At 41.8% G+C, this 57671-nt stretch carries 46 protein-coding genes and 4 pseudogenes (1 of these 50 running past the window's edge); 14 read left to right on the top strand and 36 right to left on the bottom strand.

Annotation, left to right across the window (positions count from 1 at the left end):
- From G4V62_RS11615 to G4V62_RS20330, 5 genes are all read right to left on the bottom strand, one after another.
- On the bottom strand, positions 1–3533 hold the 5' portion of the coding sequence (locus tag G4V62_RS11615) for a polysaccharide lyase family 8 super-sandwich domain-containing protein (protein WP_165202379.1). It extends 190 nt beyond the left edge of the window; the window shows 3533 of its 3723 coding nt (coding positions 1–3533); its start codon is at positions 3531–3533; its stop codon lies beyond the left edge, outside the window.
- A 50-nt stretch (positions 3534–3583) separates the two neighbouring features.
- Entirely contained in the window at positions 3584–4450 is an 867-nt protein-coding gene (locus tag G4V62_RS11610) for a carbohydrate ABC transporter permease (protein WP_212508752.1), read from the bottom strand.
- A 51-nt stretch (positions 4451–4501) separates the two neighbouring features.
- Positions 4502–5389: a carbohydrate ABC transporter permease gene (locus G4V62_RS11605; protein ID WP_165202377.1), complete on the bottom strand. Its 888-nt coding sequence runs from the start codon at positions 5387–5389 to the stop codon at positions 4502–4504.
- A gap of 109 nt (positions 5390–5498) precedes the next feature.
- The gene (locus G4V62_RS11600; protein WP_281358964.1) at positions 5499–6401 is read right to left on the bottom strand and encodes an extracellular solute-binding protein; all 903 of its coding nucleotides are present in this window, start codon (positions 6399–6401) and stop codon (positions 5499–5501) included.
- Positions 6386–6784: an extracellular solute-binding protein gene (locus tag G4V62_RS20330; protein ID WP_281358963.1), complete on the bottom strand. Its 399-nt coding sequence runs from the start codon at positions 6782–6784 to the stop codon at positions 6386–6388. Before G4V62_RS20330 ends, G4V62_RS11600 begins: the two co-directional genes overlap by 16 nt.
- Before the next feature lie 126 nt (positions 6785–6910).
- Here G4V62_RS20330 and G4V62_RS11595 point away from each other — a divergent pair, with 126 nt between their 5' ends.
- Positions 6911–8404, top strand: a complete 1494-nt coding sequence (locus G4V62_RS11595) for a sensor histidine kinase (RefSeq protein ID WP_165202375.1) — start codon at positions 6911–6913, stop codon at positions 8402–8404.
- Between the two features lie 26 nt (positions 8405–8430).
- Positions 8431–9120, top strand: a complete 690-nt coding sequence (locus G4V62_RS11590; protein WP_165202373.1) for a response regulator transcription factor — start codon at positions 8431–8433, stop codon at positions 9118–9120.
- A 60-nt stretch (positions 9121–9180) separates the two neighbouring features.
- On the opposite strand, the pseudogene G4V62_RS11585 reads toward G4V62_RS11590, so the two are convergent.
- The 5 genes and pseudogenes from G4V62_RS11585 to G4V62_RS11565 all read right to left on the bottom strand — a co-directional run bounded on the left by G4V62_RS11585 (position 9181) and on the right by G4V62_RS11565 (position 14935).
- Positions 9181–10001, bottom strand: a pseudogene (locus G4V62_RS11585) (carbohydrate ABC transporter permease).
- Positions 10001–10863: pseudogene (locus tag G4V62_RS11580) on the bottom strand (carbohydrate ABC transporter permease). The pseudogenes G4V62_RS11585 and G4V62_RS11580 overlap by 1 nt, the downstream one beginning before the upstream one ends.
- A gap of 14 nt (positions 10864–10877) precedes the next feature.
- Positions 10878–12107 carry an ABC transporter substrate-binding protein gene (locus tag G4V62_RS11575; protein ID WP_165202369.1) on the bottom strand — a complete coding sequence of 410 codons (1230 nt, stop codon included), beginning with the start codon at positions 12105–12107 and terminating at the stop codon, positions 10878–10880.
- Between the two features lie 40 nt (positions 12108–12147).
- Entirely contained in the window at positions 12148–13836 is a 1689-nt protein-coding gene (locus tag G4V62_RS11570; RefSeq protein ID WP_165202367.1) for a glycoside hydrolase family 13 protein, read from the bottom strand.
- Positions 13837–13990: 154 nt separating this feature from the next.
- A complete protein-coding gene (locus G4V62_RS11565; RefSeq protein ID WP_246218403.1) occupies positions 13991–14935 on the bottom strand; it encodes a LacI family DNA-binding transcriptional regulator in 945 nt (314 codons plus the stop codon).
- A gap of 364 nt (positions 14936–15299) precedes the next feature.
- On the opposite strand from G4V62_RS11565, the gene G4V62_RS11560 reads away from it, so the two are divergent.
- From G4V62_RS11560 to G4V62_RS11550, 3 genes are all read left to right on the top strand, one after another.
- Positions 15300–15872 carry a TetR family transcriptional regulator gene (locus G4V62_RS11560; protein ID WP_165202365.1) on the top strand — a complete coding sequence of 191 codons (573 nt, stop codon included), beginning with the start codon at positions 15300–15302 and terminating at the stop codon, positions 15870–15872.
- Positions 15873–15942: 70 nt separating this feature from the next.
- Entirely contained in the window at positions 15943–16293 is a 351-nt protein-coding gene (locus tag G4V62_RS11555) for a DMT family transporter (protein WP_165202363.1), read from the top strand.
- Positions 16294–16295: 2 nt separating this feature from the next.
- Positions 16296–16610, top strand: coding sequence for a DMT family transporter (locus G4V62_RS11550; protein WP_165202361.1), 315 nt, complete (start codon positions 16296–16298; stop codon positions 16608–16610).
- Positions 16611–16656: 46 nt separating this feature from the next.
- On the opposite strand, the gene G4V62_RS19910 is transcribed toward G4V62_RS11550, so the two are convergent.
- The 13 genes and pseudogenes from G4V62_RS19910 to G4V62_RS11490 all read right to left on the bottom strand — a co-directional run bounded on the left by G4V62_RS19910 (position 16657) and on the right by G4V62_RS11490 (position 33847).
- Positions 16657–17103: a type 2 periplasmic-binding domain-containing protein gene (locus tag G4V62_RS19910; RefSeq protein ID WP_246218402.1), complete on the bottom strand. Its 447-nt coding sequence runs from the start codon at positions 17101–17103 to the stop codon at positions 16657–16659.
- Complete coding sequence (locus G4V62_RS11545) at positions 17100–18257, bottom strand: extracellular solute-binding protein (protein ID WP_246218407.1); 1158 nt, start codon at positions 18255–18257, stop codon at positions 17100–17102. Before G4V62_RS11545 ends, G4V62_RS19910 begins: the two co-directional genes overlap by 4 nt.
- A gap of 22 nt (positions 18258–18279) precedes the next feature.
- On the bottom strand, positions 18280–19158 hold the full coding sequence (locus tag G4V62_RS11540; protein WP_165202359.1) for a carbohydrate ABC transporter permease: 879 nt from the start codon (positions 19156–19158) through the stop codon (positions 18280–18282).
- A gap of 12 nt (positions 19159–19170) precedes the next feature.
- Positions 19171–20087, bottom strand: a pseudogene (locus tag G4V62_RS11535) (ABC transporter permease).
- An 883-nt stretch (positions 20088–20970) separates the two neighbouring features.
- On the bottom strand, positions 20971–22725 hold the full coding sequence (locus G4V62_RS11530) for a solute:sodium symporter family transporter (RefSeq protein ID WP_165202355.1): 1755 nt from the start codon (positions 22723–22725) through the stop codon (positions 20971–20973).
- A gap of 33 nt (positions 22726–22758) precedes the next feature.
- Complete coding sequence (locus G4V62_RS11525) at positions 22759–23703, bottom strand: sugar phosphate isomerase/epimerase family protein (RefSeq protein ID WP_165202353.1); 945 nt, start codon at positions 23701–23703, stop codon at positions 22759–22761.
- Between the two features lie 417 nt (positions 23704–24120).
- Entirely contained in the window at positions 24121–25581 is a 1461-nt protein-coding gene (locus tag G4V62_RS11520; protein WP_165202351.1) for a sulfatase family protein, read from the bottom strand.
- Positions 25582–25700: 119 nt separating this feature from the next.
- Positions 25701–27083 (bottom strand): sulfatase-like hydrolase/transferase, encoded by a 1383-nt coding sequence (locus G4V62_RS11515; protein ID WP_165202349.1) that lies wholly within the window; start codon positions 27081–27083, stop codon positions 25701–25703.
- Positions 27084–27124: 41 nt separating this feature from the next.
- On the bottom strand, positions 27125–27952 hold the full coding sequence (locus G4V62_RS11510) for a carbohydrate ABC transporter permease (RefSeq protein WP_246218401.1): 828 nt from the start codon (positions 27950–27952) through the stop codon (positions 27125–27127).
- A gap of 16 nt (positions 27953–27968) precedes the next feature.
- A complete protein-coding gene (locus G4V62_RS11505) occupies positions 27969–28913 on the bottom strand; it encodes a carbohydrate ABC transporter permease (protein WP_246218406.1) in 945 nt (314 codons plus the stop codon).
- 74 nt (positions 28914–28987) lie between these two features.
- Positions 28988–30433 (bottom strand): ABC transporter substrate-binding protein, encoded by a 1446-nt coding sequence (locus G4V62_RS11500; protein ID WP_165202345.1) that lies wholly within the window; start codon positions 30431–30433, stop codon positions 28988–28990.
- 34 nt (positions 30434–30467) lie between these two features.
- Positions 30468–31979 (bottom strand): sulfatase family protein, encoded by a 1512-nt coding sequence (locus G4V62_RS11495; protein WP_165202343.1) that lies wholly within the window; start codon positions 31977–31979, stop codon positions 30468–30470.
- Between the two features lie 129 nt (positions 31980–32108).
- Positions 32109–33847, bottom strand: a pseudogene (locus tag G4V62_RS11490) (glycoside hydrolase family 35 protein).
- Positions 33848–34187: 340 nt separating this feature from the next.
- Here G4V62_RS11490 and G4V62_RS11485 point away from each other — a divergent pair.
- Positions 34188–35120: an AraC family transcriptional regulator gene (locus G4V62_RS11485; protein WP_165202341.1), complete on the top strand. Its 933-nt coding sequence runs from the start codon at positions 34188–34190 to the stop codon at positions 35118–35120.
- 317 nt (positions 35121–35437) lie between these two features.
- On the opposite strand, the gene G4V62_RS11480 is transcribed toward G4V62_RS11485, so the two are convergent.
- A complete protein-coding gene (locus G4V62_RS11480) occupies positions 35438–36310 on the bottom strand; it encodes a helix-turn-helix transcriptional regulator (protein ID WP_165202339.1) in 873 nt (290 codons plus the stop codon).
- 580 nt (positions 36311–36890) lie between these two features.
- Between G4V62_RS11480 and G4V62_RS11475 the strand changes: the two genes are divergently transcribed.
- The 6 genes from G4V62_RS11475 to G4V62_RS11450 all read left to right on the top strand — a co-directional run bounded on the left by G4V62_RS11475 (position 36891) and on the right by G4V62_RS11450 (position 43341).
- Positions 36891–37988, top strand: coding sequence for a mandelate racemase/muconate lactonizing enzyme family protein (locus G4V62_RS11475; RefSeq protein WP_165202337.1), 1098 nt, complete (start codon positions 36891–36893; stop codon positions 37986–37988).
- 285 nt (positions 37989–38273) lie between these two features.
- Positions 38274–39674, top strand: a complete 1401-nt coding sequence (locus G4V62_RS11470) for an MFS transporter (RefSeq protein ID WP_246218400.1) — start codon at positions 38274–38276, stop codon at positions 39672–39674.
- A gap of 166 nt (positions 39675–39840) precedes the next feature.
- Positions 39841–40911 (top strand): alpha-L-fucosidase, encoded by a 1071-nt coding sequence (locus G4V62_RS11465; protein WP_165202335.1) that lies wholly within the window; start codon positions 39841–39843, stop codon positions 40909–40911.
- A complete protein-coding gene (locus tag G4V62_RS11460) occupies positions 40878–41492 on the top strand; it encodes a hypothetical protein (RefSeq protein ID WP_165202333.1) in 615 nt (204 codons plus the stop codon). The genes G4V62_RS11465 and G4V62_RS11460 overlap by 34 nt, the downstream gene beginning before the upstream one ends.
- A 371-nt stretch (positions 41493–41863) precedes the next feature.
- The gene (locus G4V62_RS11455) at positions 41864–42664 is read left to right on the top strand and encodes an AraC family transcriptional regulator (RefSeq protein ID WP_165202331.1); all 801 of its coding nucleotides are present in this window, start codon (positions 41864–41866) and stop codon (positions 42662–42664) included.
- Positions 42661–43341: a phytanoyl-CoA dioxygenase family protein gene (locus G4V62_RS11450; protein ID WP_165202329.1), complete on the top strand. Its 681-nt coding sequence runs from the start codon at positions 42661–42663 to the stop codon at positions 43339–43341. Before G4V62_RS11455 ends, G4V62_RS11450 begins: the two co-directional genes overlap by 4 nt.
- A gap of 162 nt (positions 43342–43503) precedes the next feature.
- Here the strand turns inward: G4V62_RS11450 and G4V62_RS11445 are convergent, their stop codons facing one another.
- The 9 genes from G4V62_RS11445 to G4V62_RS11405 all read right to left on the bottom strand — a co-directional run bounded on the left by G4V62_RS11445 (position 43504) and on the right by G4V62_RS11405 (position 52217).
- On the bottom strand, positions 43504–44466 hold the full coding sequence (locus tag G4V62_RS11445; RefSeq protein WP_165202327.1) for a LacI family DNA-binding transcriptional regulator: 963 nt from the start codon (positions 44464–44466) through the stop codon (positions 43504–43506).
- A gap of 185 nt (positions 44467–44651) precedes the next feature.
- Positions 44652–45602 (bottom strand): phytanoyl-CoA dioxygenase family protein, encoded by a 951-nt coding sequence (locus G4V62_RS11440; protein WP_165202325.1) that lies wholly within the window; start codon positions 45600–45602, stop codon positions 44652–44654.
- A gap of 256 nt (positions 45603–45858) precedes the next feature.
- Positions 45859–46575 (bottom strand): GntR family transcriptional regulator, encoded by a 717-nt coding sequence (locus G4V62_RS11435; RefSeq protein WP_165202323.1) that lies wholly within the window; start codon positions 46573–46575, stop codon positions 45859–45861.
- 156 nt (positions 46576–46731) lie between these two features.
- Complete coding sequence (locus tag G4V62_RS11430) at positions 46732–47505, bottom strand: glycerophosphodiester phosphodiesterase (RefSeq protein WP_165202321.1); 774 nt, start codon at positions 47503–47505, stop codon at positions 46732–46734.
- Positions 47502–48305 (bottom strand): inositol monophosphatase family protein, encoded by an 804-nt coding sequence (locus G4V62_RS11425; protein WP_165202319.1) that lies wholly within the window; start codon positions 48303–48305, stop codon positions 47502–47504. The genes G4V62_RS11430 and G4V62_RS11425 overlap by 4 nt, the downstream gene beginning before the upstream one ends.
- 66 nt (positions 48306–48371) lie before the next feature.
- A complete protein-coding gene (locus G4V62_RS11420) occupies positions 48372–49208 on the bottom strand; it encodes an ABC transporter permease (RefSeq protein ID WP_165202317.1) in 837 nt (278 codons plus the stop codon).
- Between the two features lie 24 nt (positions 49209–49232).
- The gene (locus G4V62_RS11415; protein ID WP_165202315.1) at positions 49233–50384 is read right to left on the bottom strand and encodes an extracellular solute-binding protein; all 1152 of its coding nucleotides are present in this window, start codon (positions 50382–50384) and stop codon (positions 49233–49235) included.
- Positions 50385–50386: 2 nt separating this feature from the next.
- Entirely contained in the window at positions 50387–51292 is a 906-nt protein-coding gene (locus G4V62_RS11410; RefSeq protein ID WP_376768309.1) for an ABC transporter ATP-binding protein, read from the bottom strand.
- 88 nt (positions 51293–51380) lie between these two features.
- Positions 51381–52217: an ABC transporter permease gene (locus G4V62_RS11405; RefSeq protein ID WP_165202313.1), complete on the bottom strand. Its 837-nt coding sequence runs from the start codon at positions 52215–52217 to the stop codon at positions 51381–51383.
- A 435-nt stretch (positions 52218–52652) separates the two neighbouring features.
- Here G4V62_RS11405 and G4V62_RS11400 point away from each other — a divergent pair, with 435 nt between their 5' ends.
- Positions 52653–53465 carry a thermonuclease family protein gene (locus G4V62_RS11400; protein ID WP_446685521.1) on the top strand — a complete coding sequence of 271 codons (813 nt, stop codon included), beginning with the start codon at positions 52653–52655 and terminating at the stop codon, positions 53463–53465.
- Positions 53466–53793: 328 nt separating this feature from the next.
- Here the strand turns inward: G4V62_RS11400 and G4V62_RS11395 are convergent, their stop codons facing one another.
- Complete coding sequence (locus tag G4V62_RS11395) at positions 53794–54591, bottom strand: methyl-accepting chemotaxis protein (RefSeq protein WP_165202311.1); 798 nt, start codon at positions 54589–54591, stop codon at positions 53794–53796.
- A 372-nt stretch (positions 54592–54963) separates the two neighbouring features.
- Positions 54964–55713 (bottom strand): SDR family NAD(P)-dependent oxidoreductase, encoded by a 750-nt coding sequence (locus tag G4V62_RS11390; protein ID WP_165202309.1) that lies wholly within the window; start codon positions 55711–55713, stop codon positions 54964–54966.
- A gap of 139 nt (positions 55714–55852) precedes the next feature.
- On the opposite strand from G4V62_RS11390, the gene G4V62_RS11385 reads away from it, so the two are divergent.
- Positions 55853–56548: a YetF domain-containing protein gene (locus G4V62_RS11385; protein WP_165202307.1), complete on the top strand. Its 696-nt coding sequence runs from the start codon at positions 55853–55855 to the stop codon at positions 56546–56548.
- 100 nt (positions 56549–56648) lie between these two features.
- Here G4V62_RS11385 and G4V62_RS11380 read toward each other — a convergent pair whose 3' ends face one another.
- The gene (locus tag G4V62_RS11380) at positions 56649–57494 is read right to left on the bottom strand and encodes an SDR family oxidoreductase (protein ID WP_165202305.1); all 846 of its coding nucleotides are present in this window, start codon (positions 57492–57494) and stop codon (positions 56649–56651) included.
- Positions 57495–57671 lie beyond the last annotated feature (177 nt).

Here is a 57671-nt window from a genome sequence, read left to right as displayed (position 1 = left end):
TGTCCTTTCCAATCGTAGTAAGCAAAAGTCAATGTCGCTGGCTGTGCATTCTTTTCACTCGTGACGGAAATGTCAGCTGTCATCGCCTCGCCTGCTTGCCATTGTCCTCCTCCGACTTCAGATGAAACAGTAAAAAGACTGGCATGCTTCGTTGCATTTGCATCAGTGCTCAGCGTGACCGCAACGGACGAACCCTTGGCATCGCTTACATCAACTTGCAAACGGACGAAAGGCTTCGTCTGCACGACCTCGACGCGTTCATCGGCCGCAATGACGTCGAACACCTTTTCGGAAATCTCTAACTCAATGAAGCCATCGTTGTTCATCGTCGGATCAGCAACCGCCAGCTCAATGGTGTTTGGCGTTTTCTTCATGGTGACCGAAGCTTGATCGTACGCCGTCAGCGAGCCAACGGTTTGCTTTTCATCATTCCAAAAGTTCGCCCCAACGACGCCAAGCTCTTGATCACGAACCGCTTGGACGGCAGAATCATTGCGCAACACTTCTATATCAGGATTCGCTGCATAGTCGGCAACTTCCTGCTCCGACCGGTTTGGTAATAAAACGTAAGCATACTGATCATCACTTGGCTTCACGTCGTGATCGATCCACATCGTCGCATACGACCGGGTGAGCAAATCACCGGGCTGTGTATAATTAATATCCTGCCATGCACCTTCGCGCTGCTCCTTCTTCAAGTGTAGCTGCACACCTTCCGGAAAGTAATAGCCGATGTTCCCACCGTCGTCAGCACCTGCCAAAAACGCGTATGAAACGTTGTCTTGCACAGTTTCAAAAGCGGTTCCTGCCTGCACCTCACCGTTCACACTTAAATGATTAGAGCCGTCTCGTTTGATCTGCCTATTTTCTACAATCGTTTCAACATTCCGCTCCTCGTCACTCGTAATCCCTGCGCCCAAGGCGACAATTTCATCGTCAAACATAAACCATGACTTTTTCGCCGTCAGCGAGCTTTCCCATCCGCTGTATTCCATCCCTGCTGTGCCAAACATATCGGCTAACGTCGATCCGCCAGCCCAAGCGTGCGGTGAGCGGTGTTCACCACTTCCATCACTCCGTGCCATCGTATCAACTGTCGTACCAGGCATGCGATATGGATCGATCGTTGGCCAAAACCCGTCACTATATTGACTTTGACCACCATTGTACAAGTACGTCATTCCTGCACTCGTGTACCAGCCTTTTCGGTTTTCGTCATTCATATCTTCGTAGTTTTGCGTCCGATCAGAGTACATGCTAATCCCAAACGTATAGCCTGGCTTCCGCGTCACGACACGGTCCATATTGGCAAAGGTGAAGTGTCCAAGTAACTCCCCCCGCGGCGTAATCGAATCGTCTTCAAGCAAATCGGTTGTCAAAACGATGTCATTAAAACGAGAAGTATGCTGCAAGTATGCCGCTTCGCCGCTCTGTTGAATCCAATACTTTGCCATTTGCTCATATGTGGTTGCATAAGGCTCAGGCGCAAATGTCGACATGCGTAAAATGGTACGAGTCACAGAGTAGCCTGCCTGCTGGTCTTGAAGAGAGCTGCGGGAAATCGCTCTCCCCCTCACCATATCCATCAGTGAACCTTTATATATTAACGGTTCAAAGCTTTCGGTCATCCATTTGTACACATGAGCGACTTCCGGGTCGACCACTTCCCAATCTGAGTCACTAAACAATTGCAGCAGTCCTTCTAACCCTTCAATTAACACAAGTCCATACGATCCGGTATAAGGAATGTCTTCATGCTGAATAAACGATCCGTCTTCGTAAAAGCCGTTTCCGACATCGACGTACTCAAACACTTGACTTAACGCATCCCGTGAAGCTGCAAGCTTATCCGCGTCTTTCACAAGCAGCCCACGAATGGCAACAACCTTACTCGTGTCAATACGATTGGCGCCGTATGCTTCACGATAACGGTCTGGCGTCGTCGCGCCTGATTTCGTCGGGTCAGGCTGAAAATGATCAACAGCTGTTAAATAACGATGAACCGCCTCCTCCTCCAAGTACGGGTACAAAAGTGAGACGAGGTCATTTAACGATTTTGGCGCCCCAATTTCCCAATGCCACCAGTTGCCATATTGAGCAATGTGCTCGTTATACCGCTGTTCATACATCCAGTTAAGACCAGAGATTAAATCGGTCAGTAGCTCTGGATCGTGGTATAAAGACGAACGCTCAGTCACAAACATTTCCGCCATTCTGTGCAAGTTACGGTAGCTTTCCGTAATGTCTTTCGGATTCGTCGTGCTTGATAAATCAAGCCACAAATAGTCACGGACGTCATTGCGGTTCATCGTTTGCCACAACGTTTCCGCGTTTTCTGTTTTATTTGTCAGGATGTCGACCATCCGTGGATGATTTGGATCAAAAGCGTCACGCCCTAATAAACGCTCATTCCATTTCTCGCGTAATGCATCAAAGCGATCTGGCTCATAGGCAGCCACTTGGATGTCCCTTTCCGCCTGCACGCGCCCATCTTCTGCCATCACGCTAATCGTTGTCTCACCAGAAGCTACTGCCGTCACAACCCCACCTGAAACAGAAGCTATATCCGGGTGGCTTGAACGCCAAACAAGTTCCTCTGTCGCCTCAGCCGGTGTCACCGTTGGTTCAAGGAGCCGATGCTGTCCTTCTCTCATCGTTAACAGCTCGGTTGGCAACGTAATGGAGTCAATCGGAGTGAGTTCATCATTCGGGTCTTCTTCCACAGTTACGACGACATCATCGGAAAGACTGCCCTGTTGTGAAATGACTGAAATGATTGCTGTTCCTTGTTTTCTCGCTGTCACAACCCCATTGTCAACAGTAGCTACGTCTTCACTTGATGACACCCAAGACACCTCTTGATGGGTTGCGTTCTCCGGCGTGATGCTCCACTGTAAGGAAACTGTTTCTCCTGCCCTCACAGTCATATCTTCCTGAACAATCTCAACGGCTTCAAGCGGAATAATTTTCGTTAAATTCACCTCATCAAACCAGGCCGTTCCTGTTCCTTTTTCCAAAAAATTCTGAACCCTAATGCGATCGACATGCTCTGGTGGTGTTAAAACTTTTTCAATATACGTCCAGTCCTTTGTCCCGCTTACCTTTGCAGAATAAATCAGCTCCTGCTGCTCACCTCCGCTATAATACGTCGCTCTTAAACGAGCACCCTGAGTACTTGTGACGTCTTCCGTTTTGATCCAAGCACTGAATAAATACGTCGCACCGCCGCTGACGTCCACGTCTTGTGAAACAGCCGCTCTTCCTTCTTCAAGTGCTGATATTTCCAAGGCATGGCTTCCTGTATAAGCTTGTTCATCCGTCACAAAAACCGCAGGATCGCCCGTCGGCTTCCACACCATCCAGTCTTGCGGCACTTCTCCATCCCACTCTCCTGTCTGTGGCTCAACCTCTTCAAAACTGTTGTTCATCACACGGATGTCTTCTTCTGCACTTGCATGCCCCGCATTGCTGACCGATACGACAGACCAAAGCAATAAAACAGACAAAGCAATAAACATCCAGTGTTTCTTCACAAAATTCCTCCCTTTATTGTTGAGGTGGCAAAGGCAAAATGAACACTCGGTTAACCTTTCACGCCTGTACTGGCAACGCCTTCAACAAACTGGTCTTGTGCAAAGAAATAAACGAGAATGGTTGGAATAACAGCTGATACAGCCGCCGCCATTAACAAGGCATATTCCGTATTGTATTCAGTAATAAAAAACTGCATGCCAAGCTGAATGGTATATAAATGATCAGACGTCAGATAGATCAAAGGACCGAGAAAATCATTCCATGCATGCATAAATGAAAAAATGACAAGCGTCGCAATCGCCGGCTTTGACAACGGCATCATAATGCGCCAGTAAATGCCAAATTCGCTCAACCCGTCAATTCTTGCCGCTTCCAGTAACTCATCAGGGATCGAAAGAAAAAACTGCCGAAACAAAAACACGCCAAACGGATTAAACGCTCCGAGCAAAATCAACGACCAGTGCGAATCGACGAGCCCTAATTCCTTCATGAGCATAAACTGCGGAATCATCATGACCTGGTAAGGAATCATCATCGTCGCAATATATAAGAAAAACAGCTTATCCCGCTCGGGAAACTTTACCTTGGCAAAGGCATAACCGGCGAGCGAACTCGTGATCACTAATAATACCGTTGCGGACACCGCAATTTTAATCGTATTTAAATAATATAAGTGAAAGGGAATTGTCGTCCACACATCGACGTAGTTGCTCCATTGAAAATTCTCCGGAATCCATTGAATTGGAAAGCCGAAGATGTCTGCCTCCGGTTTAAATGAAGATGAAACCATCCAAAGAAACGGCAGCACCATCAATATAGATATGACAGTGATCACGACATAGCGAAGCATGATTTGCGGTTTAAATTTTGGGGTCTTCTTCACTTGAACGGCCACCTGCTCTGTTTTCATAGCCATCGTGAACTCACTCCTTCTCGAACTTGCTGAAAGGCGTTGCTCTGATTGTCGTCAATCGTTCCATCGTTTCTGCCCTTTAAATTGGATGAACGTAAAGATCAAAATGATTAAAAACAACACGTACGCCATCGCAGAGGCGTAGCCATATTCAAACTGTTTAAACGCTGTGTTGTAAATATCGTACACGAGCACTTGCGTCGAACGCCCCGGACCACCATCGGTTAAAACGAAGATAAAATCAAACACTTTAAAGGAATTGATCACACCGATGATCATCGTGAAGAAAATGACTTGGGACATCATCGGAATCGTGACGTGGAAAAACGTCGCCAAAGGGCCCGCCCCATCAATCTCTGCCGCTTCATATAAATCTTTCGGTATATTTTGCAAGCCGGCTAAATAAATGACCATATAATAACCAATCGAGTGCCAAATATAGACGATGGATACCGAAATTAAAGCCCACTCAGGAGATGTCAGCCAACCAGGTGGATTGTCGATGCCTATGCTCGTTAAAAAGCCGTTGATCGGCCCCATCGTCGGGTTAAACACGAGCTGCCAAACCGCTGCCACAGCAACAGTTGCCGTCACGTAAGGAAGAAAAATCGCCGTGCGAAATACTTTTAAAAAGCGAATGCCGCGATTCAAGGCGACAGCAGCAACGAGCGACAAAAATAGCGTCATCGGCACTGAAATAAAGAGAAACAAAATGCTGTTGAATAATGAAATTTTAAAATTTTCATCGTTCAGAAGACCAATATAATTATCAATGCCGACAAACTCAATATCACCGAAACCATTCCATGACGTAAAGCTCATTAAAAATGAAGCAATCACGGGAAGGAAGATAAATACGAGAAATCCTAAAATATTTGGTAATAGGAAGGCATAAGCAGTAAGACGATTTCTTTTTGTAAAATTGGACGTTGTCTTTTTCAAGAGGCTCGCCTCCTTACAATAATGTTGAAAAGCCTATGATCTTCTTTAAATAGCAGTCTCTGGAAAGACCCAGAGACTGCCGTCCGAGCGAAATGAATCATGCTCTACCCTACTCCTCGGATTTACTCGCCCATTCACTTTGTACACGTTCTTCAATGTTTTTAATGGCTTCGTCAGCCGTTTGCTCACCAAGCAGTGCCAGTTCACCTTCCTGCTTGTAGATTTGCTGGACGACAATGTTCTTCACCCCTGGGAGCATAGGATATTCTGGATATTCTTTCGTCTCTAAGAAATAATGAAGATTTTCCGGCTTCTGCGACCCGTCTCCAAGGTAGGCTTCTTTCACATCATCATCGATATACCCAGTAATATATCCGTCTTCCGCAAACATTTCCGCACCTTCCTTACCGGTAAAAAATTGTAACGCTGTAAACGCTGCGTCCTGATGCTCAGAGTTTTTATTCATCATTAACCCTACTGGAAGGGCGAGCGACGTGTTTGGCTCAACGTTTTCCGGATGTGGAATTGGCACAACATCCCAATCGAACGCAATGTCGCCATCCGCTTCAGCTTGTCGAAGCTGCGCCACGTGCCAGTCACCAATGATACTCAGCGCTGTCGTTCCTTTTTGAAAAGCAGCATTATAGTGTGCCCCTGTCGAAATTTGTTCAGCCCACGACATGATCGATTCATCTTGTTCTAATTGAATGCGGTTTTCTAAAGCTTGCTTAAACGGCGACAAGTCTTTATCAATAATGGACGCGCCTTGTTGAACAGCCGACATATACCACGTTTGCGGCCATTGCTGTAAATAAGCACCGTAAATTTTATCCTCACCCTCGCCACTCGTCATTTGCTTGGCGAGCTCACGAAATTCACTCCAAGTCATATCGTCACTCGGGTAATCGACCCCTTTTTCATCAAATAAATCCTTATTGTAGTACATCATCCAGTTCGATTTGCGGTAAGGGAGCCCTAATACTTCATCATCCATTTTCATGGCTTCATACATATTGCCGAATCCAGAACATCGATGCCGCTCTCCTTGATGTACTCATCCAACGGCGCTAAAATCCCCGTGTCTACCATCGTATCAATTTGACCGGCAAATAAATCGTAGCCGATGCCGCTGGACAGCTGCATCCGAATTTTTTCGTAATACTGCTTTTGAGGAAACGACTCAAACTCGATATTAATATTCGGATATTCCTTCTTGAACTGTTCATACGCCTTCGCAAATGTCGGTTCATCCGCTGGGAAGACGGCGACTTTTAAATTGACTTCAGTTTGTTCTTCCTCTGTCGTTGCTTCACTCTCTGAACTGTTGCACCCGCTTAAAAGACCGATCAGCAGAAATAACGCTACAACATAAACGATGGATATTTTCTTTGCCATCATTTATCCCCCCCTATTTTTCAGAATAGCAATAATATATACTGTATTGTAAGGGTTTTCACAAAACGGCATAAGTGTAAACTTTTATACCCCCTTTTTTACATCTCACGAGAACAGGTGATGCCGATGACCTTCGTTTATATTTTGTTTGTGTTTCTGCTCATTCTTTTCATTTACAAAAGCAACAATACAAGCTCAGTTATTTTTTTATACGGTATTTTTATTAGTGCCGTCATTTCTTATCTTTCCTTTGTTTTATATTTGAGCAAATTTAATCTCTATTACGGAACAATCAATGAGCTTTTCAATCTTAGTCCTGGGACACGGACGTATCTCGTTCTGCAAAATTTTGATCCGAATACACTTATTCGGCTGTTGAATGTAGGGAACATCTTATTTTATTTGTTCATTTTTTTATTTTCCTTGTCCTTTTGTATGAATCAATGGCTGAAAAACAAAAAAACACGCCGCCTGCTTTATATCGTTATTCCCCTTTCGGTAGCGCAATTTTTATTTTTTGATCCGGCGATAAACCTCTTTATACAGGACGCTGCCTTTTCATACCGCCGGATGGACACATATTTGGCGATGATCCATAAGGGTGAAATCTTTTTCAAAGTGGTGAACTTACTTTACGTGGTGACGGGTATTTTTTTATTGGTCCGGCAGGTTGTCCTGCACTACCATATCCGGTTTTTACGGAACCATACCCTCTTTACTATATTTAGCTTGCTTCCCCTGATGTTCATCTATTTTTTAATGTTTTACTGGGCACCAGACAATTTAGTGAAAAGCACTTTTATTCCTGACTTTATCAACTACCAGCAACCGGATTTGACTGTCCTTGAATTGCGACTTTATCCGATGATTACGACGGCCGCGCTCCTATTCATGTTTTACAATGCGTACAAATATAATATGATCAAACGTTCCAATAAGGAATTTCACGTGCTGACTCATCGGAATATTGACACCGCCTCTTTAGGTGTACGTACGTTTACCCACTCCATCAAAAATCATCTGCTTGCCATTCATTCCGAAGCCGAGTTTCTGCAAGAGCGGCTTAAGAATGATGCTGAAGCCATGTACAGCCTGAAGCTCATTACACATTCATGTCTTGAGTCGTCCCGAAGTCTTGAAACGGCTTTAGAAAAATTATCTGGCTTTCATCCATCAATGGCTGTCACGCCATTAAACGCGCCTGTGTTAAAAGCTTGTCACCGCTTTAAGCATTCAGCTGTCAACATGGAGACAGCTTTTAGCAGCAACAAACTACAAGCACATATTGACGAAGACCTCCTTGAGGAAACGATCTATAACCTCATTAAAAATGCTGAAGAAGCGGTCGATGCCGAACGAGGAGAAATTACCGTTACGACGAAGCGCATCCATCAATGGGGCGTTATCTCCATCACAGATAATGGTTCTGGCATTTCAAATGAAGCAAAAAAGCGGCTGTTTACACCGTTCTATTCTACTAAATCCTCAGTCACCAACTGGGGTATTGGGTTATCCTACTGCTATAAAGTCATTAAGCTGCATGGCGGAACGATTGAGTTTCATAGTAAATATGGTGAGGGTGCTCAATTTAACATCTTTATCCCGCTCTTATCAACGTAACAAATAAGATTAAGGGGGTTGTAAGCGTGAAGCAGCTAAAAATACTGGTTGTCGATGACATGGAAGCGCACCGGAGACGTCTGTGTCGCATCATTCGTGACGTTCCTCGTTTCACCTTGATTGGCACTGCGCAAAATGCTACGGAAGCTGTCAGCTATGCGAAGAAAAAGCAGCCGGATATTATCTTAATGGACATCGAAATGGAAGACGCGTCGGCAGGCATTAGAGCATCCGCAGAAATTAACCAAATCGCACCGAACGCAAAGATTATTATTTTGACAATTCATATAGACAATCAATCCATTTTTTCTGCCTACCAAACAAATATCTCTGACTATGTCGTCAAATCTGCCGCGAAAGAAGAGGTCATCGAGGCCATTGACCAAGCCGCCCAAAACACGTCATCGATCCGACCTTACATTGCCAATAAATTAAAAGAGGAATTTGCCAGAGTTAAACATTTTGAAGAGAATTTCACACACATTTTTAACGTCATCGCGACGCTGACACCTTCAGAAATTGAAATCCTAAAATCCCTCTGCCAAGGTCGCAATCGAAAACAAATTGCTGCCGAACGCTCTGTTGAACTGGAAACAATTAAAAAGCAAATCTCAAGTATTTTAAAGAAATTCCATAAACGAAACACACGTGAAGTGCTGCAGTTTATCGATGAGCACGATGTTATGACGATGATTGCTAAAATTTCGTATGATTAAAGGATCGAAATAACCATAAAAAATCCCCCAACCAAATCATTAGGGGATGAAAAATAACGCTTATTTAATGGACCCTTGCATGACACCGCGGATAATCCATTTTGCGCAAAGAGATACACAACAACCATTGGCGCTAAGGCCATCAAATACGATGCAAACGCCAAATTGTAGTTTGTACTAAATTCCGTTTGGAAAATATATTGCACGAGCGGTAAAGTCGCGAACTCTGGATCGCTTAAAATGACGAGCGGAAGCATAAAGTCGTTCCACGCCATAAGACAAGTCAAAATACCAACAGTCGCGTTCATTGGTGATAAAATAGGGAAAATCACTTTCCAAAACACTTTCCAAGTACTTGCTCCGTCGATCGTCGCCGCTTCTTCCAACGATTTTGGAATCGATTTAATGTACCCAACGTAGATGAAAACGTTCAAGGCAAGTCCATATACGACATACAGAATCGTTAAACCGATCGGATTATCGATATTCCAAATCGCCGTCTGTTTCACGATCGGAAGCATAATAATCGGAAAAGGTACAAACATCGCACTGACAAAATAATAAAAGAGAAATTTATAGAAACGTTTATGCATATTACGAGCAATCGCATAAGAAACTAATGAGTTCGAAAGCAACGTCAAAGCGACAACAGACACCGTAATCAACACACTGTTTTGCAAGGCACTAAAGAAGTCCGTCATTTCGATTGCATCGATAAAGTTTTGAAAACGCCACTCATCCGGAAGGGAAAGCAAAGGCTCTGACATTTCCTGCGGCGTCTTTAATGCGATCGTAATCGTCAAATAAAGAGGAATAAAAACGAGAATGGTTCCTAAAATGAGCAAGGACGTAACGAGCCAGGTTTTTCTTTCTTTCTGCATTACGCCTCAACCTCCCGTTTTTGCAACACGCGGATTTGAAAAATTGAAATCACAACGATAATGATGAAGTAAATCACCGCATTTGCTGATTGATAAGCAAATTCTCCGCCTTCAAAGCCACCTTTATAAATTAACAACGAAATGGATTCAGTCGCTTGTCCCGGGCCTCCATTGGTCAACGCGACAATTTGGTCGAACGCCATGAGGAAGTTTTTCATCGCCAGCACCATATTAATCGTAAAGAAAGGCGCGATCAGCGGAAACGTAATTTTTATAAACTTCTTCCATGGGTTGGCACCATCAATATCTGCTGCTTCATACACATCATCAGTGATCGTTTGCAGTCCTGCTAAATACAAAATGGTGTTAAAAGCCGTTGCCTGCCAAACTGTCATGATGACGACACCAACCCACGCTGTATCCGGGCTTCCGAGGATATTACTCGTCAACGCTTCAATTCCTAAAGCACCCATAATCTCTGGAAGAAAATGCGTGAAAATGAAATTAAAAATAAAGCCGACGATAAGAATGCTTAAAATATTGGGCAGGAAGTATACCGCCCGCAATGTTTTCTGGAATTTAATATTTGCATTTAGTCCTAAGCGACCGCTAGACTAAAAATATTAACTAAAATCGTTGAAACGACGGCGAATTTAATGGTGAACCAATACGCATTCATCGCTCGTCCGTCTTGAAATACGTTCAAATAATTTTGCAAGCCAACGAAATCCCATTCCCCATATCCTCGCCAGTTTGTAAAGCTGTAGAAGACACCCTGTAAAACGGGATACGTGTGGAATATGAAAAATAAGAGCATCGCCGGCAATGCCATAAGTAAAAAGGAACGGTCACGCGCTTTCATGTTTCTTCCTCCTCTTACCGATTTTGTACTTTATCCCATTCACGATCCATTGTCTTTAAAAAGGCGTCTGGATTTTTTTCAATTAAAAAAGCTTGAATTAAGTTTGGCGCCTGCATGCCACTTGGATAATAATGATCAGGAAAGCTTGCAATCTCGTTTTTCGCGATTTTTTCTTGGAGACCGCTCAGAATTTGGTCTTCCTGGGTAACTCCTTTTAAAGCGGAAAAGGCATATTGTTCTTCAATATAAGTCTGCGCACTCTTCTCTTCCAGCATGAACTCAATAAACTTCCGTGCTTCTTCTGGATGCTCCGAATCCTTTAAGGTTGTCAGCATCACATCAACGCCGGATACGAGCTCATTTTGTTCAGCATCATTCGTTACCGGAAGAGCAAATGTCCCAAGCTCCACATCTGGGTTCACTTTTTTAATTTCAGGAATCGCCCAGTTTCCTTGAAGATAAAAAAGTGACTCTCCATTCGCAAAAGCATTGTTCCCATCGTTATATCCATATTGGAAGTTGTCCTTTAAGCCATAGTCCAACAGCTGTAGCATTTTTTCCGTCACTTCAGGATAATCTTCGGTAAAGCTTGCTTCGCCAATATTTTTCTTCGCTGCGAAATCATCTGGCTGCAAGTTACCACCGACTGCATTCCATGGAATCATGCCTGTCCACGCATCCCTTAAAGTAAAGTAGATCGGCGTCACGCCTGCTTGTTTCGCTGTGTCAAGCGCCGCAATAAACTCATCCCACGTTTCTGGTACATCAAGACCTAATTCCTGCATCAGCTGCGTGTTATAAATCACTGCATTCGCATTTGTTGCATATGGTACACCGTATGTCCCTTCCTTATTTCCTGGGACAAGCTGATCAATCATCTCGACATAGCTCGGCTGCACTTGATCAAGCAAGCCTGTTTCGGAATAATCCAATAACATCTCTGCATCGGCGAGCTCACCGTACAGAGCATTGCCGGCAATAGACAGAATATCGGGCATGTCTTCTTTGACAAGCCTCGTCCGCAGAACAGTTTCTGCAGACGGAGGCGCATAAAATTCAACATTGATATTTGGATTGGCTTCCTCAAATTTGTCGATTAAAGCATCATATGTCGCAATACTTTCCGGTTTATTTGAAAAGAGCTCAAGATGTACTTCTTCACCAGAAGAAGCATTGTCACCGCAGCCAGCCAGGAATAAAACAAGTGCCAAGCTGGCTCCAACACTTTGAGCAATACGCTTCATCCATTTTCACTCCTTATTTCGAGTAAACGTTTACTCTCATTTACTTCACTACAAAAACAGTTGCTTCGTAAGGCTCTAAAGTGACCTTCCCTAAAGCCTCAGATGAAGCAGTGGTTTGCTCTTCACGATTCGTCATTAAAATAGAACCACTCAGACTTTCAAAACCTTGCACGCTCGCAATCTGTTCTTGATTTGTAAAGTTACAAAGGACGAGCAGCTTTTCATCTCCGTAGGTTCTCGTATACGCAAAAATTTCTTCACTATCGTCTAAGACTAAATCGAAAGCACCATAAACGATCACATCATTTGCTTTACGCAACTGAATTAGACGTTGATAATGGTAAAAAATCGATTCCGGATCTTTAAGCGCTTCTTCAGCATTAATGGATGGATAATTTGGGTTAACGCGAAGCCAAGGTGTCCCTGACGTAAATCCACCGTGCTCTTCGGCTGTCCATTGCATCGGTGTTCTTGCATTATCACGACCAACATGATGGATGCTTCTCATGACATCGTCAATAGCATGCCCGTACTTGTTAACCCGTTCATCATACATATTTAAAATTTCAAGATCACGGTAATCGTCAATAGACGAAAAAGCGACGTTTGTCATTCCAAGCTCTTCCCCTTGGTAGATGTAAGGTGTTCCTTTCATCATATGCAAGCAGGTGGCAAGCATCTTCGCCGACTTCTGACGATACGCCTGATCATTTCCGAAACGCGACACGACTCTTGGCTGATCGTGATTATTCCAATACAAGCTGTTCCAGCCTTCATTCTCAAGCGCATATTGCCACTTAGATAAAATCTTTTTCAGGTCGGTCAGCTTCCATTCATTCATCGACCACTTGCCTAATTCGCCGCCACCGAGGTCCATATGTTCAAAATGGAAAACCATATTGAGCTCTTGACGATCTTCAGCCGTATACAGCTTACCTTCCTCAGGTGTAGCCCCTGGCATTTCACCAACTGTTAAAATGTCATATTGCGAAAGCACTTCTTGATTCATCTCGTGTAAAAATTCGTGGACCCGTGGACCATTGATATAATAAGGGCTCCCATTGCCAAATTCTTTGCCTTCCTGTACTTCACCATCAGGATAGCTTTGGTCTTTGGAGATAAAGTTGATGACGTCCATCCGAAAGCCGTCAATACCTTTATCAAGCCACCACTTCATCATTCGGTATACATCTTTACGCATATCTGGATTTTCCCAGTTTAAGTCTGGCTGTTTTTTAGAAAAGATATGCAGAAAATATTCTCCACTCGCTTCATCGTATTCCCACGTCGACCCACTGAAAGCTGATTCCCAGTTTGTCGGAGGCTGTCCATCAACGCCTTCCTTCCAGATGTAATAGTCTCTTTTAGGATGATCTTTTGCCGATTTCGACTCAACAAACCATGCATGCTCATCTGACGTGTGGTTGACGACCAAATCCATCACGATCTTAATCTGCCGCTGATGCGCCTCATCCAGCAAACGATCAAAATCGGCCATCGTCCCGAACTCGGCCATGATCCCGTGATAATCACGAATGTCGTAACCATTATCATCATTTGGAGAATCATACACAGGTGAAAGCCAAATAACGTCAATGCCTAATTTTGCTAAATAATCCAGTTTTTCTATAATGCCTGGAATATCACCAATACCGTCACCATTACTGTCATTAAAGCTACGTGGGTAAATTTGATAAACAACGCTTTCTTTCCACCATTGCTTACTCATATACAATTCCTCCTTTTAATAACGTAAACGTTTACGTTGATTACCTAAAAAACGATTCTCTGAACGTAGATAAGAACGGAATCGTTAGCCCTTATCTAGTTCAGCTTTCTCACAGAATCACGGATAATAAGTTGATGAGGTAAAATAGATGATTCTACATCATGATTTTTTTCATTTCTAACACCATCTCTGTCGCCTTATCGCCCATTCGTTGAAATGGCTGGGAAATGGTTGTTAGCGGTGGCACTGACGTTTCCGCAAGCTTTAAGTTATCATACCCAATGATCGACACATCATTCGGAATCGAAATACCGAGTTTGTATGCAGCAGAGACAGCGCCAACAGCGATCTCATCACTCGCAGCAAAGATCGCAGTAATATCAGGATGACGGTTCATCAGCTTAGGAAAATTGGCTAAGCCATCTTCAAAAGTAAATGATGTAGACGTTTCTACGTAAGAATCTGAATACGATAAACCTGCTTCAAGCAAAGCGCGCTTAAAACCTTCAATTCTTCCCACACCGGCGAGCAACTCCTCTGGATTGCCTGACAGCATACCGACTTTTTCGTGACCACACTCGATTAAATGGCGGGTCGCTGTATACGCGGCATGAGCGTCATCGACCTTAACATAGGGAAGCGGATATTTATACGACTGAGTTAAGATGAGCACGACCGGGACGCCCATGCGTTCAAAGGCTTTATAATAGTCTTCGGTCACTTCTTCACTCACAAAAATAAGACCATCAACTCGTTTTTCGCTCAACACTTGAATGTATCTGAGCGTCTTTTCTGGATTGGCAGCGGTATTACATACAATAACACTGTAGCCTTCCTCGTGAGCACGCGCTTCGATACCAAACAAAATTTCTGCTGACAGCAACCCTGAAACGCTCGGAAATAATACACCGATCGTTCCCGTATTGCGATTGACAAGCCCTCTCGCTACCGCGTTTGGCTGATAACCAAGATCTTCAATTGCTTGAAGGACGCGTGCTTTCGTTTTCTCTGAAAATCCAGGCTGATTATTAAGCACCCTGGAAACGGTTGCAATAGATACCTTGGCCGCTTTAGCCACATCCTGAATCGTCGGATTCATGACTACACCTAGCTTTCTAAAATAACGTAAACGCTTACTACAAAACTATGCTTTTACTATACGCTTGTTTATATTTTCTTGTCAAGAAGGTTTTGCGATCATTAGTGGACAGAATATGACAAAAATAACGTATTTATTCACTGAGCTTCTAAAGCTTGTCTATGAGCATCCAACTAGGCTCATCATGCACTTCCCTTCTTTATTAGAATGACACATTTATGCAGTTTGAAAACGCCTCACCAATCTCTTATATCCCTTTCCAAACGGCAACTCGGGAATTTCAGCAAACTTTTCTCATGCTTTTTCAATTGAGTTATGATAAAATGAATGACAGTCAGTCATATATGAAAGGAGTTGAAACGCATTGACTAAGAAAGAGCAAATCGTCCACGCTGCCATTCAAGTGTTCAGGGAACAAGGCATCGATAAAACCAAGATTTCCGACATTGTTAAAGTTGCAGGTATTGCGCAAGGCACCTTTTATTTATATTTTCCTTCAAAGCTTGCACTTATGCCGGCCATTGCCGAAGTCATGGTCGAAAAAACGATGACTATGGTTAAAGAAAAAGTTGGTGATGACGATGTTTTCCCGAAACAATTAGAGCACTTTGTCGACGCTATCTTTCTCGTCAATGAAGAATATCGCGAGATTCAAGCACTGATCTATTCAGGACTTGCGGCGAGCGAACACATAAAAGAATGGGAAGCCGTTTACGAACCATTTTATAAATGGTTAAGTGAAAAGCTTGCATCTGCGCGTGAAGAAGGCTGGATTAGGCAAACTGTCCAACCGAAACAAACCGCTAAATTAATTATCGGGCTTGTCGAGTCTGCTGCCGAGCAAATCTATTTGTATGACACGAATACTGAGGAAGAGGCACGAATACAAAAAGCACAAGTCAACGAGTTTTTAGCTTACGCGTTAAGTATGCGCTGATCTTAGACAGGTCACGCATTTTTCTACACCAAAATGAATGACAGTCAGTCATAATAAATTGGAGGTATCTATGTTGCGAAAAGCTTGGATATACGTCGCACTCACTAGTTTCTTTGAGCTCGTCTGGATTTTCGGCTTTAATGTCGCCAGTACTTGGTGGCACTGGATTCCTATTATCTTTTTTATTTTCGTTGACTTTTACTTTTTATCTAAAGCATGTGAAGACCTGCCTACTGGCACGGTGTACGCCATTTTTGCAGCCGTCGGTACAGTGGGTACGGCCTTAATGGACGTGTTTATCTTCGGGGAAACGTTAGGCGGCGGAAAAATATTGTTTATCGTCATACTAGTGCTTGGTGTTATAGGTTTAAAACTCGCTGATGGCGTTGAAGAAAAGAAAATGGATCAAAGGATGGGGTAAGCATGGGTTGGTTATTCGTATTTATGGCGGCAGTCAGTGAAATGGTCGGTGTCGTCGGGTTAAAAATGTACAGCCAAAAGAAAAATATCCTCAATGGCGCTTTATACCTTGCCGGATTTGGCTCAGCCTTCGCATTTCTCTACTTGTCCTTTAACTATTTACAAGTGAGCACCGCCTACGCTGTCTGGATCGGTGTAGGAACTGCCGGTGCCGTACTGATCAATATGGTATTTTTTAACGAGTCTAAAAGTGTTGGCCGATTCGCCAGCGTCTTGCTCATTGTCATCGGTGTTGTTGGTTTAAAGGCGCTATCGTAAACAGCTAAAGCGTATACGAAGATCTCTCTCCGTATACGCTGATCTATTAAGAATTCTCTTGACTACGCTCATAAGCTGTTTGGGCAATGTCTAAATACTCTTGTACGCCCATTTGCTCAAGGGTCTTCTTATAATCTTCCCATTGACTGAAATCCTGCTCACCGGTAATGAAAGCGGCTTCCATTTCGTCAACATACGTATTAATATCACTAAGAATGGTGCTGACTTGTTCGTTTTCTTCAACTGTATAGCTTAGAGGCGGTAAAATATCCTCATCTTTGATTCGATATGGCTTGACTTGCTCTGCGTTATTGGCTGAATTCTCTTTGGCTTCAGCACCTTGGAAAAACTCCTCCTTAACAATGCCTGGGTAATACCCTCCTGGCCACGTTAAATATTGACTAACTGCCTGGTCAATATTTAATCCGTCTGGGTTATCGGTAATGGTATCAAGATAGACAAAATTTCCTTCTTCATCTTGTTCATATGTCACACCTTCGAAGCCCATAAAGAACATTTTCGCCCCTTCATCGCCGTAAAATAGTCCATCCACCGCACCATCGCTGCAGGGTTTTTAGCGCGATCTGTCAAAGCAAACATTCCTATATTACCAACCCCGTTTGACACAGTATTAAACGAACGCTCACCGCTTGGTCCTTCAAGTACAGGGACGCCCACGTAGTTATCCAACCCTAATAGTTCAGCCGGGTCAATCGAATTTAATACGCCAAAGTGTCCTTTTGCAGAATCAGCTGTAAATTCGGGTCCGGTCGTCGTAAAGAGGTTTTGGTTTAACAATCCTTCTGTATAAAGCTTATTTAAATACGTGAGCAGTTCTTTATATTCGTCAGTGGCCGGTACGAAGCGAAACTCCTCAGTGCCTTCTTTAAAATCAAGGCTGAGATTCATCGAACCTTGTTTATTTAACCCAAAGCTTCCGCGTAAAAAGTTGATAAATCCATCAATGCCATTTCCACCCCAGGCAATTTCATCTTCTTCCCCATTGCCATTAGGGTCTTCTTCTTTAAACGCTTTTAGCATTTCATAAAACTCATCTGTCGTTTCAGGTGGCTCCAGCCCTAACGTATCAAGCCACTCTTGATTCACCCATGGTGACATCCCGCGCAACGCTTCAAACTCCGGATCGTAAATCGTTGGAAAGCCGTAAATATTTCCATCAGCCATCGTAATTGCTTGCTCGACAGACGGGTACTCATCAAGGATTTTTTGAAAATTGGGCGCATATTCTTCAATATAATCATTTAATGGGAGGAAAATGCCTTGTTGACCATACTTCAGCATATCAGTCCTCGAGAATGCGTTCGCAAATAACACTTCTGGATAATCGCCACTAGAGATCATTAAGTTTCTTTTTTCCGTCAGTGTCTCTGTTTGAACCGTATCCCATGTGATCGAGATGTTCGTCATTTCTTCATATTCATTCCAAAGCATCAAGTCGTTCCAATCTTGTGAAGCAAAAAACTTTGCCGCAAATCCTTCTACTTCAATCGGTTCATCAACGATCGGCATCCCTGTATCATTGACCGGAACAGCAGGCTCGCTTTGAGCCGTTTCTTCTGCATTTGAACACGCCCCAAGCAGCCCGATCACGACGATGACACTAAACATCAGTTTTCCAAAATACATATTTTTCACTAAAATTCCCCCTTTACCCTTTAAGTGAACCAATCATAACGCCTTTAACAAAATATTTTTGCAAAAATGGATACAGCATGAGCATTGGCAAATTCGCCACAATCAAGACCGCATACTTTAACCCTTCCACGCTTAATTGTTGCTGGAGAAAGCTTTCTGTTGTCGTTTGAATCATATCGTCCGTCTGATTTTGGATCAGAATCTGTCTAAGAATCAGCTGAAGCGGAAAATTTTCCTGATCCTGTAAATAAATCAATGCTTGAAAGTACGAATTCCAGTGGCCAACAGCATAGAAGAGCACCATGACTGCAATGACCGGAAGTGATAACGGCAAGACGATACTTCGCAAGATTCGCAAATTTCCACAGCCATCCATCGTAGCTGATTCTTGTAGCTCGTGAGGAATCGACTGAAAAAACGTACGCATAATGATAATGTTCCAAACTGCTACTGCATTCGGAATGATCATGACCCAAAATGTATCAAGCATTCCGAGGTTTTTAATAAGTAAATACGTCGGAATGAGTCCACCACTAAAGAACATCGTGAAGACGATAAATGCCATGATAAAGCCACGTCCTCTTAAATCTCGGCGTGACAGCGGATAAGCCGCAAAAATCGTCATCAACACATTTAAAAAAGTCCCTGCCACTGTATACTTCACAGTATTGACAAACCCGTTGATAATGTCTTCATTCTGAAAAACCTTTTGATAGGAGTCGACATTAAACCCTTTCGGCCAGAGCCACATCTCTCCAGCAATCACGTATTGGGGGTTACTAAATGAAGCGCTCACAACGAAAAGTAACGGATACATGATGACAATCAGAACGATTGTAAGGAGTATATAGTTCATTACGACAAATAGTTTATCGGACTTCGCCTCTTTCATTCGTATCCCTCCTTACCATAAGCTCGTTTCGTTTACTTTTTGGCAATGTGATTCACCATAACAAGCATGATAAAATTGATAATGGAATTAAATAGACCTACTGCTGCTGAAAAACTGTACTGTGCTTCTAAAATACCGCTACGATAGACAAAGGTGGAAATCACGTCCGAAGTCGCCATGTTGAGCGGATTTTGCATGAGAAACACTTTTTCAAAACCTACCGCCATCACTGATCCTGCATTTAAAATGAACAGAATAACGATCGTTGGCATAATGGCCGGAATATTAATATGAATGATTCGTTGGAATCGCGATGCTCCATCTATCATTGCTGCCTCGTGCTGCGCTGGATCGACCGCAGCCAAAGCGGCGATATAAATGATTGAGCTCCAGCCCATCGTTTGCCACACTTCCGAGGACACGTATAACGTTTTAAACCATGCCGGCTCCGAAATAAAATCAACAGGCGTGCCACCGAAAAGACGAATGATCTGATTAATCATGCCGTCTTCTTTCAGAAATAGTAAAAGCATTCCGACAACGACAACCGTCGAAAGAAAGTGAGGTGCATACACAACCGTTTGCACAAATTTCTTATATTTTAGACTTCGAACTTCATTTAACATAAGCGCTAATATGATTGGGACAGGGAATGATACCGCTAACGTATACACACCAATGCCTATTGTATTTCCTATCAAACGCCAGAAATAGTAACTATCAAAAAACCGTTCAAAATGTTTAAAGCCGGCCCATGGACTTCCTAAAATGCCTTGTGAGGCAATATAGTCTTTAAATGCGATCTGTAAACCGTACAAGGGAAAGTAATGAAAAATAAGAAAATAGAGAATCACGGGGGACAACAGCAAGTAAAGATCCCAATTCTTCCATATTGACCTGTACTTTCGCTGTTTTAAACGTCCAAGCAGTGTTTTTTGTTCTCTTAATCGTTCATTCGCCTGCACCTCTTTACTGGCCACATCAACACCCCTTTCTATCCTTTGCACAATACAATGTAATCACTATGTATACACACCTTGACTTATGTTCTCTTCACAACAATCAACTTTAAAATCATTGCGCTGATTTATTTAAACGATTCAATTATAATCCATATCCTCTCAAACACGGCACCTCCTAAACATGTTAAAACTAGAATCGCTATGTGGCATTTTAGAAACCGCTTTCATTTTCAACGGTTTACCTTACAGGAATATACTCCTTCTACCAAATATGTCTTTTTTATCTTAAGATTCTAGTAAAATGAATTATATAAATTTTGTTCTTTTTTGTCAATATTTATGAATTTTAGTTCATGAATATTGACACTTTTCATTCTTGTTTCCTATCATCATCAAAATGAGAAGAAAATTTGTCAGGCTTGTACTTGAGCACATAAATATGAGCTCGCTTCGCATCCATGAATGCTTGATTTTTTCGCATAAAATATGCTTGTTGATTCATGAATGTCATGTATGTTTCTTTTCTACACTTCTTGTTCGATCATTTATTTATGATGCATCACGCGATGTTTCACTTTAAAGATACAAACTCATCTGAAGCGCATGACATGTACAACCAACTCTGCTGTTCAATATTTTTATTCAACATGTGACTCATTTCTGCATCACCGTAATTATTAATTCCTGTTAAGACGGGAATCGTCGTCCGAGGTGAGACGGCTTTTAAAACATCTTGTACAGACACCTTTTCACAATTTAAAAGAAGCCACCCCTTGTAAAGTGGCTTATCATGTTTATTAATCCTCTTCAACGGGATTAATAGCGTTTACAGTCAACCTTATTGATTGTCTTACATTGACTCACCTTTAACGTCTGTTCGAGACGTCTTCGTGACTTTTTCTGTTGTTTTTGTGGAGAGCTTTTTATTCGTATTGCGCCAGAATAGGACAACTCCGGCAATGAAAACAAGCGTCGCAATGAGAAAGACCAGGGAATATACCGAATACTCATAGCTTACTTCGGCCACACCGATTGGCGAGAAGAACGTATAGATGCCAATAATCGCGATTACAATAAGTGCAGCGAAATGTTTGGCATATTTCCACGGTGTTAAATCGACCACTTTGGCATCGAGCATTTCATAGGGTGTTTCTCTTGGCTTCCATCTGCCAACAATGAGCATAATCAGTACATCAAGTGGAAACAAAATCGCAAAAACATAAAGGAAATTGACGTCTGGGATGACAAACTTCGTCAAAGCATAAATGACAATATGTGCAACAACAACAACTTTCGCTGCTAAGGCAGGTACTCTTTTCGTGAAGAATCCGACAATCACCATTGCAAAGATGGGCAAACTATAAAACCCATTCATCTCATTCATGTAATAGAAAAGACCAGACGGCGCAAAAATGATTAAAGGTGCGACAGTCACAGCAACAATTGCCAGAATGGCCGCAAAAATCCTTCCTATTTTCACAAGATCTCTTTCACTCGCATTTGGCTGAAAAATTGGTTTGTAAATATCTAGCGTAAAGAGCGTAATTGAACTATTAAGCATATTATTAAATGAACTCATAATGGCGCCAAACAATACTGCACCTAAAAACCCAGATAAGACCACCGGCATAACATCAACAATCAGTGTCGGGTATGCCTGATCTGCATTGGAAAGACCATCTCCGTACAACAAATAAGCAATAATTCCTGGTACAACGATGAAACTTACACCAAATATTTTAAATAAACCGGCAAACAAAACCCCTTTTTGACCTTCCGCAAGACTCTTCGCTGCCAACGTCCGCTGAATGATCGCCTGGTTTGAGCTCCAATAGAACAAATGGTTAAAGATAATTCCTGTGATTAATATCGACCAAGGTACCGACGATTCATGATTTCCAATCGCGTTTAATTTGGAAGGGTTTTCATTCATGAGCTGACCAACACCTTCAGCTAAGTTACCCCCACCTAACACCATTAGCGCTAAAAAAGGGATCATTAATCCGCCAATGACTAGACCAATGCCATTGATCGTATCACTCATCGCGGTTGCTTTTAAGCCGCCAAGGATTACATATCCAGAGCTTATAAGTCCGATGACGATACAAATGATAAAAACTATGATATACAAGCTCATATCTGTGTGAGCTGAAATACCAAAAATGCGGTCGAGGACAAGCGCCCCTGAATAGAGAACCGTAGGCAAAATGACCGTTCCATACCCTAATAAGAATAATCCAGATACAATTTGTCTTGTCCTGCGATCAAAGCGCTGTTCGAGAAAATCGGGAATCGTCGTGATCCCCAACTTCAAATATCTCGGTAACAGCACCAATGCAAGCACAATGAGGGCAAACGGCGCCGTCGCTTCCCACGCCATGACGACCATTGATTCCCCATACGCTTGTCCGTTTAAACCAACAATTTGTTCCGTCGATAGATTAGTTAAAATCAAGGAGCTGGCAATAACAAGTCCTGTTAAACTTCTTCCACCGAGGAAATAGCCGTCTGAGCTATGTAAATCGGTACCTCTTGTTTTATACCAAGAAAACCACATTACAAATAATGTATAAGCTAAAAACGAAAGAACGATGACCCAAAACATGATACTCCTCCCTAATCCAAAAGATGAAATGGCTTAGATAACCTCTCTAGGTAATACGTCTTTTAACAATTTGGTCGATTTTTTCACAGCCGCTAATGGTGACATAGAGGCATCTTCATCTTCTAAGCTAATGGCACCTTTGTAGCCAATCATTTGAATGGTTGAGAAGAATTCCCCCCACCATTGCGCGTCATGTCCAAATCCTAAAGCGACATAATTCCACGATCTTTCGGCAAAACGATCATTTGTTTTCGTATCGAGCACACCTTGAACATGTGCAACTGCTTTTTCTATCCGCACATCTTTTGCGTGAACATGGTACATTGCATCACCAATTTGTCGCGCAGCCAAAATTGGATCTCCGCCCATCCAGAGTAAATGACTTGGATCAAAGTTCATTCCGATCGTATCACCAACTTCGTCCCTTAATTTAAAGAGTGTCTCTGGATTATGAACCAATTGACTACCATGGTTTTCTAAAGCAATTTGTTCAATCCCGTGGTCATTTGCTCGCTTTACAGCCTTTTCCCAATACGGAAACGCCACTTCATTCCATTGCCAATTTAAAATGTTTTGGTTAATGGTTGGCCAGCAAGTTGTCACCCAATTTGGTGTTTTATCATCAGGTCCGCCCCCTGGAAGCCCTGACATCATCACGACCTTCTTGATTCCTAACAGCTCTGCAAGCTTAAAAGTCTTTTCAACAACTTCCTGATGCCTTACACCTTCTTCATTTGGTGCCAGATGGTTCCCCGAACAATTTAATACTTCCAATGCAAGGCCTGTTCGTTTGATCGCATCCATAAATGCTTGTCTTTTCACTGAGCTTTCTAATAATTCGTCAAGGTCGATATGGGGTGAACTTGACCAATTCCCTGTAGCAATTTCCAGAGACTCATAGCCTAGTGATTTAGAGGTTTCAAGCATTTTTTCAAATGGTAGACACCCTAAAGAATCCGTCATTAAACAAAGTTGCATTGTAAAGGCTCCTTTTTTTTTAATATTTAGCTATTTCTTTTCTGTGATGACTAAAGTCTAGAGTTTTTCGGATAGATCAGGAAGTCTGCACATGCGAATTAAGCGCTTTCAATAATGAAAGAGGTATCCATTAAACTATTGCTAGTATAGCATAGAACTATCATTATTAAGTATATTTTGGGTATTTTTTTGTTAAATATTTGGATTTTTGTTATTAAAAGATAAGGATAACGACATTTATTTGAGTGATTTATGGGTATCATTTTCGATCTTTCCATCACAAATACCCCCTGACCGCATCAGAGGGACTTAATCTTATATCATGTTATCTTTATCCAGGAAAAGAGCTGAGATTTACCATTAGATGATGAGAGACGTTTTGCTGCGGTCTGATTGATGTATACATTCTAGGCAATACTAGTCCTGCGCATACACTTGCTCTCCTTTACTTGCAATGCCTGCTAAACCGAGCTGTCCGCTGCCCGTTACTCCTTCTTTTGCCCCGTCACGTTCGGGATCGGCATATTGCAAATACCATTGGTCAAGCCGTGACTTCATGTCAGCGATCAAATCTTTTTTACCGGGATCATCGATTAAGTTATGTGCCTCTGTCGGGTCATTTTCAAGATCATAGAGTTCATGGGGACCGTACGGATAGCGGTGCACATACTTCCATCGTTTCCCTCGAATCATACGCACTGGTCCATATTCGTCGAAAACAACAACATTGTCGCGTTGTTCCATCTCTTCCCCGTGCAACAAAGGGGCAAAGCTAGTTCCGGGCAATTTCTTTGTGTCCGGACTTGTCAGACCGACATATTCTAACAGTGTTGGCATCATATCATATTGACTTAGAAGCTCGTCACGAACGACACCTTGCGGAATATGACCAGGCTGCGACATGATCGCTGGTACTTTCACGGCGGTATCATACATATTTTGCGGAACGGTTCCGTTTCCCTTTCCCCAAATGCCGTGATGACCCATACTCATTCCATTATCGCTCATAAAAATGAGCAGTGTATTTTCGCGAATGCCCATTTCTTCAATTTTATCGATGATCTCCCCAATACCTTGATCCATGGCAGTGATCGCTGCAAAATAACCTTGTAATATCTCTTTTCGCTTTTGTCCCTTCATTTGCGGGATGGTATTTTTATACCACGGAAGCTTTTCTCCTTCTGGTACAGATGTGAATGAACAAGCTTCATAAGAATCGTAAATGTTTGCCGGGTGCTCATCTCGTCCCCATGGTGCATGAGGTGCTGTATAGTGAACACTTAAATAAAGCGGGTTGTCCTTTTCTTTGTGATGATCTAGTACATTCAACGCATCTTTCGTAATCAAATCGGTAAGATATTCTTTTTCAATGCGAATTTCCCCGTTTTCAACAATATCCGGTGAATAGTAATGACAGCCACCCCGGCCAATCGTATACCAATGGGAAAATCCTTTTTGCGGGGTCAGACTGTTGCCAAGATGCCATTTGCCACTTAATGCACAATCATATCCATTTTCGTTTAAAACTTCAGTATACGTTTTTTGTCCTGCTAAATAGTCAATCGCATGTTTTTCATCTCTGAACTCCGAATGGTCTTTCATTTCACTTGATAAATCCTGTTTGTTCACATTCCCAGAGCGAATCCAATCTAAGACACCATGCTGCGAGGGGATTCGTCCTGTCAGCACAGATGCTCTTGCGGGGGAGCAAACTGGGGAAGCACAAAAGAAGTTTTCAAAACGAGTGCCTGTAGAAGCCAAACGGTCGAGGTTTGGTGTGCGCACTTCTGGATTACCCGCGCACCCCATCGCCCAAGCACCTTGGTCATCCGACATAATAAACACAATATTCGGTTTATTATGATCAGTAGTTGTCATAGATCTCACTCCTAAGTTTAGATTGAATCAATCATAAACATCCGAAGATACTTTAGCAAGTTTCAATCTTTATATACAAACAAGGCTGCACTTTTTTGTGCAACCTCACAGCTTACTCATTATTGCTCGTCACCCATCTTTTGGCGAATGCTCTTCGGTAAAATCTCCGGATTAGAACCAAGCGCTTGATGATGGCGAATGATCCGTGCCGTTAAATGTTTTTGAACATCCCGCTCCTCAGGATCGTCAAATATGTTACGCATTTGCATAGGGTCTTTCATCCGGTCAAATAAAATGTGATCGGCAAATTCTTGCCCTTCCCATCCAGTACCTACATAAGCTAACTCATGAGAAGGCGTAAAGATACCTGTTCGCGGAACATCGCTTGGATGGATAAACACTTCATCTTCCCAAGGAATGTTCTCATTTTGCAAAAATGGCGAAGCATCTCTTCCTTGTTCTCTCCCAGAGGGTTTTAAATTGAGGAGTCCAAGTAATGTTTGTTGGAAATCGACGGTAGCGACAAATCTGTCAACAACCGTACCTTCTTTCACTTTTTCAGGCCAGCGGATGATCAGTGGAATATGATATGCAGCTTCGTATAAATTGTTTTTGTACATGAGTCCATGCTCTCCCATGTACTCTCCATGATCCGTCGTGAAGACGATTAACGTATCGTCATACAAATTGAGCTCTTTTAAAGAATGTACCATTCGCCCAACCGCATCATCGATACATTTCACTTGCCCACAATATTGCGCTTTCAACGATCGAAACCGCTCTTCCCGATCTTCTAAGTCAAGAGGAAAGGTCGCTTCACGTCCCCAAGTACCGTATTCCGCCCAGTCAGGCAGCGGATTTTCATCAAAGGTAGAGGGAATCGGCATGTCCTGCGGATCGTACATCGTGTCATAAGGAGGACGAACATTAAAAGGCTGGTGCGGATCAGGAATACTCAACATATAAAAGAACGGCTGATGCTGTTTTGTTTGCTTCGCAAAATAATCCAACGCCTTTTGCGTTAACCAATCGGTCATATACGTTTCTTCGTCACCAATCTCATATGACACTTCGATCCCAGCTTCATGTTCGACAACTTCTTTAAAGTGTCCACTATTAAACATATACTTGCAGTCGTCAAAGCCCATCGCATTTTCTTGTGACATCCAACCTGGCGAGTCATTCCCGTGTAAATGCCACTTTCCGGCATAACCTGTCTGATAACCGTTTTGCTTTAAGACATGTGCTAAAGTCACTTCATCTTTATATAACGACTGATCATTACGAAAGGCGCCGTGATGATGAGGGTATCGACCAGTTATAAAACTACCTCGTGACGGTGTACAAACCGCACTGTTCGTAAAATAATTCGTAAACTTTGCACCTGTGTCAGCAAGCTGATCGATGTGTGGCGTATGGACTAATGTCCCACCATAACAACTTAACGTCCAAAGGCTCTGTTGATCAGTTTTGATAATGAGTACGTTTGGTTTCTGTCCCAAATTAAGCCTCCTCAATTACCTTTATTCATTAAGGACATCATTTATCCCTTCACCGAGCCGGTAACTCCTTCGATAAAGAAGCGCTGGAAGGCAATAAATACGATGATAACAGGAATAAGAGAGATCGTTGCTCCAGCAGCCATGCCAACCCAATCCGTCGTATTCTCACCGACAAACGAGTACATTCCTACCGCCAGGGTGCGTAACTCTGGTTTATTAATTGTGAAAACGAGGGGAACGAAGAAAGAGTTCCATGTCCAAATAAACTGCATAATCCCTGCAGTGGCAATAATCGGCTTTGCCAACGGCAGCATGATGGAACCAAATGTTCTTAAAAAACCACACCCATCTACAGTCGCCGATTCTTCCAGTTCTTTTGGCATTTTCATAAAATACGACATAAACAACAAGATAAACAATACGTGCGCGCCGCCTGATTCAGCTAAAATGACGCCGCCCAATGTATTTAATAAACCTAGGCTCTTAATGACCATATACACCGGGATGATTGTGTAACCTTTCGGAATAAACATCGTTGCAGTAATGAGGATAATAAACAAATTTCGTCCAGGGAATTTAACACGCCCCAATGCATATCCTGTCAACGCAGACATTGCCACAACGATAAATACAGTAGACACTGTAATGACAACCGTATTTAGAAAATATCCTTGAAAGTTTGCCTCAGTCCAAGCCTTTATATAGTTATCCACTCTAAACATTTCTGGTATTAGATTTGTACCAGCATTGACCAGTTCAATATTTGTCTTGAAGGATGCTGAAACCATCCAAACAAAAGGAAAAATCCAAACAATCCCGATCGATATTAATGCGATGTGTAATAGAATTCTACTTATTTTTCTACTCAAGATGTCCCCTCCTCTCCTATTGCTTTGCTCTTCTAACAATCCAGCCTAGTACAAGGACGATCGCAAAGGTAGCGATCCCAAATACGACACCTGCAGCTGAAGCATATCCCATTGCTGGCAGACCATCATCAGGACTAAATGCCTTGCGATAGATGAAGAGATCGACCATGTCTGTGCTGTAATAAGGTCCTCCATTTGTCAAGGTCATCACCATATCAAACACGTGCAGACTGCTCGTTACACAGAGCAATAGAATGACAGTACCTACAGGCAGGAGAATAGGAATGGTGATGTAACGAAGTAGATTCCAAGAATTCGCACCGTCGATCCGTGCTGCTTCGACAACATCTTTAGGCAATGTCTGTAATCCAGCCAGCCAATAGACCATCATCATGCCAAAGAACTTCCATGATCCAGCAAGAATAACAACAATCATCGCTGGTACAGGAGAGCCCAACCAAGAAAAAGGTTCATCTAGAAAACCAATTTCTAGAAACATTTCATTGATAAATCCTGCATCACCAAAAACATTTCTTAACACTATCCCTACGATTGCAGTCGTTGTGACAACGGGCAAAAAGTATATCGTACGGTAAAAAACACTGCTCTTCTTTAAAACGTTGTTTAAGATAATCGCCAATAACAAGCTACCGGGCATTAAAAGCAATGTTACACCGATCATATAGATGAATGTATTTTTAAAGGAATTCCAAAACATATCATCTGTTATGATCCGCGTATAGTTTTCTAAACCAACAAAGTCTTCCAATGGACCGAGACCTGTCCATTCATAGACTGAGTAAACATAACTCATGACAATTGGATAAATTGTAAAAACAATAAAAAAGATCAGTTGCGGTAAAATAAATAAATAGGCCCACCAAATACGCTTTCTTGCCTGTTTTCCTCCAAAGCTACTTTTTACTGCCGAAGCCTTTGATACATTATCGTTAGGTATCATCGCCAACGTAACCGCTCCTCCCCAAACATTTTGGAATGGGGGTCACAGAAGCCTATGACCCCCTATTCACTTATTTAATTTTCATAAGGCTTGAGTGGCTCCCAATCAGGGAACTGCCAAGCGGATTGGTCAATATCGGCACCTTCATCTTGCACTTCTTTCAGCGCGTTTTGGAATGCTTCATTTTCTTGGTCGGTCATTTCTTGTAACGTACCTTCAAGGTCTGTCACTTGTCCTGTAATATAACCAAGAACGACTTTGTCTAACGTTTTGTCTGCACCTTTACCACTCATCGCCGTCTTTACGTCGACCGCATCAATTGTCTTTAAGACAGGATCTGGCGTACGGATAAACGATTCATTTTGCAGTTTATTCGCCTGATATTCAATTGTATCTGGCTCCTCAGTCGTTTCTACGATTTCAGGGATTGGCGGATAGCCTGCACCTGAAAGCATACGCGGATAGCCTTCATCCATTAGGAACTCTAAGAAGAGCTTTGCCTCTTCAAAATGCTCTGTTTTTTGGTTCACGTGGAAACCACCCTTTAACACGGCTCCAGAATAACCGACGTATTGTTGTTTCCCATCTTTTGTAGGGATTGGAGCTACACCAAAGTCTTCAAATCCTTCTTCCGTTAGTTGCTTTGCTACCCAAGGTCCATTAAACAAGAATGCAGCCTGTCCACCGGCGAATACGCCAGCACCTTCAGCCGGTCCACGGCTTTTATCACTTGGCTCATCAATGCCTTCATCAACTAACTTTTTGATAAATTCAATACTCTCAACGACACCTGGCGTATTATGGTTATACTCTCCGGTATGGTAATTGATTGTACCTGAAACTTCAGGTGTAATGGCTGTAGCCATTTGCGTGACAACACTACCAATGGTCCAGTTATTCAACTCAAGATACGTTCCATGTGCTTCAGTATTTTCTTGAATGGTTTTAGAGACTTCGACCAATTCGTCCCATGAGGTCGGAACATCTTCTTCCGTAAGCCCTGCTTCTTCTAGCAGCTGCTTGTTATAGTACATCAAAATGGCATCTTTCTTATTACTAAATACAGGCATCGCATAGATTTTGCCATCCATCGTTGTTCCGCCTGGTGTCCACATTCCTTCCTCAAAATCGTCTTTTCGATCACCAATCACATCATCCAATTCATGAAGTACACCAAGTTCATGAAGCTGATGGGTCGGCAATGACGGGTGTGAGGCGAAGATATCAGGTAAGTTTTCCCCTTGAACAGCCGCTTGTAAAGCCTTCGGATATTCATGAACACTTGTATCTAATTGAATCTTAATATTTGGGTTTTGCTCTTCAAATTCTGGAATCAGCTCATCCTCTAGCAAGCTATTGTATTCATTCCAACGGCTAAATACGTTCAGCGTGACGGTACCCTCTTCTCCACCCTCTGATGAAGATGAACCTGGATCAGGGTTTGCACAGCCTGCTGCTGCGATTAAAACGATGCTCATCATCATAACCATGAAGGAACGTAAGGTTATTTTCTTTTTCATACTCTTTCATCCTTTCTCATTTTTCTTAGTATTTTTATGCCCCTGAAATGCGTGGCATGGCCAACGGCTCTTTCCCAAGCTCTGCCCAGACATATTTCAACAGTAATTCTGATTTTAACGTAAGGTAATTGGCGTCATCCCAAAGGTTGTTCAATTCGTTAGGGTCGTTTTCTAAATCAAACAATTCGCCATATTTTTGGTTGTAATAAACTGTTAATTTATAGCGCTTATCGACAAACGTTTTCTGATGCACCTTGGTCGGCTGCTTACGAAATTCGCAAATAATATGATCCCTTGCCTCTTCCTGTTGACCAAGCCAAACTTCACTTTGATCAACACCTGTCATCGTGCGCGGAATATCCAGTCCGGCAAAGCGCAAAAATGTAGGCGCTAAATCGACGAGAGATTGCATGGATGCGGAGCTTTGGCCAGCAGGAACGTGCCCTGGATAACGTACGATAAAGGGGAGTTTAATTAAATCCTCGTAATGAAATCCACCTTTATCATGAAGACCATGTTGTCCGAAAAAATGCCCATGGTCAGTCGTAAATACGACAATTGTGTTATCAGCCAAGCCAAGATGGTCTAACTGATCAAGAATTTTTCCAATATATTTGTCCATCATGCTAATCATTCCGTAATAGACCGCCATATTTTCCCCTGCTTCTTCGTCTGAAATATGGGCGTGAGAATGATAGCCGATATTGCCGAATTGAGTTTCCCGATAATCCGAAAAGTCCGGATTTTCTTCTTGTGTCATTTTAAAGTGCGGTGGATTGTGCTCATGCTCATTCGGAATTGCTTTTGGAACAGTTAGGTCGTCAGGATCATACATCGTATCCCATGGCTCAGGCACAAGGTATGGCGGATGTGGGTCAAAAAAGCTCGCCCATAAGAAGAAATTCTCATCATTTTCTTTGTACTCTGCGAGCATGGAATTTGTTCGTTCAGCAATCCACGTATTGTAATGGTATTTTTCTGGAATCGCCCAATGATACTTTTCTGAGCGGTCCATCGTCCCTGTCGGTGGCAAAAAATAGTCTCGCCAGTTGTGGCAGCCTTTTTTCTCCATCCAAAGCGCATAGTGCTGACCTACATGCGCTTCATTTGTATGGTTACGAGCAAGTTCGACGTGTTCAAAACCGTAGAAGGTGTCATCATATTGCTTCCAAAAATCAAAATCCTGCAGCGTCGGATACGCCTCTACTGATGGATATTCCTCGGTAGAAGCTAACGGCTGAAAATGGGCTTTTCCAATTAAAGCCGTTCGATAATCAGCATCTAAGAAATCTTCCCCAACTGTATGACGATCCTCAAGAAGCTTCGTCCCTAAGCTATAGGCACCATGCTGGCTCGGGTAAGCACCTGTAATGATTGAAGCTCTTGTCGGCGTACACGTCGGATTCGGACAATACGCACGAGTAAAGGTCGTTCCTTCACGAACAAGTCGATCTAAATGAGGCGTCGAGATTTCTTCATTAAATGCACCGATCGTATTCCAATGCTGCTGATCGCTCGTTATAAGCAATACGTTCGGTTTCTTCATAACATCCCCCCTTAACTAAAAATACAATTACTTTAGCACATGTCATAAACCGCTTTCATTTATTGTGTCTTATTTTTTGATTCCCGTAAACATCTTAAGTTCTTCCAATCCAGATGTTTACGGGCTGGCCTAGCCTAAATCAGGCGTATCACGAAGGGTAATTTGCGCTTTTGCTACGTCATGCAATTCAAAAATAACGATCTCATTTTCTCCCTCTTTGAGAATAGGAGCTGGCAAGTATAACGTTTTTTGCGGCCCAATCTCCCAGTATCTACCAATATTAAAGCCATTTACAAAGACAACACCTTTTGTCCATCCTTCGAAATCAACAAAAGTGTCCGCAGGCTTATCCACTTGGAGAATACCTTTGTAAAAAGAGGGCCCTTCGGTTCTTTGTCCTTTTTGGAATTCCAAAGCTTCAATGTCATCTAATGGTAATGTGTGAACCGTCCAATGATAAAGAAATTGGTTTCCTAGACGGATACCTTCTGTAATTCCCTTTGAATCCCTTAACTTCGGGCCGTAATTCACTCTGCCCATATTCTCAACAAGAACTTTGATCTGAGCACCTTCTTTAGGAATATCAAGGACGATCTTTCCTTGTCCCCAACGATCGAGCACACCCTGGTATTCATCGTCGACAAATATTAACGCACGGTCATGAACATCTTGACAAACGAGTTCCACGTTATTTCGCGGACCACTCACATGAGTTGTATACAAGATGAAGCCATATGCCTGTCCCATCGCTTCCATCGTTTCTGGAACAATGGTCTCAACCGGCTCAGAGAGAGATGCTAACGCATCAAACAAATGCATTTTTTCTGTCATTTCAACAACACCGAAATCTTTTTTAGGTGTAGGTTCAGGAAGCTGTAAGGGATCTAACTTTTCATACTTTTCAATGACGCTTCTCACCGCATAAAACTTATCTGTCGGTTCACCAGATTCATTTATTAAAACATCATAATCGTAACTCGTAATCGTTGGCTCGTATTTATCTGAGTGATTAGCTCCATTATAAAAACCGAAGTTTGTACCGCCATGGAACATATAGAAGTTTACTGAGCCCTGCTGGCTAAGCATATCATCAAGGACATTCGCTGCATCTTCCGCGTCCCTCGTATGATGCTCCTCTCCCCAATGGTCAAACCATCCGTTCCAATACTCCATACACATGAGTGGCTGATTCGGCTGGTACTCTTCAAGCTTTGCAAACGCTTCCGTTGTTCTGGAGCCAAAATTCACCGTTGCAAAAACACCGGGGATCATTCCGCCTTGCAACATCCAATCAAGCGGACCATCGGAGGTAAATAATAAGACATCAATGCCTCTTTCAATCATACTGTTCTGTAAATACGTCAAGTATTTCGTATCATTACCATAGCTTCCATACTCATTTTCAACTTGCATCGCAATAATAGGTCCACCATTGTGCATAAATAAGGCTTAAGCATCGGTAACAGTACGTCATAATACGCATCTACTTTATCTAAGAATGGCTGGTAATGACAACGTAGCTTCATGCTAGGATCTTTAAGAAGCCATGCCGGCAGTCCTCCAAATTCCCACTCAGCACAAATATAGGGACTTGGACGAACGATGACATAAAGCCCGACTTCCTCTGCCGTTTTGACAAATCGAACGAGATCCGCCATCCCTTCAAAGCGAAACTCTCCTTCTTTTGGCTCATGAAAGTTCCACGGAACGTATGTCTCAACTGTATTAAACCCGCAGGCTTTTAATTTTTTTAAGCGATCTTCCCAATATTCAGGCACGACCCTAAAATAATGAATGGCACCAGAAATCAGCCTGAGAGGCTTTCCATCGTACTCAAATTGGTTACCATTAATAGTAAACGTAGGCATCGTTACACTCCTCCCTTTTCAAACCATTAGTAATTTCTCTTTTTTAAACAATTTCTGAAAATTCTTTCAAAGTACTTATTATTCAATTTTAACATGGTAGTTTTCATTATATAACAGAGCATATTGCTCAATATTATGACAAAATTGCTCTCTCCATTTTAAGAGAAGAAGACGTCTACTACTTCACTATGACATTTCAAAGGTGTAAAATGACCATTCGCCTCAACTTATATACAAAAACCTTTATTTAGAAAAGCAATTTTATTCTTCTATTGTTATAATAGAGTTGCTTGCTCAAGATTGTGTCTTCCGATCACATAATGAGAAGGAGGGATTTGATTTGAACAAGGAATTCTTTTACATCACTCACACTCATTCTGCAAGTGAAACCGCAAAAAAGCTTTGGTTTTTCACCTATTCTGTTGGCTGGTTTGCTTGTAAACCCAATTATGTGACAAAAAGAGATCCACTGTTTGGATTTCAGCTTAAATACGTTATTAAAGGAAAAGGAAAGGTTGTGTGGCACGAAAAAACCTTTACCGTATCCGAAGGTGATATTTTCTACCTTGATTTAAACCAACATCATCATTATTATGCCGATCCAGACGACCCTTTCGAAGTGTTGTGGATCCATTTTGGTGGTAGACAAGCCGAAGACTATTTTCAATTGCTTAATGGAAACAACTCACCGGTTTTTCGCACACATGATCCAGACAATATGCATTCATTGTTTTTTCAACTCTATGATTTAATTGAAAAACGCCACGTCGGTCATGAAGCAAAAGCTTCTGCTGTAATTACCAATATTTTAACGGATATGATCGTTTCAAGAATGAAAGGCGATTCGCATGAACTTTCTCTGAAAACGCCTTCATATCCTGATCCAATTCAGCATGCCATTTACTATATTGAGCACCATTTTGCTGAGCCTTTAAAGCTCGAAGACATCGCTAAAGAAATGATGTTAAGCCCCTTTTATTTTTCCCGCCTGTTTAAGAGAACGACAGGATATACAGTGATTGAATACTTGCAAAAGTTTCGCATCAATCAAGCCAAATACCTCTTAACAAAAACAAACAAAACGATTGGTGAGATTGCTGAAAAAACCGGATTTACTGAACAAAGCTACTTTGGAAAACTATTTAAAAGGTATGAACAGCAAACTCCAATGGAATACAGACTGTCCAATTCAGTCACGACACCGCAAAATACTCACACTGATCAAGGAAACCTATCCCAGTTTGATTCACAGCGTCTGAACTCCCCTGATTAAGTAGAGCACCTCAATCATTTGCGCGCTCTTTTTACAAGACGCCTTAACAAGGAGCATACTCAAGTTCAAAAGTGCTTCAAAAAAACAAAAAATAAACCATCTTTTTTTGATGGTTTTAGAGTGAAGACACCGTCTTTTTAACCGCTGATACATGCTTGTTAATATATGCTCGTTCCTGTCTTTCAGCCTAGCTTGAAAACGCTTGGCAGCCTAGGCACAAAGGCGGAGCGAAGACGCGAATAGAACCTTCAGTTCATGAGCGGACGAGTGAGCCTTGTAACGACGGATGCGAGCGTTTGTCAACAGGCTGACCCCTGTTAATTTTGCATCATATGTGCACCATTTTTTCGATACTTTGCTGGTGTCTCCCCTACCTGCTTCTTAAAAGTGCGATAAAAATAAGGCATGCTATGATGTCCTGACATTTCAGCAATTGTTTGTATGCTCTCATTTGAATCGCGCAATAACTCCTTCGCTTTTAATACCCGCTTTTTTACTAGAAACTCACTGACCGTTATTCCAACCGTTTGCTTGAATTTTTTGCTGAAATACACGGGACTGATGCAAGCCTGTTGCGCTAACTCCTCTAAACGTATCGGCTCATGCAAATGATCGTCCATATACGCAAACACGGCTTTTAACCACAATAAATCTTTCGGTGTGCTCTCTGCGCCAGAATGGAGCGTATCAATCCAACGATGCAATTGAATCATGAGTTGTATGATTTGGGCTGACGTTGCTTCTTCCCAAAAATGTCTCATATGTCGAATCTCTTCATTCATAGTAAACAAATACGACTCGATCACTTTCTGTTCTTCTCTTTGTAACGAATAGCGAAACACTTTTCTCCTTTTAGCTCGAATAAACAAGTCAACTAAAATGATATGGTTGATCACCTCTTGTTGTGAAAACGTCGGCATAAAGTATAATGCAGACGATGTTAACAAGTCATCAGGCTCTACCCTTGTTCGATGAATGACGTTGGGCGGAACAAAGATCAAGTCACCTTTCTTGATTCGCATGACATGCTGATCAATGATAAATGTCGCCTCTCCTTCGTGAATGTAAACGAGCTCACACCATTCATGAACATGATCAGGCCATTCTTCCTCTTGCCCCTTTGCATGATGATACGTAAGCAAAAAAGGCAGCTTCCCCTCTGGGTTTAACGGCTTATGAATTGGCTTCAATGGTTAACGCCTCTACCTTCATCACCTTAAAATAAGGTATTTTTTTGCTGATATAACACATTATATTGCTTTAAATTTCATGATAGAATATTTTAACGTTTTTGCCAAGAAGTCTCCATCTTCAAGCGTGTGAAGGGTGACATCCCAGCGATAAGATGGAGATGAATTGTTTTTCGGTCAAGTACGTCTTTAGTCGTACTAATTGACCGAACGTATGTTACCATAAGAGTATGAAGTGTTCTTTGAAAACTGGATATATGAGGTTGCATGGAGAACCTAATCATGCGAAAACCAAGCGAATTCTTCCATGCGTAAAATATCCAAGGTACGAAAGAAACTCCGAATCGTCGGACATCTAGGGCAGGAACTTCCCGAAGTAACGCTCATGGAGACGAAAGGTTGCTTTCGTCGTGGAAGTGAGAAGCTCCCACTTCAAGCGAAGGCTAAGTGGTGAGTAGTTCACATTAACCGTATCATATCCTCGAATAAAGAACTACGGCATATCTGGAGAAAAACGGTTAAGAAGCAAGGGTTTAAAACATTGGATGCGCTTTCATTTTTTTAAAAGGAGAGAAAATTGGTGAAAATCACAAATATTGAGACCTATTTATTGGATATCCCCTTAGGACAAAAAGCGATTACTGACTCGCAGACAAAGCTAGACTCTGTCGAATTTGTTGCAGTTCGTCTTGATACGAATGAAGGCATCTCCGGCTGGGGATTTAACTGGAATTATACAAAAGGCACTAGAGCCGTTCAGGCAACCATTGACGATTGCTACGCACCACTTTTACGTGGTAAAGACCCAATGATGCAGCAAACGATTTTAAATGAACTGCATTACACGAATCACTTTATCGGTCAGGTAGGTGTGTCTCGTGCTGGGCTTTGTGCGATTAACCTTGCCCTCTGGGACATTCGTTTGAAAGTAGCTAACATGCCTCTTTGGAAATACCTCGGCCCTGTCAAAGATAAAGTTAAAGCCTATAACACAGATGGAGGCTGGCTAGGCGCGACGACCGAAGAACTGATCACGGATATGACTAAGCTGATTGATCGCGGCTTTGACGCTGTCAAAATGAAGCTAGGGCGACCTGACCCTCGCGAAGACTACAAAAGAGTAAAGGCAGTCAGGACAGCTATTCCAGAGCATATTAAGTTAATGGTCGACGTCAACACTGTCTGGGACCTTAAAACAGCAAAAACATGGAGCAAGAGACTTGAAGAGTTCGATATTTATTGGCTGGAAGAACCAATGAATCCTTTTAATAAACGCGATCATGCTGCACTTGCGCAAGCAACTGATATTCCGATCGCTGTCGGAGAAACGATTTATACGAAATACGATTTCCGTGACTATATTGAAGCTGGTGCCGTCGATATCGTTCAAGCAGATGCAACAAAGCTCTCTGGCATTGATGAGTGGTTAGATGTCTGTGCCTTAGCTCGCTGCTACGACTTAGAGGTGATTCCTCATACGAATGTGCAGCAAAAACTTCACGTCCAATTAGCTGCTGCGTCATCAAACGTCCCAATGGTGGAAAATTGTTACGAATCGCTAGCGAACATTTGGGAAGATCCGATCAAAGTCATCGATGGTTATTATACTTTACCGCAAGAAGCTGGTCTCGGTTGTAAATTGACCGACGAAGTCTTGAAACAATACCGCATCGGATAACCCAACGATGACCAATTAAGCAAATATTGAAATCGTTTTCTTTCTGTATAAAAAGTGTAGACAAGTCTTTTATGACATTGTCTACACTTCGCATTATGACTTTTAAAGCCAAAGCATTCATTTAATCGCGAACGGGCGCACTGCTATGTAAGAAAGACGTTCACCTTAAGTAACGTGCTGCTAGCCGAAGTGCATACCTTGTCGTTATCCCCTTGCTACTTTTCATAGAAAACGTTTTATGAAGGCGCTTTTAATACATCATGTGTAAGAAAGGGATGGTTTGCAATGTCACGCATGCCTAAAGAACACATTCATGCGAGTGAAGACGCGCATGGGAAAGTGTCGTTTAAAGAGCAGGTCGCTTATGGCCTCGGAGACGGGGCCACCGGAATTGCCGGTGTCACCATTGCTAGCTTTGCCATGTATTATTATACCGACGTGATCGGCGTCTCCGCTGCATTATTAGGAACAATTTTGTTTTTTACACGTTTTTTTGATGCCATTACAAATATTATCATGGGCTATATCGTCGATCGGACGAATAGTAAGCACGGACGGGCTCGACCGTGGATTTTATGGACGATGATTCCTTTTGGCCTGTCCCTTATTCTCGTTTTTAGCGCGTCACCATCATGGGACCAGACAACTATTTTGCTTTTTGCTCTAGTCTCCCACAATATTTACTTTTTAGTTTACACTGCAAGTAATATTCCTTATGGTACTCTTGGGGCATTAATTACTCAAGATCCGACACAGCGAAATCATCTAAACATTTTACGGATGATATCTTATTTTAGTGTTATGATGGTTATTTCAGCGGTAACCCTTCCTTTTGTTAACTGGCTAGGCGGCGAACCGAGAAGCTGGCAGCTCGTCATGACTATTTATGCGATCCTTTTAGTGATTGTTTTTAGTGTGACATTTTTCTTTACAAAAGAAAGAGTCCAACCCGTCCGCGAAAAAACAAATAAGGCTAAACCTTCTGCCGAGGCTTCTTTCTATGTACTTTTCACGAACAAATACTGGCTGATTTTGCTTGCGATCATGCTGCTAGGTTGGTCTGTCTTAGGCATATTTCAAGGTGCTGGCGTCTACTATGCCGACTACATTTTAGATGACCCGAATCTCGTAGGTCCGCTCAATCTATTTTTTACACTCCCACTTCTTGCGGGGTTCTTTTTAACACCCTTGATCATAAAAAAGTTCGGGAGACGAAAAACAATTGCATCAGGCTTAATTCTCTTAATCGTTGGCAGTGTATTGATGACGTTCGATTCACAAAATCTAGTCATTATCTTTACCGGCTCTCTCATTCGCAGTATCGGCTTTGCACCACTTTTAGGTAGCGCATACGCCATGCTTGCAGATACAATTGACTATGGGGAATGGAAAAAAGGAATTCGAAATGACGGACTTGTCTATAGTGGGGGAACGTTTAGTACGGTTTTAGGAGGCGGAGTTGCTTCTGGTGGTATTGGCTGGTTATTAGGTCTTGCTGGTTATGTTAGCGGTAACGTTTCTGAACAGCCTGACAATGTTTACAGCATGATCGAGTTTTTATTTATTTATGCTCCCATCATCTTTAGTCTGTTCATCTTGCTCTTACTATATTTTTATAATTTAGACAAGCTCCACCCTAAGATCAGTGAAGACTTAAGGAAAATGGCCGTGCGAGAAGGAAGCTAGCTTATTGCGAAATCTAGTAGACTCCCTTGGGAAAACACCTATACTAAGACGTGAAGTACTCTTTCTGATGATCAATACCACCGTAAAGCATTCTTTCTGAAAAAATACGCAGCAGCCTTTTCCTTTGCTGTACAACAAAATGACTTTTAGAAAAGAGGGAATTTGAATGGAATTAAAAAATAGCAGTCAAATGTATACAGGCATTCACGGCCGGGATGATTGGAGTTCTGATGAGCGAATCGCAAATTGGGAAAAGCTGAACTACGCCATGTTTATTCATTGGGGCTTGTATTCAGAGCTTGGCGGTAATTGGAATGGCGAGCCAGTCACGAAAGGTTACAGTGAACAAATTCAAATGTGGGCGGATATTCCTGAAGAGGACTACCTTGAAGTTGCAAAGCAATTCTCTGCCGAAAAATTTGACCCAAAAGCCATTTGTCAACTCGCTAAAGATGCCGGAATGAAATACATCGTCTTCACAACGAAGCACCACGACGGTTTTAGTATGTTTAAAACAAAAACGACCAACTACAACCTTGCAGATATGACCCCTTTTGGACAAGATGCACTTCAATTATTAGCAGAGGAGTGTCAAAAACAAGGGCTTAAGCTGGGGCTGTATTATTCCCTCGTCGACTGGCACCAAGGTCACGAATTCGACTACGACAATTGCAATACCATCCCAGAGTCGATTGAAGAGGTGATAAAGGAGCAGCTTCAGGAGCTGTTAACGCAATACGGTCCTCTTGTCGAAGTTTGGTTTGATATGGGAACGCCGACGCTTGAGCAAAGTAAAACTTTCGCTTCTCTCGTCTATAAGTACCAGCCCGAGGCAACGATCAACAGCAGAATTTGGAACAACATTGGCGATTTCCGCACTCTAGGAGATAATGAAGTGCCTCAGGTGAACCTTGACGGTGCCTGGCAAACACCGGCATCGATTTACAACGCTACGTGGGGATACCGCAGTTGGCAAAAGCACGTTGATTTTTCAGAAAAACTGAATGAATTGATCAACTACCTCATTCAAGTGCGCTCAAATGGTGGCAATTATTTGCTCAATATCGGCCGCGCGGAGATGGATCAATCGTTGAATTTGAAGCCGACATCCTCCGCTCCATCGGCGAATGGATTAAACGCCACCCAGAGATTGTCAACGGCAATGAAGCAACAAAATTCCCAGCCCAAGACTGGGGGCACGTCATGGTTAACGGACATCACCTTTACCTTTACGTGACCGATGCTGCCAAAGGCACGATAATCACTTTGCCTGGCCTCGCCTCTTCTGTTTCCGACGTCATTGAGGATGGAACTACACAAGCATTAGAGTGGGCACAAACGAATGATCAATTAAAGATAACGTTACCAAGTCAATTGGAAGAGCCCCTTGTTCCAGTGCTTAAAGTCACTTTGCAAGAAGAACTGCGCATGATTCCGACGAATGCGGTTGCTTCAGCAGGTGACACTTGGACGATCACGCCAGAGAATATCTCTTACGGTCATAGCTATTGCGATGAAGGCAACTATACGAGCACAACACAAACGAAGGTCCGCCTGACGGCCTATGTAGCATCGGAAAAAACAACAAACGTTTTCGTTGATTTCCAGGGAAATGCTCAGCAAAGCCGTCTCTATCGTATTCAGATTGGCGATCAAGAGCAGACAGTCACTGGTAAAGCATTAATAGATGACAGCCTTCGCTTCACTTTGCCTGCCAAACAAATTGTCCCACTTACCATCACGTTAGCTGACCCTGCCTACAAAGGGGAGGACTTAGGCATCGACGTTAAACAATTCGTCATCAGTGAAGCAAAGTAAAAAGATTTATGTATATCTTTGAAGCATGGGCTCGTTCTTTTCCGAGCTCATGCTTTTATCTGTTTGTTACATCTTCTTTTCGAACCTGTTTTTCTCATATGATTCGTCAAAGATCTAACTGGATTGAACGAACTAATTTTTACATCCACTTACTTCCCCATATCATTATAGGCATCACAGAATTTTGGGCATGATCGTTTGAAATGGTCTGCTCCTCACACGACATACACGTTAAAGTTTCTATGAAGTTATATTACTGTAACGATGTTCATGCGCATTATAGACACAAAGAAGCGTTTTAGATGCATTTTCTCAAATCGCTTTATGAGCTATGTTTAATAACGAGAGGATTACAGATTGGAGGCAAGGTCATGGAAAAAGGTGATCTATACCCAGTATTTGCAGCAAAAGAATGCTACGCTGGCTCAATCGTTAACATTCCTGGCTGTATTTATGGACCTAGACATCAAAGCGAATTACAGATTCTCCTCCTTCACTCGGGGTCAATGTTAACCACCATTGGTCACAAACAGATTGACCTAAAACCAGGCCAGATGATGTTGCTTCTTCCTGACCAACAAGTGCATATCGCATTCTCCTCACAGGAAGAAACATGGCATCGGTGGATTACTGTATTTGAATACGACATTGACGTTAAGATTTTAGAGATGATGCATCAATTGCCACAACACCGGCTGATTTCAGAGCAAATGAACCGATTGCTTGATGCGCTTGTAGGAATTCAAAGACAAAATATCCCAGGTAGTAGTGCTGTACTGAATACCCTCGCTCTTTCCGTATTCCAACAATACGCCATTGAGTGTAAAAATGATGTAAAAGAGCTGACTGTTCATCCCGCAGTTACCTTAGTTCAAACACTGATTCAAGAACGCTATCATGAGGAATTAACGTTATCTCTGCTAGCTTCTAAAGGATGTATTTCTGTAAGTTATTTAGTCAGATTATTCCGCCAAAATACAAGGATGACCCCCATGCAATATATTTGGAAATATCGTATGGAGCGCGGCGTTGAACTTTTACGGACGACTGGATTAACCGTCAAAGAAATTGCTGACCGTTGCGGCTTTAAATCCCCTTATCATTTTTCACGCATCGTAAAAACCAATAAAGGGCTTACCCCTACTGACATTCAGAAAGGAAAGTTGAAATGACAAATTCATATAAGGAAAATTTTAATCGTGAAGGTTATGTAGTCATTAAAAGCTTATTATCCGAGCATGAAGTACACATTCTTAAAGATGAGGCTGTAAAAGTGCTGAATGATAAGCAAGTCAACAATGAAGGCGTCTATCTTGGGATGGCTGTAGCAAGTCCTGCATTTAAAAAATTTGCAGCAAACCCGAAGCTCGTAACTGCCTTGAAAGAGATTATTGGAAACGACGTTGTTTTTCTCAGTGTTAAAATTGTGTTTAAAAATGCAGGTACCGACTTTGGGTCTCCTTGGCACCAGGATTACCCATATTGGGAAGGGAGCCATAAATATTCCGTTTGGGTCGCCTTGGATGATGCGCGATTAGACAATGGGTGTTTACGAGTTGTACCAGGCTCACACTTACTTGGTGATATACGCCACAACGGTGATGCTTCTGACGGGCTAGGTTTTGGCAATCGGCTTAACGAAGAAGAGATAGATCCAACCAAAGTGATTGATCTACCTGTTGCCAAAGGTGATGCCATCATTTTTCACGATTTATTACTTCATGCTTCCCGACCGAACCAATCTGGTAAAGATCGCTGGGCACTCATTTCCACTTATAAGGATGGAACACAAGAAGACCCTCCCTACAACTGGGCTAAAGCCGCTTTTCCAATCTCTTCTTCTGAGTAGTAGACTAGCTTAGCCGGCCGAGCTCGTTTACGATGAAAGCTGATGAAAAGATGAGTCAATGTCTTTTGATCAGCTTTACTAACTTCTAGGCTCTGCTAAAATGAAATATCTCTTTGAATATTCAAGCGCTGTAATCTTCAAAAGTGATGACCACGCAACTGCTTACACCGTTTTTCTCGGAATAAACGTTGTTGTCATTTCATGGTGCGTGTAATTGTAGGAATCGATCGATTGCAGAAAAAGCTGTCTGCCCATCGCTTCTAAAGGGATTTCGATCGTTGTAATCTCCATGACTTGGGCGATAGGCTGGTTATCAAATCCAATGATCGCCAGTTGATCAGGAATGGCGATGTTTTCTTTTTTACAACAGGTCACAATCCCTGCTGCAATTTGATCACCAGTCACTAAGAGCGCAGTCGGGGGATCGGATAACTTCCTTAAATCGTGCACGATCTGTACACCATCTTCAAAATATAACCTATGGGCCAAGATATAGCTTTGCCGTACAGGCAAATTGTGAAGTCGATGAAAATCAAGATAGGCTTTTTCCCTTTGACGACTATTTGTTCCAGTCTTTCTCCATACACAATACCCAATTCTCTGGTGACCTTTTTCATAGAGATACTGTAACGCCATCATAAAGCTTTGATAATGATTGACAAAGGTGGAGGAAACCTTTGGCTTTTTAATGTCCTCACAAACAACAATCATGCCATATGAAGTATATTCTTCGATTGATTCCCACTCTAAGCAACGCGAACAAATAATAAGTGCATCAACCTGTTTATTTTTCAGCATATTTAAAGCTTCTATCTCTCGATCTGCCTCATAGTTGGTATGGAATAAAATGAGCTTATATTGATGTTTCAATGCCTCGTTTGCAATGCCCTTAACCAATTGCGCAAAATATGGATGATCTAAAAATGGCAAAACGACGCCAATTAAAAAAGTCTTACCGGTACTTAAATGAACAGCATTCATATTTTTTTGATAGTTATACTTTTGCATCACCTTGAGCACAGCTTCTCTTTTTTCCTGGCTGACATAAGGGTGATGATTCAACACTCGGGAAACCGTTGCTGCGGAAACACCTGCCAAACTGGCAATATCTCTAATATTAGGCATCATCATCTTCCTTTTTCGTTCACTTTCATCTATGTATTCTCTCTGACAAGTTAAAATCCCCCTGAACGAAAAAATCGACCGTTGTCTCACGATTTGTAAACATTTGATCCATCGCTTTTGTTAGAGATAAGAGATAAAAGAGTGTAGACAAGCGGCACAACCCACTTTGTCTACACTGCTAGAAGCTATTTTGATCTAGCTTCCTCTCGCCAGCTTTTTAACCCTAATAACTTTTCTCCTAATTCATTTAATTGAGCACGAGGGTATTTGAGTTGCTCCCATTTCCGTGGATCACCAGGGAAAGCGTCTCCTTGCGGAGGAATACGGTCGCGCCAAGATTTGATCCTCTCTGCCTTGAGAGACTCGTTCTCTTCCTGCGCAGGGTACATTGAAATGTACTGGGCTATTCTTGGTTTATCGGAGAAATTAGGCCGTATTCCATGAGGCTGCATCGAATGAAAAATGAGCAGATCGCCTTCCTTTTGAATGACTTTCGTCGGCTCATATCCAGTTGTATCAGGGTGATAAGGATCACGGTCAGCTGGTTGACTTTTTACCCAGTTAGGAAAATCTCGGAACAATTCAGGAATACACTGAAACCCCCCCATTTCCTCAGTCGTGTCGACTAAGGACAAAACACCTTGAACGTTTTGCGGGAGTGGGCTTTTACTCGTATCTATATCCCAATGGATAAATCCTTGTGGCTGATGATCACCCTTCCTCGGCATATTTAAATTACAGCGGTCGATACTCGTCCAAAGCTCCTCAGTGCCCCAAATGTCAACGAAAGCGTCATAAACTTTTGGATACATTCGGTTATCCCACAAATATTGGTGATTGTACATTTCCACCATTCCAGTTCCCTGTAGCTCTTCCATTTTCATCTCTGCACGCGGCGGCGCATACCAAGTTGATGGGTCATGCGGATCTTTTTCATCAAATTCCCAAATCAGCTTTTTTAAGCGCGCAATATGTTCTTTCGGAACAGCATTTCGGACAATGACGTAGCCATTCTCCTGCCAGAATGTCCAATCTTCTTCACTTAAAACGCGTAAAGGCTTGTCGTTTGACCGTTTGTTCAAGGACTGCCTGATGACTAATGCATCGTGATTCCCTTTGTTCCCTGCATTTCTCATTTCACCAGCTCCCTTTCTCCATTTAGCTTACTTTAAATGAAAATACTTCCAACACCTCGCTTAAATCATATTTTATGAAACGCGTTTCAGGTCAACAGTTTTTTGCTATTTAAAAGCTGTAAGCAGAAAACTGGTGGCATCTTTCATCTTTTTCGAAAAATCAGAGCAGAGTTAAGCTTTCTCAAAAAAAAGCGTAGAGAAAGTGGTGAATCACTTTCTTTACGCTCTAAAGACACTTGCAATACCATACAACACCTCAGCCACGAGCCCGTCTCATCGTAAATGTAAAAACATCCGTACGAAAGTAGTCCATAGAATACATTAAAGGTTCATTGAGAATGTCATAATGCAACTGTTTTAACATTAAAACGGTTGTTTCTGGATAGACTAATAGTTTTTGACAATTTCTATCTGTATGCAAGGGCACATTTAACTCTACATCCGTACGTGAAATATAAATTCCCCGTTGCTCTTCAAAATATTGAAACAAAGAACCGAGTTCTTCTTGCTGAATAAACTCTTCTCCAACAAATTGCTCTGGAATAATGTTTATCGAAACAACAACAGGAACATCTTCAGCCATCCGCGTTCGTTTATTTACAATGACGGGCGTACCCTCAGACAAGCACAATTTATCCGCCCATTCTTGATTGCATGGTTCGAGACTGATCGATTCACGTTTCTCTCCTTCCTTCAGTCCTGCCGATTGAATCATGTCCGTAATACTTTGCAAGGTTTCAATATTATTCTCAATGTTTGGTAAAGGGTTGACGACGAACGTTCCAGCACCGTGCTTAACAAACAGCTTTCCTTCTCGCTCAAGCACTTTAACAGCGGAACGAAAAGTCTCTCTTGAAACGCCAAAATTGCTCGCCATTTCAATCTCTGAAGGAAGCTTTTCACCTTTTTTAAAAATGCCATCTTTAATATATTGATCTAATTGTTCACTGATTCTTAGATAACTCGGCTTCATCTCTCTTCACTCTTTCGTTATTCAATGACATCTCTCTTAATATAGTAATTTAACACGTATAACTAAAGCAAAAACCGAATCTCGTAGCTAAATAACGACACTCGGCGTTTATTAATCTTTAACTAAAGGACGTTGCTCGACTCAAAAGGCTCTTCTTTATTTTACTATGATGTCAAATTGTCTTTTTTCTTTTGTTTGTGCCTTCATGACATCAGGCATATTCGTTTCAGCCATATCTATTCCCCACTCTTGCATCTCTACCCATTTCTCAGGTTGATCATTATGACCTCCACAAACGACGAACCCTGCTTCATGGAGCTGACGAATTTGTTCGATCGTATGAAATAACCAAGGTGTATTATAAAAATCGACTTTCATTTGCTGCGCAACACGAATAGGATCATATAACTCAGCAAATAGAATGATACCCGCAAAGATCCGATTGTCTAATTCCTTTATTTTCTTAATCGAGTTATGATTAAAAGACATTGCTTGAACTTGATCCATTGTATTTGTATCGTAGATGACGTCTAAAATCCGCTGCTCTAGATTGTCATATCTTTCTTCAATTTGCTTAATTTCAATACTGACACCGGTTCGCCCCTTTGACCACGATAATACTTCGTGAAGAGTTGGAATACGTTGACCGGCAAATTCTTCGCCAAACCATCGCCCAACATCTAATTGCTTTAATTCTTCCACGGTAAAGTCTTTAATTCGTCCTTTGCCGTCCGAGGTTCTTTCCAAATTCGCATCATGCATAATGACAGGGATATTATCCTTCGTTAAATGGACATCAAGTTCAATATAGTCTGCCCCTAGCTCAACTGCTTTTTGAAAAGACAGCATCGTATTTTCTGGATAGTAGTGTGAAGCTCCTCGATGCGCTCCAACAAGGGGTGACTGCTTAGCTTGAAAAATCTCTCTCATCTATTATTCTCCTCACGTAACATAGTAACTAACTCATCATGAATGACACCATTGGTGGCTAAAATGTGACCTTTTTTCATATCAAACGTTTCGCCTACTACATTAGACAAGCGCCCTCCAGCTTCAGAGACAAGCAGCGAACCAGCCGCTAAATCCCATGGGTATAGATTCCTTTGCCAAAATCCGTCAACTCTTCCACTAGCGACATACGCTAAATCCAAGCTCGCTGATCCAGAGATTTTTATATTTCTACACTTCGCATAGATTTTTTTCAACTCATATTGCAAAGGGCTATCCGTTGTCCAATCTTTTGAAGCATATCCAGTATTCACAAGACTTTCTTTCATTGTTCGTCTTGATACAGAAAGCTTCTTGCCATTCAAATATGCACCTTTACCTTGCGCCGCAGAGAAAAGCTCACCTTGCTGAGGTCCATAAACTACGCCGGCGATTGGTTCACCGTTTTTTACAATACCAATAGATACAGCAAAATGCGGAATGTCGTGAATAAAGTTCACTGTCCCATCAATTGGATCAATAATCCAACTATAGTCGTCTGCATCCATCAGAGAAAATCGTTCAACACTGGACTGACTTTCTTCAGAGATGATCTGATGCGTTGGGAAATTTTCCCTAATCGCTGCAATAATCTTTTTTTCGGTTAATACGTCGATCGCTGTGACAACATCTAAGTGATTCTTTTTGTATTCAACCTTATTGTAATTTTTCTTATTTTCGACAACCCACTGCCCTGCCTCGACAGCAATGTCTTCTGCACGTCTTAATAGTTGTTCAATCATAGGTTACCCCTTCTTATTCAATAATGAGCGGCGTTGAACCGCTCAAACAAATTAATGCTATTTTGCTTATTTCTGCTGCCATTGGCTCTCTTTCATATTTGAATAAATATAAACGATTGCCGAAATTGAGCTAATCAAAAATATAATGACAGATAGTGCCGCTGCACGCTCGTAAGCCATATACCCGTTAAATTGATCGAATAGCGCGATCCCGAGCATCTTCGGAGCATTCCCGCCAACAAGATAAGGCGTTGTAAAGGAAGCAACATTGCTCATAAACACAAAGGTGGCTGCCAGTAGGGCATCTTTGTATGTCAAAGGTAAAATAACATTCCGAAAAATCGTCAACTTTTTTGCACCAACATCCCTCGCACTTTCGATTAATGCATCTTTCACACCCGATAATGCTGCTGTAATAATCAGCGTAACGAACGGAATATTAAACCATAAATTGATAAGAATAATCCCTTTATGATTGTAAATGAACCCTGGCTTGAGATCAAAACCGATTAGTTGACTCAGCCGATTGATGACACCTGCATCATTAATAACTAACATCACTGCATAAACAGCAACCATCGCAGGGACTAAGTATGGAACAAAAATGAGTTTAAAAGCTAACTTGCTAATTTTCGTTTGGCTAAATCTTAAATACATCGAAAATGGATAAGCGATGAGTAACGTGAAAATGACAGTCGCTACTGCAATGTATATCGTATAAACAATATTTTCTAACTGAATCGGATCGGTAAAGAAATAGGAATAATTGTCAAATGTAAACGATCCATTTTCCGAATGACTAAAACTGCGAATGACCGCGTTGATGATTGGATATATCACAAAAAGAATGACAACAACGATGGATGGAAGAATGAGAAGATAAGGCCTCCATTTCTTTAACATAACATCTACCTTTCCCTATATCGATTACTCCAATGTTGCGATTTCTTTATCCCACTTTTCCACTAATTCCATACCAAGAGAGCCTAATCTTGATGTTCTGAACGTATCGATATTAAATCCAGCAAGCATGTCAGCATTTTTAGAATCAATACTTGATGGATCTACAACCGGGAAAGCACCCATTTCGTCCAATAAAATTGTTTGCGCTTCTTGCGAAAGCATGAAGTCTAATACCGCATAGACACCATCACTTTCTGTACCGATTGTTGGCAAAGCCAGAGACGCTAAGTTCCCTGTGAATGCTGGCTCAATTTGCACCATTTCAATAGAATCAGGTAGAATCCCGGTATTTTTTTGGTTAACGATCTGATCTACCCATGCTGGTGTCATATCAATAGATTTTGATGCAAGGAGGTCAAGCGTCCCCTGGTTTTTGTTGGGATACACCGTTTTTCCACCTGACTGGTACATGTGTGGATGTAACTCTGATAACGTCTTGAAGCCAGCTTGCCATTCTTCTATCCATTTTTGATCCGAAGATGTCAGTGCTTCCTCTGGCAAATTGTTATATACAGTTGTCGTGACAAAGGAACCGCCTGCGCCACCTGTTCCCGGGGTATTGTAAGCGAATCGACCAGGATTTTCTTTAATCCATGCCATAAGTTCATCCGTTGTTTTCGGTGGATTAGGAACTGTTTCTGAGTTATACGCTAACACAACAGTTGTTCCGCGGTAGGGAACCATGACATCCTGACCATAAAAAGAGTCGACTTCAAGATTTTCATAGTTTGATATTTTCCCAGGGTCAATGGCTCTAAAAAAGTCGTCTCCTCCTTCGTCAAGAAATGCATCAAGAGCTTGGTCAGATACTTCAATAATATCGAAGTTTGTTTCTGTTTCTCCTGCTTTACTCGCTGCTAATACACGATCCTGCAAGCTTTGAGCGCCCGATCCTGAAGAAATAAACTCAACATCCATTACATATTTCTCTCCATACGAACTTTCATTAAATTCATCTCTTAGTAATTCGTAAGTATTTTTCATGTTGTTAGATCCCATTGACCAAACGGTGATCACTTCTTTTTCATTAGAGCCATTGCTAGCGTCAGAGGCACAGCCAGCCAAAATGCTTCCGGATAATAATACAGATAAAGCGACCGCAAATGGTTTTTTCATCATTATGCTCCTTTAGTAAATGTTTTGTATTGCTCAACATCAAACGAAACATCCATACCTTCTGTGAAATTCATGTCATGAGATCGTGGGACATATGCTTTGATCATTTGATGTCCAATGTCAATTTTAATGTTGACGAAATGCCCAAGAACCATCAAACTTTCAATCCTCCCTTTGTATTGACCGGATTGATCTTTATGTTGCATAATCACACTTTCTGGCCTAAATGCCAATTCTTCGCCACCTTGAACAATAAAGTTCATTTCACCAATAAACGATGCAACATACTTTGAGACTGGGTGATCGTAAATATCTGTTGGTGTTCCGATTTGTGCTATATGCCCTTTATCCATGACGACAATTCGGTGAGACAGAGACATCGCTTCTTCTTGATCATGCGTTACAAAAACGACGGTGATGTTCATGTCAGATTGAATTCTTTTTAATTCCTCGCGCATTTGCATCCGAATCTTTGCATCAAGCGCTGAAAAAGGTTCATCAAGCAGTAATACTTCCGGTTCTAAAAGCAAGGCTCTCGCGATTGCAACCCTCTGCTGCTGACCACCTGATAGCTGGCTCGGATATTTCTTCTCATAACCTTCTATTCTGATCATTTTCATGATGTTTGTAATTTCTTCTTTAATCTGCGCCTTTGGTTTCTTGCGCAACTTGAGGCCAAAAGCTAAGTTCTCATACACTGTCATATGCGGCCACAAATTATAGCTTTGGAAAACCATAGCCGTCTGCCGTTGTTCAGGAGGTAAATGAAGGATATTTTCTTTACCAATCATCACCTGTCCCTGATTGACATCATTAAATCCGCCGATAATTCGTAAAAGGGTTGTTTTTCCACACCCTGACGGACCAAGTAAGGTGAGAATTTCGCCTTCATGAATATCGAGATGGATGTTTTCTATTCCATCTCCATTGGGGTATTTTTTGTGACGTCACGAATTTGGACTTTTGGTATTGCATACGCCATTGAATTGCTCCTTTCTATTTCTTCATTCCTCCAGTGATCGAATTAGGATCGATGAAACGTCTAAAAAATGAAATAATGATCAATGTCGGAACAAGTAAAATCAAAGCAAATACTGAGCCCGCTGTTGCTGGATATTCCAAAATAATGCCATACATCTCTGTCGCCATCGTATTGATTTCAGGAAAACCGACAAGAAGCGTTCCTTCTGATTCCTGAAGCGATCCTAAAAAAGTAAAAATTGCAGCAACTGCTATACCTGGCATCGCTAAAGGCAAAGTGATTTTCATAAAGGTTTGAAATGGTCTTGCTCCGACGTCCCTTGCAGCCTCTTCTTGTTGGACATGAATGTTTCGGAAAGCCCCCATTGGTAACCACACCATAAACATCAGTGTATTAATCATATGGACGATGACAACACCAGCAAACGTACCCATCAAATCAAACTTGTAAAACAATATCCCCATGGATACATAAAGGCCCATCTTTGGAAACGCGTTTGTAAGAAGATAAGAAAACATAACGACTTTTTTACCCGTAAACTGATATCTCGATAGAGCATAAGCTGCTGGAATACAAACCAACAACGACAGCACAGTTGTCACTATAGCGATAATAAAAGAATTGACGATCGATGTGAGGAGTGATTCTTTAGATAATACGAATTCCCACCATTGAAAACCAAACTTTTGTGGAATCACTGCTGGCGCTTGATATACATCTGCAAATGCCAACATGAACGTATTGAGAAGCGGCGCGTAAAAAAACAATAAAAACATAGTAAATAAGATGAACTCTAAAAATTTCCTTCTTCCTACCGCAAAATAAAAACGCTTTGGGTTTAGATATCTCATTTGTCTTCTCCCATTTTTATCACTGTTATCATGTACTCCATTCACTCTCAGAAGCTTAGACTACATTAGATCACCTCTTATATGTACAGACATCTATAAAGGAGACATTTAGATGTTTTCGTTGATCACCTCTTAATAAAATCTATAAAACCCAGCAATGATCTCCTTTTATGTTAATTACACTTTACCAATAAATCTTGAATAAATAATAAAGGCGAAGTAAATTTCTCGTTAATGTCTAGACATCTTTATCGAAACACAGTGAAGTATTTAAAAACCCACTCACAACAACATTTATCTCATAAGAAACATAGATAACATGCAAAAAATAAACTGCCGCATTTACAAACGGTTTACAAAACGACCAAAAAGGCATAACATAGAAATCTTGGAAAGCATGAATCTATCCGAAAAATTTGCACGACATCAAACGAGGTGACATCTTTGAAAAAATTTTTATTTACACTATGTGTCTTACCTGCGCTTTTAATCGGCTGTAGTCAGGCTGATGACCGTACCGAAAAAAATACGTCTGTAGAAGAACGTGAACAATCGCCACTTGTCGATGCTGAAGTAACGCGGGTCGTGGATGGAGATACGATCGAAGTGAGTCTTGAAGGAAAAGAAGAGTCGATTCGCTTACTGCTCGTAGACACCCCTGAGACAAAGCATCCGAATTTACCTGTACAGGCGTTTGGTCCAGAAGCCAGTCAATTCGCTACAGACACCTTAGAAGGAGAGGCGGTACAACTAGAATATGATGGTCCAAAAAGAGATAAATACGATCGCCTCCTCGCCTACATCTGGATTGACGGGCAAAACTTTAATCAAATGTTGTTAGACGAAGGACTTGCACGATTCGCGTACGTATATGATCCACCATACACACACCAAGAAGCGTTTATCGGGGCTGAAGAAATGGCACGGGCGACGAAGAAGGGCATTTGGAGCATCGAAGGATATGCAACAGAGGATGGATTTGATATGGAAAAGGTAGAGAGCTCAGAAAAATCACTGGAAAACGAAAAAGAAGAAGAAAACGATCAAAAAGAAGCACAGACTGCCTCTACTCCTACTAAACAAAACCTATCTGACCTGCCCTACGATCCGTTCGGGCCAGACCGTGATTGCAATGATTTCAGCACCCAAGCGGAAGCACAGCGATTTTTCGAAGCGGCTGGCGGACCTGAAGAAGATCCCCATCGATTAGATGGGGACAACAATGGTATTGTTTGTGAGAGCTTGTAACGAACTATGACTTAACTAGACCTCAATACGATAAAAATCCTAAGTAAAGGTGACTTAGCATAGAACTAAGTCACCTCAGCTTGTTGACAACTCTTCTCTTTCATCCGTCGCAGCTTATCTCACTCGTCCTCTTATGAACTCATGTTCTATTCTAGTCCTTGATCGCCTGTTGCGCCTAGGGCTTACCAAGCCAGGCTGAAAATGAACGAAGAGACTGCTTAAGCGACTAAAACGTGTGAATCGTCTTTGTCTTCCCTCAGACAGTAACAGTATGAATGATATATAAATTTTTTGATTAAAACAACGTGTGATGATAACAGGCTGTTGCTTAGCTTAGGATGTTTTCCTCCATAAACGCTTTTAGATCGCTTGACGTGTTTTTCAACTTCTCAATCTCTTGCATAAAATCTTGCAAGAGCATCGCCTCCTCTTGAGACGATTGTGCTATTTCCTGAAAATCGTTCTCGAGCCTGCTTATGGAATTTTTAATTGCATTCAAAGTTTCTTCAATGCTCACGGTTGCAGCTTTGGAATCATTGGATAGCTTTCTTACCTCTTTTGCCACGACTCCAAAACCTGCCCCTGCACTCCCTACTCTCGCTGCTTCAATAGCTGCATTTAAACCTAATAAATTCGTTTGCTCACTAATTCCTTTAATCGTTCCTGTCACATCCGTTACCTTTGTGGAATAAGCCGCAGCCATTTTTGTATTTTCCGACACCTGCTCTGTCGTCGCAGATAGCTCCTCGGAATGCGCTGCAATATCTTGAACTTTGTCTAACAATGAATCAGCAATACTGTCAATAGACCTTACTATATTTGAGTACGTATCTTGTTTTCTTGTACTAACCGCAACATTGACAGCAGCAATGATCTCATCATTTTCTTTTATTGGAAACGATATACTATTAAACGGAACCCCGAATTCTTCTTCACCAACCTTGACGACTGTCGTACCTGTCTCGTTCACCATTTGATAATTTAAATAGCCTTCTGGTAAGGGATCTCCAGGCTGATGACCGAAGTTTAATTCATCGCTCGGAGCATAAAATAAGTATTTTTCATGATCAAATACGGTAATCATTGGTTTTTCTTGTAAAATTTCTTTTATATACGGAATTGACATGATAAATGCGTCGACTTTTTCTTAAAAAATGATACCTCCTTCTTTTCACATATATATATCGACATAAAAAGAAGGTTAATTAAACTTTAAATCAATATTTTATTCGCTTTTCAAATTTAAGTAATTTCACCAATTCCCATTTTAAGTAATATGATAAAAGCAATATGCGGGATGCTTTCAGTTGAATTTCACCCAGCATAGAAGTAAGTATGGACAGCTTAAGAACTGCCCTTTGACAATTGCTAATTAAGGTTAAAAAATGAAATAAGTGTAGACAAAACGAACAACCCGTTTGTCTACACTTAATAAGCTCCTTGCTCTTCAGTTTACGAACTAAAAACCGCTTCTTATGGAGAATGATGTTATTTGCTATTATTTTGTGTTTGTGAAGCCTCCATCAATCCGAATAACTTCTCCATTAATATACTGCGCTTTAGAAGTAAGTAAAAATGTCACGAGCTCTGCTACTTCTTCAGGGGTTCCAAGACGTTTTTGTGGAATGCCACCTGTCGCATTTTCTTTCATTTTAGGGTTTGCTTCATAAAATTCCTTGACCATCTTTGTTTCTGTCGGTCCAGGCGCGACCGCATTTACCCGAAGCCCAGCACTCGCATATTCCGCAACAAGACTTTTTGTCATGCCAACTACGGCATGTTTCGTGGCCGCATAAGTCACAACTGAGTCTTGACCGGTGACCCCTGCACTTGAAGAAGTATTTACAATTGAGCCCCCGCCATTTCTCACCATCACTTCTGCGACATACCGAACTCCGTATAAGGCTCCAAGAAGATTAATGCCTACGATCTTATCGATTTCATCAATCGTTGTCTCCAAAAAGTATTTTCCACTACCTGAAATTCCAGCATTGTTAAAGAAATAATCGATGCCGCCAAACTGTTCAACCGTTTGCTCTACGTACTTTTTTACGTCCTCTTGCTTTGAAACGTCCGCTTGTATAAAAAGCGCTTCCACACCAGCGCTTTTGAGTTGTTCAACCGTTTCATTCCCAGCCTCGGCATCGACATCCACGACTGAAATGTTAACACCTTCTTGAGCTAAACGAAGCGCTGTCGCCATCCCTAATCCGCTTCCTGCTCCTGTAATAATCGCTGTTTTGCTCATATAATTCTCCTTCTACTATATTATTTTACTTTACTATTTGATTTTACCATTCAAAAATTCATAAAAAAATGCAGCAGTATTATCACTTGCTCATATTTTAAAGGATTTTGGCAAAAATGATCACTAGGAGGTATCGCATGTGGATTATATAGAGGCTACATTACGCATTTTTGTGTCATTTTTTGTTTTGTTAATTTTAACAAGACTCATTGGCCGCAAAGAGATCAGTCAGTTAACATTTTTTAATTTTGCTTCTGCAATTGCAATTGGAACGCTGGCTGCTTCTATAACGGTGAACCAATCGATCAGCATCACTTACGGCGTTTATGCTCTTGTCATTTGGGCCTTATTAACGATTGTTATGGGGCTAGTTGATATTAAATCAAAAACGTTACGAACGATGATTGAAGGACAGCCTGTGATTGTGATTAAACAAGGGCAGGTGATGGAAAAAGAGCTTAAAAAGATGAGGTTAGATATTGATGCGTTAAAAGGATTATTGCGAAAGAAAAATATTTTTTCTATTCAAGACGTTGACTACGCAATCCTTGAAACAGATGGGAAGCTGTCAGCGATTAAAAAAGACGGTAAACAAACAGTAACAAAACAGGATATGAATATCCCCTTAAAAACAGCAACAATAGCGACACCGACGCAAGTCATTTCTGACGGGGAAATTGATCATTTGAACTTAGAAAAATTACAACTTCGTGAGGAGTGGATTATTCAACAATTACAACAAGCTGGAGTACAATCTGTTTCAGATGTCTTTTATGCGGAAATAAACAAAGACGGGGCGTTATACATCGATAAAAGAAATGATAGCGTACGTTAAGCCCCTTACTTTATGCAGCCCATACGAAAGCCATTAAAGAAGCATCCCAATGAGTATCCATACACTCATGAGATGCTTACAAATCTGGCGCGATCAGCTTCTACACACCAGAATAAGCTGAAAAGCCGCCATCAATCGGGACGACGATACCGTTGACGAAGCTGGAAGCACGCGAATCAACAAGCCATAACAAAGTCCCAACGAGCTCTTCCGCTTCTCCGAAACGTTCCATCGGTGTTTGCGAAATAATTTTATCCGCCCGTTCTGTGTAATTCCCTTGTTCATCTAACAGAAGATTGCGGTTTTGTTCTGTTAAAAAGAAGCCGGGAGCCATTGCATTGACCCGGATGCCCACTTTAGAAAAGTGAACAGCTAACCATTGGGTAAAATTCGTTACCGCTGCTTTAGCGCCGCTGTATGCTGGTATTTTAGTGAGCGGGGTAAAAGCATTCATCGATGAGATATTGATAATCGTCGCCCCTGAAGTTTGGGGCATATCTTTCGCAAAAACTTGTGTCGGAATTAAAGTACCGGAAAAATTAAGCTGGAATAGCTCATCGACGGCCGCAGATTCTAAATCGAAAAAAGTCTGCGTATCTTGTGTTGCTTTTTCGCCATAATATTCTTGGCTCGTCGTTGCTTTAGGATGATTTCCCCCTGCGCCATTAATTAGAATATCAATGGATCCCCATGTCTCATTGATTTGCTTTTTGACCTCCAATAGCTGCTGCTGGTCAAGCACATCGACGCTATACCCACGTGCGTTACCGCCGTTGTTGTTAATCGTGTTGACGACGCGGTCAATTTTCTCTTGATTTCGTGCTAAAACGGCTACTTTTGCTCCACAACGAGCCAAGGCTTGACTTAATACGGACCCAAGCACACCACTTCCGCCAGTGATGACCGCTACTTTATTTTGCAAGTCAACTTGAAAAGGTAAATCCATACTGCCAAACTCCTCCCATTCTTTATTTATCTGAGTTAATTTCATAAGTCCCTTTTTTAAAAAAGTGTAGAGTAGTCCCTTGGTGTTTTACATGTTTTTTTAAAATATATCGTGCTTTAATTCACGCTGCCTTGGACATTTGTTCCGCTTTCATCTTTTTAATTCGATCTGTGGCCA

This window comes from Litoribacterium kuwaitense (assembly GCF_011058155.1).
GTDB classification, from domain to species: domain Bacteria; phylum Bacillota; class Bacilli; order Bacillales; family DSM-28697; genus Litoribacterium; species Litoribacterium kuwaitense.
This window is presented reverse-complemented; position numbering and strand designations above follow the sequence as displayed.

Coding starts and splice junctions, on each gene's coding strand:
- G4V62_RS11610 (WP_212508752.1), bottom strand. CDS start 4,450: ATGGCTATGAAAACAGAGCAGGTGGCCGTTCAAGTGAAGAAGACCCCA.
- G4V62_RS11600 (WP_281358964.1), bottom strand. CDS start 6,401: ATGTATGAAGCCATGAAAATGGATGATGAAGTATTAGGGCTCCCTTAC.
- G4V62_RS20330 (WP_281358963.1), bottom strand. CDS start 6,784: ATGGCAAAGAAAATATCCATCGTTTATGTTGTAGCGTTATTTCTGCTG.
- G4V62_RS11595 (WP_165202375.1), top strand. CDS start 6,911: ATGACCTTCGTTTATATTTTGTTTGTGTTTCTGCTCATTCTTTTCATT.
- G4V62_RS11575 (WP_165202369.1), bottom strand. CDS start 12,107: ATGAAGCGTATTGCTCAAAGTGTTGGAGCCAGCTTGGCACTTGTTTTA.
- G4V62_RS11570 (WP_165202367.1), bottom strand. CDS start 13,836: ATGAGTAAGCAATGGTGGAAAGAAAGCGTTGTTTATCAAATTTACCCA.
- G4V62_RS11565 (WP_246218403.1), bottom strand. CDS start 14,935: ATGAATCCGACGATTCAGGATGTGGCTAAAGCGGCCAAGGTATCTATT.
- G4V62_RS11555 (WP_165202363.1), top strand. CDS start 15,943: ATGTTGCGAAAAGCTTGGATATACGTCGCACTCACTAGTTTCTTTGAG.
- G4V62_RS11550 (WP_165202361.1), top strand. CDS start 16,296: ATGGGTTGGTTATTCGTATTTATGGCGGCAGTCAGTGAAATGGTCGGT.
- G4V62_RS11545 (WP_246218407.1), bottom strand. CDS start 18,257: ATGTATTTTGGAAAACTGATGTTTAGTGTCATCGTCGTGATCGGGCTG.
- G4V62_RS11540 (WP_165202359.1), bottom strand. CDS start 19,158: ATGAAAGAGGCGAAGTCCGATAAACTATTTGTCGTAATGAACTATATA.
- G4V62_RS11530 (WP_165202355.1), bottom strand. CDS start 22,725: ATGTTTTGGGTCATCGTTCTTTCGTTTTTAGCTTATACATTATTTGTA.
- G4V62_RS11525 (WP_165202353.1), bottom strand. CDS start 23,703: ATGCAACTTTGTTTAATGACGGATTCTTTAGGGTGTCTACCATTTGAA.
- G4V62_RS11520 (WP_165202351.1), bottom strand. CDS start 25,581: ATGACAACTACTGATCATAATAAACCGAATATTGTGTTTATTATGTCG.
- G4V62_RS11505 (WP_246218406.1), bottom strand. CDS start 28,913: ATGATACCTAACGATAATGTATCAAAGGCTTCGGCAGTAAAAAGTAGC.
- G4V62_RS11500 (WP_165202345.1), bottom strand. CDS start 30,433: ATGAAAAAGAAAATAACCTTACGTTCCTTCATGGTTATGATGATGAGC.
- G4V62_RS11495 (WP_165202343.1), bottom strand. CDS start 31,979: ATGAAGAAACCGAACGTATTGCTTATAACGAGCGATCAGCAGCATTGG.
- G4V62_RS11470 (WP_246218400.1), top strand. CDS start 38,274: ATGTCACGCATGCCTAAAGAACACATTCATGCGAGTGAAGACGCGCAT.
- G4V62_RS11465 (WP_165202335.1), top strand. CDS start 39,841: ATGGAATTAAAAAATAGCAGTCAAATGTATACAGGCATTCACGGCCGG.
- G4V62_RS11460 (WP_165202333.1), top strand. CDS start 40,878: ATGGTTAACGGACATCACCTTTACCTTTACGTGACCGATGCTGCCAAA.
- G4V62_RS11455 (WP_165202331.1), top strand. CDS start 41,864: ATGGAAAAAGGTGATCTATACCCAGTATTTGCAGCAAAAGAATGCTAC.
- G4V62_RS11450 (WP_165202329.1), top strand. CDS start 42,661: ATGACAAATTCATATAAGGAAAATTTTAATCGTGAAGGTTATGTAGTC.
- G4V62_RS11445 (WP_165202327.1), bottom strand. CDS start 44,466: ATGCCTAATATTAGAGATATTGCCAGTTTGGCAGGTGTTTCCGCAGCA.
- G4V62_RS11440 (WP_165202325.1), bottom strand. CDS start 45,602: ATGAGAAATGCAGGGAACAAAGGGAATCACGATGCATTAGTCATCAGG.
- G4V62_RS11435 (WP_165202323.1), bottom strand. CDS start 46,575: ATGAAGCCGAGTTATCTAAGAATCAGTGAACAATTAGATCAATATATT.
- G4V62_RS11430 (WP_165202321.1), bottom strand. CDS start 47,505: ATGAGAGAGATTTTTCAAGCTAAGCAGTCACCCCTTGTTGGAGCGCAT.
- G4V62_RS11425 (WP_165202319.1), bottom strand. CDS start 48,305: ATGATTGAACAACTATTAAGACGTGCAGAAGACATTGCTGTCGAGGCA.
- G4V62_RS11420 (WP_165202317.1), bottom strand. CDS start 49,208: ATGTTAAAGAAATGGAGGCCTTATCTTCTCATTCTTCCATCCATCGTT.
- G4V62_RS11415 (WP_165202315.1), bottom strand. CDS start 50,384: ATGAAAAAACCATTTGCGGTCGCTTTATCTGTATTATTATCCGGAAGC.
- G4V62_RS11405 (WP_165202313.1), bottom strand. CDS start 52,217: ATGAGATATCTAAACCCAAAGCGTTTTTATTTTGCGGTAGGAAGAAGG.
- G4V62_RS11395 (WP_165202311.1), bottom strand. CDS start 54,591: ATGTCAATTCCGTATATAAAAGAAATTTTACAAGAAAAACCAATGATT.
- G4V62_RS11390 (WP_165202309.1), bottom strand. CDS start 55,713: ATGAGCAAAACAGCGATTATTACAGGAGCAGGAAGCGGATTAGGGATG.
- G4V62_RS11380 (WP_165202305.1), bottom strand. CDS start 57,494: ATGGATTTACCTTTTCAAGTTGACTTGCAAAATAAAGTAGCGGTCATC.